Annotated in this window: 44 protein-coding genes (1 of these 44 running past the window's edge); 31 read left to right on the top strand and 13 right to left on the bottom strand. The window is 40.5% G+C overall.

What is annotated here, in order from left to right:
- Both B9Y87_RS09855 and B9Y87_RS09850 read left to right on the top strand, forming a co-directional pair.
- Positions 1 to 274, top strand: partial view of a TonB-dependent receptor gene (locus B9Y87_RS09855; protein ID WP_394334961.1) — the 3' end only. Its footprint begins 1,964 nt before the window's first position; 274 of the gene's 2,238 nt are visible here — the last part of the coding sequence; the start codon falls outside the window, past its left edge; the stop codon is at positions 272 to 274.
- A 40-nt stretch (positions 275 to 314) separates the two neighbouring features.
- Positions 315 to 671, top strand: coding sequence for a heavy-metal-associated domain-containing protein (locus tag B9Y87_RS09850; protein ID WP_085498595.1), 357 nt, complete (start codon positions 315 to 317; stop codon positions 669 to 671).
- Between the two features lie 89 nt (positions 672 to 760).
- Here B9Y87_RS09850 and groL read toward each other — a convergent pair whose 3' ends face one another.
- From groL to miaB, 7 genes are all read right to left on the bottom strand, one after another.
- A complete protein-coding gene (groL, locus tag B9Y87_RS09845) occupies positions 761 to 2,389 on the bottom strand; it encodes a chaperonin GroEL (protein WP_085498593.1) in 1,629 nt (542 codons plus the stop codon).
- Positions 2,390 to 2,492: 103 nt separating this feature from the next.
- A complete protein-coding gene (locus B9Y87_RS09840; RefSeq protein WP_072860635.1) occupies positions 2,493 to 2,771 on the bottom strand; it encodes a co-chaperone GroES in 279 nt (92 codons plus the stop codon).
- Between the two features lie 142 nt (positions 2,772 to 2,913).
- Positions 2,914 to 3,282, bottom strand: a complete 369-nt coding sequence (secG, locus tag B9Y87_RS09835; RefSeq protein WP_085498590.1) for a preprotein translocase subunit SecG — start codon at positions 3,280 to 3,282, stop codon at positions 2,914 to 2,916.
- A 3-nt stretch (positions 3,283 to 3,285) separates the two neighbouring features.
- Positions 3,286 to 4,203 (bottom strand): hypothetical protein, encoded by a 918-nt coding sequence (locus B9Y87_RS09830; protein WP_085498586.1) that lies wholly within the window; start codon positions 4,201 to 4,203, stop codon positions 3,286 to 3,288.
- A 3-nt stretch (positions 4,204 to 4,206) separates the two neighbouring features.
- Positions 4,207 to 4,725, bottom strand: a complete 519-nt coding sequence (locus tag B9Y87_RS09825; RefSeq protein ID WP_085498584.1) for an LptE family protein — start codon at positions 4,723 to 4,725, stop codon at positions 4,207 to 4,209.
- Positions 4,726 to 4,772: 47 nt separating this feature from the next.
- The gene (locus tag B9Y87_RS09820; RefSeq protein ID WP_085498581.1) at positions 4,773 to 6,044 is read right to left on the bottom strand and encodes a sigma-54 interaction domain-containing protein; all 1,272 of its coding nucleotides are present in this window, start codon (positions 6,042 to 6,044) and stop codon (positions 4,773 to 4,775) included.
- 3 nt (positions 6,045 to 6,047) lie between these two features.
- Entirely contained in the window at positions 6,048 to 7,493 is a 1,446-nt protein-coding gene (gene miaB, locus B9Y87_RS09815; RefSeq protein WP_085498578.1) for a tRNA (N6-isopentenyl adenosine(37)-C2)-methylthiotransferase MiaB, read from the bottom strand.
- Between the two features lie 156 nt (positions 7,494 to 7,649).
- Here miaB and B9Y87_RS09810 point away from each other — a divergent pair, with 156 nt between their 5' ends.
- From B9Y87_RS09810 to B9Y87_RS09775, 8 genes are all read left to right on the top strand, one after another.
- Entirely contained in the window at positions 7,650 to 8,897 is a 1,248-nt protein-coding gene (locus B9Y87_RS09810) for an LVIVD repeat-containing protein (protein WP_085498576.1), read from the top strand.
- 117 nt (positions 8,898 to 9,014) lie between these two features.
- Positions 9,015 to 11,504, top strand: coding sequence for a type I DNA topoisomerase (topA, locus tag B9Y87_RS09805; protein ID WP_085498573.1), 2,490 nt, complete (start codon positions 9,015 to 9,017; stop codon positions 11,502 to 11,504).
- A 1-nt stretch (position 11,505) separates the two neighbouring features.
- Complete coding sequence (locus B9Y87_RS09800) at positions 11,506 to 12,663, top strand: formimidoylglutamase (protein ID WP_085499230.1); 1,158 nt, start codon at positions 11,506 to 11,508, stop codon at positions 12,661 to 12,663.
- A 116-nt stretch (positions 12,664 to 12,779) separates the two neighbouring features.
- Positions 12,780 to 14,135 carry a T9SS ring complex lipoprotein PorK/GldK gene (porK, locus tag B9Y87_RS09795; protein ID WP_085498571.1) on the top strand — a complete coding sequence of 452 codons (1,356 nt, stop codon included), beginning with the start codon at positions 12,780 to 12,782 and terminating at the stop codon, positions 14,133 to 14,135.
- A gap of 85 nt (positions 14,136 to 14,220) precedes the next feature.
- Positions 14,221 to 14,871 carry a type IX secretion system motor protein PorL/GldL gene (porL, locus tag B9Y87_RS09790; RefSeq protein ID WP_085498569.1) on the top strand — a complete coding sequence of 217 codons (651 nt, stop codon included), beginning with the start codon at positions 14,221 to 14,223 and terminating at the stop codon, positions 14,869 to 14,871.
- Between the two features lie 58 nt (positions 14,872 to 14,929).
- Positions 14,930 to 16,498, top strand: a complete 1,569-nt coding sequence (porM, locus tag B9Y87_RS09785; protein WP_085498566.1) for a type IX secretion system motor protein PorM/GldM — start codon at positions 14,930 to 14,932, stop codon at positions 16,496 to 16,498.
- Between the two features lie 105 nt (positions 16,499 to 16,603).
- Entirely contained in the window at positions 16,604 to 17,506 is a 903-nt protein-coding gene (gene porN / locus B9Y87_RS09780; RefSeq protein ID WP_072860876.1) for a type IX secretion system ring subunit PorN/GldN, read from the top strand.
- A 186-nt stretch (positions 17,507 to 17,692) separates the two neighbouring features.
- Positions 17,693 to 18,748: an NAD(P)/FAD-dependent oxidoreductase gene (locus B9Y87_RS09775; protein WP_085498564.1), complete on the top strand. Its 1,056-nt coding sequence runs from the start codon at positions 17,693 to 17,695 to the stop codon at positions 18,746 to 18,748.
- Here the strand turns inward: B9Y87_RS09775 and B9Y87_RS09770 are convergent.
- Positions 18,738 to 19,130 carry a DUF983 domain-containing protein gene (locus tag B9Y87_RS09770; protein WP_085498562.1) on the bottom strand — a complete coding sequence of 131 codons (393 nt, stop codon included), beginning with the start codon at positions 19,128 to 19,130 and terminating at the stop codon, positions 18,738 to 18,740. The genes B9Y87_RS09775 and B9Y87_RS09770 overlap by 11 nt on opposite strands.
- A 65-nt stretch (positions 19,131 to 19,195) precedes the next feature.
- Between B9Y87_RS09770 and B9Y87_RS09765 the strand changes: the two genes are divergently transcribed.
- From B9Y87_RS09765 to B9Y87_RS09735, 7 genes are all read left to right on the top strand, one after another.
- The gene (locus B9Y87_RS09765; protein WP_085498561.1) at positions 19,196 to 21,112 is read left to right on the top strand and encodes an ABC-F family ATP-binding cassette domain-containing protein; all 1,917 of its coding nucleotides are present in this window, start codon (positions 19,196 to 19,198) and stop codon (positions 21,110 to 21,112) included.
- Positions 21,113 to 21,277: 165 nt separating this feature from the next.
- Positions 21,278 to 22,156: a leucine-rich repeat domain-containing protein gene (locus B9Y87_RS09760; RefSeq protein WP_085498559.1), complete on the top strand. Its 879-nt coding sequence runs from the start codon at positions 21,278 to 21,280 to the stop codon at positions 22,154 to 22,156.
- Positions 22,157 to 22,168: 12 nt separating this feature from the next.
- On the top strand, positions 22,169 to 23,074 hold the full coding sequence (locus B9Y87_RS09755; RefSeq protein ID WP_085498557.1) for a leucine-rich repeat domain-containing protein: 906 nt from the start codon (positions 22,169 to 22,171) through the stop codon (positions 23,072 to 23,074).
- Between the two features lie 156 nt (positions 23,075 to 23,230).
- A complete protein-coding gene (locus B9Y87_RS09750; protein ID WP_085498555.1) occupies positions 23,231 to 24,367 on the top strand; it encodes an efflux RND transporter periplasmic adaptor subunit in 1,137 nt (378 codons plus the stop codon).
- Positions 24,367 to 27,666: an efflux RND transporter permease subunit gene (locus B9Y87_RS09745; RefSeq protein WP_085498553.1), complete on the top strand. Its 3,300-nt coding sequence runs from the start codon at positions 24,367 to 24,369 to the stop codon at positions 27,664 to 27,666. Before B9Y87_RS09750 ends, B9Y87_RS09745 begins: the two co-directional genes overlap by 1 nt.
- Positions 27,667 to 29,031 carry a TolC family protein gene (locus B9Y87_RS09740; RefSeq protein WP_085498552.1) on the top strand — a complete coding sequence of 455 codons (1,365 nt, stop codon included), beginning with the start codon at positions 27,667 to 27,669 and terminating at the stop codon, positions 29,029 to 29,031.
- Between the two features lie 79 nt (positions 29,032 to 29,110).
- Positions 29,111 to 29,293, top strand: a complete 183-nt coding sequence (locus B9Y87_RS09735) for a CPXCG motif-containing cysteine-rich protein (protein ID WP_085498550.1) — start codon at positions 29,111 to 29,113, stop codon at positions 29,291 to 29,293.
- 94 nt (positions 29,294 to 29,387) lie between these two features.
- Here B9Y87_RS09735 and B9Y87_RS09730 read toward each other — a convergent pair whose 3' ends face one another.
- A complete protein-coding gene (locus B9Y87_RS09730) occupies positions 29,388 to 32,102 on the bottom strand; it encodes a M16 family metallopeptidase (RefSeq protein WP_085498548.1) in 2,715 nt (904 codons plus the stop codon).
- A gap of 159 nt (positions 32,103 to 32,261) precedes the next feature.
- Between B9Y87_RS09730 and B9Y87_RS09725 the strand changes: the two genes are divergently transcribed.
- Together B9Y87_RS09725 and B9Y87_RS09720 are read left to right on the top strand one after the other, a co-directional pair.
- Positions 32,262 to 33,293: a formylglycine-generating enzyme family protein gene (locus B9Y87_RS09725; protein ID WP_085498546.1), complete on the top strand. Its 1,032-nt coding sequence runs from the start codon at positions 32,262 to 32,264 to the stop codon at positions 33,291 to 33,293.
- A 45-nt stretch (positions 33,294 to 33,338) separates the two neighbouring features.
- Entirely contained in the window at positions 33,339 to 33,887 is a 549-nt protein-coding gene (locus tag B9Y87_RS09720) for a YceI family protein (protein ID WP_085498544.1), read from the top strand.
- A 115-nt stretch (positions 33,888 to 34,002) separates the two neighbouring features.
- On the opposite strand, the gene B9Y87_RS09715 is transcribed toward B9Y87_RS09720, so the two are convergent.
- A complete protein-coding gene (locus tag B9Y87_RS09715; protein WP_085498542.1) occupies positions 34,003 to 34,872 on the bottom strand; it encodes a helix-turn-helix domain-containing protein in 870 nt (289 codons plus the stop codon).
- Between the two features lie 215 nt (positions 34,873 to 35,087).
- Between B9Y87_RS09715 and B9Y87_RS09710 the strand changes: the two genes are divergently transcribed.
- From B9Y87_RS09710 to B9Y87_RS09665, 9 genes are all read left to right on the top strand, one after another.
- Positions 35,088 to 38,309 (top strand): DUF1553 domain-containing protein, encoded by a 3,222-nt coding sequence (locus B9Y87_RS09710; protein ID WP_085498540.1) that lies wholly within the window; start codon positions 35,088 to 35,090, stop codon positions 38,307 to 38,309.
- Between the two features lie 34 nt (positions 38,310 to 38,343).
- Positions 38,344 to 39,855, top strand: coding sequence for a DUF1501 domain-containing protein (locus B9Y87_RS09705; RefSeq protein WP_085499229.1), 1,512 nt, complete (start codon positions 38,344 to 38,346; stop codon positions 39,853 to 39,855).
- Positions 39,856 to 39,899: 44 nt separating this feature from the next.
- Positions 39,900 to 41,294 carry a c-type cytochrome domain-containing protein gene (locus tag B9Y87_RS09700; RefSeq protein WP_085498538.1) on the top strand — a complete coding sequence of 465 codons (1,395 nt, stop codon included), beginning with the start codon at positions 39,900 to 39,902 and terminating at the stop codon, positions 41,292 to 41,294.
- A 222-nt stretch (positions 41,295 to 41,516) separates the two neighbouring features.
- Entirely contained in the window at positions 41,517 to 43,859 is a 2,343-nt protein-coding gene (locus B9Y87_RS09695; RefSeq protein ID WP_085498536.1) for a PSD1 and planctomycete cytochrome C domain-containing protein, read from the top strand.
- Positions 43,860 to 43,864: 5 nt separating this feature from the next.
- A complete protein-coding gene (locus B9Y87_RS09690) occupies positions 43,865 to 45,325 on the top strand; it encodes a DUF1501 domain-containing protein (protein ID WP_085498534.1) in 1,461 nt (486 codons plus the stop codon).
- A gap of 3 nt (positions 45,326 to 45,328) precedes the next feature.
- A complete protein-coding gene (locus B9Y87_RS09685) occupies positions 45,329 to 46,765 on the top strand; it encodes a c-type cytochrome domain-containing protein (RefSeq protein WP_085498532.1) in 1,437 nt (478 codons plus the stop codon).
- A gap of 121 nt (positions 46,766 to 46,886) precedes the next feature.
- Entirely contained in the window at positions 46,887 to 47,801 is a 915-nt protein-coding gene (locus B9Y87_RS09680) for an FAD:protein FMN transferase (protein ID WP_176225618.1), read from the top strand.
- Positions 47,802 to 48,012: 211 nt separating this feature from the next.
- On the top strand, positions 48,013 to 48,387 hold the full coding sequence (locus B9Y87_RS09675; RefSeq protein ID WP_085498528.1) for an endonuclease domain-containing protein: 375 nt from the start codon (positions 48,013 to 48,015) through the stop codon (positions 48,385 to 48,387).
- Positions 48,388 to 48,595: 208 nt separating this feature from the next.
- Positions 48,596 to 49,780, top strand: coding sequence for a M20 metallopeptidase family protein (locus tag B9Y87_RS09665; protein WP_085498525.1), 1,185 nt, complete (start codon positions 48,596 to 48,598; stop codon positions 49,778 to 49,780).
- An 8-nt stretch (positions 49,781 to 49,788) separates the two neighbouring features.
- Here B9Y87_RS09665 and B9Y87_RS09660 read toward each other — a convergent pair whose 3' ends face one another.
- Genes B9Y87_RS09660 through B9Y87_RS09650 form a run of 3 tightly spaced genes read right to left on the bottom strand, consistent with a single transcriptional unit; the run spans position 49,789 to position 53,805 of the window.
- On the bottom strand, positions 49,789 to 51,033 hold the full coding sequence (locus tag B9Y87_RS09660; RefSeq protein ID WP_085498523.1) for a cation:proton antiporter: 1,245 nt from the start codon (positions 51,031 to 51,033) through the stop codon (positions 49,789 to 49,791).
- A gap of 59 nt (positions 51,034 to 51,092) precedes the next feature.
- Positions 51,093 to 52,442, bottom strand: a complete 1,350-nt coding sequence (locus B9Y87_RS09655; RefSeq protein WP_085498521.1) for a sensor histidine kinase — start codon at positions 52,440 to 52,442, stop codon at positions 51,093 to 51,095.
- The gene (locus tag B9Y87_RS09650) at positions 52,435 to 53,805 is read right to left on the bottom strand and encodes a sigma-54-dependent transcriptional regulator (RefSeq protein ID WP_085498519.1); all 1,371 of its coding nucleotides are present in this window, start codon (positions 53,803 to 53,805) and stop codon (positions 52,435 to 52,437) included. The genes B9Y87_RS09655 and B9Y87_RS09650 overlap by 8 nt, the downstream gene beginning before the upstream one ends.
- A gap of 319 nt (positions 53,806 to 54,124) precedes the next feature.
- Here B9Y87_RS09650 and B9Y87_RS09645 point away from each other — a divergent pair, with 319 nt between their 5' ends.
- From B9Y87_RS09645 to B9Y87_RS09635, 3 genes are all read left to right on the top strand, one after another.
- Positions 54,125 to 55,471, top strand: coding sequence for a TolC family protein (locus B9Y87_RS09645; protein ID WP_085498517.1), 1,347 nt, complete (start codon positions 54,125 to 54,127; stop codon positions 55,469 to 55,471).
- Position 55,472: 1 nt separating this feature from the next.
- Positions 55,473 to 56,723, top strand: a complete 1,251-nt coding sequence (locus B9Y87_RS09640; RefSeq protein WP_085498515.1) for an efflux RND transporter periplasmic adaptor subunit — start codon at positions 55,473 to 55,475, stop codon at positions 56,721 to 56,723.
- A 143-nt stretch (positions 56,724 to 56,866) separates the two neighbouring features.
- A complete protein-coding gene (locus B9Y87_RS09635; RefSeq protein WP_085498512.1) occupies positions 56,867 to 57,562 on the top strand; it encodes an ABC transporter ATP-binding protein in 696 nt (231 codons plus the stop codon).
- Positions 57,563 to 57,671: the final 109 nt, after the last annotated feature.

Here is a 57,671-nt window from a genome sequence, read left to right as displayed (position 1 = left end):
GGGAAAACAACGCTTGCCCAATACGAGTAGTAGTCCCGAGGAGTATCAGTTTGGGGATTATTCGACTCCATATAGTTTAATGAATGCACAGCTGACCAGAGTGTTTAATGATAATTTTGAAATTTATGTGGGAGGGGAAAATTTAACTAGTTTCACCCAAGAGAACGCTGTAGTGGCTGCAGACCATCCGTTTGGCACTAATTTTGACACCACAATGATATATGCTCCCGTTATGGGCAGAATGTTTTATGCAGGATTTAGGTATAAATTGTAATTTTAGAAAATAGTAGATATATAACATGAAAAGTAGAGCAATGAAAAATTTATTTATAGGAGCCGTATTTGGATTATTGACCATTGCCGGCTATGGCCAGGAGAAAAATAAAAAAATAAGTTTCGAGGTCAATGGAAAATGTGCCATGTGCAAAGAGCGAATAGAGGAAGCGGCCTTGGGGGTAAAAGGGGTGAAATACGCCTTATGGGATATTCCTACCCATCAATTATCGTTGATCATTGATGAGCGAAAAACCAATTCTATGGAAATAAAGACCGCCATAGTTGGTGTGGGTCATGACACCAAGGAATTAAAAGCTACGGAAGAAGCTTATGAAAGCGTGCACCCTTGTTGTAAGTATCGAGAGGATAATAGCGATGACGGACAGCATCATTAATCCAATGGTATTGCAAAAACGGATTGAAAACAAAAAACCGCATTTGGAATTCCAAATGCGGTTTTTTTTATGGTTGTAAATTTTGGAACTTACATCATTCCTGGCATTCCTCCACCCATTGGTGGGCCTGCAGGGGCATCTTCCTTAATATCGGTCAATGCACATTCTGTGGTTAAGATCATTCCAGCAACGGAAGCAGCATTTTCCAATGCAATTCTAGTTACTTTCTTAGGGTCAATAATACCCGCTTTGATCATTTCCACATATTTTTCCGATTTGGCATCATATCCAAAATCTCCTTTGCCTTCCAAAACTTTGGCAACGACTACAGAGCCTTCGCCTCCAGCGTTTTCTACAATGGTTCTCAAAGGTGCTTCTACTGCTCTGGCAACGATTTGTACACCTGTATCCTCGTCTGCATTTTCGGTCTTGATCTTGGCAAGAACAGATTTGGCCCTAACCAAAGCAACACCACCACCGGCAACTATTCCTTCTTCAACAGCAGCTCTGGTAGCGTGAAGGGCATCGTCTACCCTGTCTTTTTTCTCTTTCATTTCTACTTCAGAAGCAGCACCAACATAAAGAACAGCAACACCACCGGCCAATTTGGCCAAACGCTCCTGTAATTTTTCCTTGTCGTAATCAGAAGTGGTAGATTCTATTTGAGATTTGATCTGGTTAACCCTTGTCTTAATGGTTTTAGGAACACCTGAACCGTTTACAATGGTTGTATTGTCCTTGTCAATAGTTATTTTTTCACAAGTACCTAGCATGTCCAAGGTAGCATTTTCCATGGTAAAGCCTCTTTCTTCGGCTATTACGGTTCCACCTGTAAGGATAGCTATATCTTCCAACATGGCCTTTCTTCTATCTCCAAATCCTGGGGCCTTAACAGCGGCAATCTTTAAGGATCCCCTTAGTTTGTTCACTACCAAGGTAGCCAAAGCTTCCCCGTCAACATCTTCTGCAATGATCAAAAGAGGTTTTCCGGATTGTGCTACGGGCTCCAATACTGGTAAAAGATCCTTCATGGAAGAAATCTTCTTATCATATAATAATATGTAAGGATTCTCCAAATCGGCTGTCATTTTTTCAGAATCGGTAACAAAGTATGGAGAAAGGTATCCCCTGTCGAATTGCATACCTTCTACAACATCCACATAGGTATCTGTTCCTTTGGCCTCCTCAACGGTAATAACTCCTTCTTTTCCAACTTTTCCGAAAGCTTGGGCAATAAGGTCGCCAATAGTTTCGTCGTTGTTGGAGGAAATAGCAGCTACTTGCTTGATCTTTTCCGAAGAATCGCCTACTTTTTTGGTTTGCTTTGCCAAGTCTTCAACAATAGCTTCCACAGCTTTGTCTATACCTCTTTTTAGGTCCATTGGATTGGCACCCGCGGCAACGTTCTTTAAGCCTTCTTTTACGATAGCTTGTGCAAGAACCGTGGCAGTAGTGGTACCATCACCTGCCAAATCATTGGTTTTGGAAGCAACTTCCTTTACCATTTGGGCACCCATGTTCTCAAGTGGGTCCGCCAATTCAATTTCTTTGGCTACGGTAACACCATCTTTGGTAATGTTTGGTGCACCAAACGATTTGCTGATGATTACATTTCTACCCTTAGGTCCTAAAGTTACTTTTACTGCGTTAGCCAATGCATCGACACCTCTTTTAAGGCCGTCTCTTGCATCGATATCAAATTTTATATCTTTTGCCATAATTTAATTTCATTTATCATTCCCACATAAACGGAATGAAATTAGTTATACTCTTTAGTTTGTTGTTTGGAATTTTCCCAACGTTCTGGGAACAAGAGCAATATTATATAATTGCTAATATGTCGCTCTCGCGCATCATAAGATATTCGGTACCTTCAAGCTTAAGCTCAGTACCTGCATACTTACCGTATAGCACCGTATCTCCAACTTTAACGGTCACTTTTTCATCTTTAGTACCGGGTCCAACGGCAACTACCTTGCCTTTTTGTGGTTTTTCCTTTGCGGTATCTGGGATGTAAAGACCAGATGCAGTCTTTGTTTCGGCAGCCATAGGTTCTATAAGAACTCTATCTGCTAATGGTTTAATGCTAACTTTAGCCATATTATTTAGATTTTATGTTTTTAAGTTTGATTTTAATAGGCAGAAATTATGCCATTGCCTAAAAACTGACACTTTGTTAAACAAAAATGCCAGCTTGTCACGTAAGCTGGCATTTTTTATATGTTAAATATGTTTTATCTTCTTATTGGGTGCTGTCAGTGGTATTTGTACCATTAGTGGCAGGAGCAGGGGTTGGTGCTTCTGGCAATGCATCCGGAGCAGTTGTTTCTATGGGATCGCCATTTAGCAATTTTGAATCGGAATCACTAAAGCTTCCCTTTAAAGCTACATTGGAAAGCAAAATTAACACAACCAGTATGGTTGCCAATGTCCAGGTACTCTTATCCAAAAAGTCTCCTGTTTTCTTTACTCCTCCAACAACTTGGTTACCACTTCCGCCAAAAGATGAGGATAATCCGCCTCCTTTAGGATTTTGCACCATAATTACGAGCATCAATAGAATGCAAACTAGGATGATCAGGACCAAGAATATTGTAAATGTTGTATTCATTATTTAATTATTTTCTTGTTGTATCTTTTCTACCGCTTTAATTCGGTCTGCAAAGAAACTACTTTTTTCTGGATATTTCAAACTTAAAATTTTATAGGCCTGAATAGCCTTTTTGTACTTCTTTTGTTCCAAATATACCTTGGCCAAAGTGGCCGTCATCAATTCATTTTTGTCGAAGCTCAGGGAGTCCTTGATTGTTACTTTTACCGTGTTTTCCTTGGGTACAATTTTGGGATTGGTTTCAATGAACTTATCGATCAGATCAAATTTTTTCTTTTTTAGCTTGTCTTGCTTGGGGGTAGGTTTTGCCTCGGTATTGGTTGCTTCTTTTTGGTTGGTTTTGGGTTTTGCTGGTTTATGTGAGGTTAGTTGTAACCATTCCCCAAAGGAATATTTTTCTTTTTTGGTGAAATTTAAGGGTTTCCCGATTTCCAGTGTCTCTTCAGCTTTTTTTTTATTCTCCGATATAGATTGGTCTATTTTTGGGTCCTTGGAGGAAAAAAGTGAGGGGTCCAAAATATTATCTGCATCCTTGACAGTCCTTGGTAAGGGTTCGTCATCCGATTCTTCTATAAGTGCACTGTCCTTATTGAATTCAGATACTATTTCTTCGGAAATAGTTGGGGTATCATTTAAGGTGGTGGATTTTCCTAAAATTGAATCGGCGATGGTATTTTGTAAAAAGTCTACCGAAGTTATAAAATCGAAAAGAATATCCCTGTCCGCTGTATAGGCGGCGGTTAGTTTAAGGGCATTGTTGTATTTAAAACTGTTGAGGTTCTTAAGCCCTTTTAAATGCATGGCCCTTGCCGCCTGGAAGTAAGGGTACTCTGATAGAACATCTTCCAGTTGATTGGTCTGCACAGGGGAAACCACCTCATCAGGATTTTGTAATAGATATGTAAAGTCCTGTACGTTCATAGATTACCAATCTGCCAATGATTTATTAAAAATGTCCTGGGTAATACGTTCAAATATGACTTGATGGGCTTCATCCTTAACACTGGCCAATTGGGAATTGGCGGGATAGTCGTAGAAGAAGGAAAATCGTTGTTCAAAGTCCACATCCTCTTTGGTGTTGTTAAAGAACCTTACGTTTACACCAATACTCAGCCTGTTTTGCGCCGCTGTTTGTTGGGAGGTGGCCGTCATAGGTGAAATTCTGTACTCTACAATTTCACCTTCGTACAATAAATCCCCATTGGATTTAACTAGGTCCAAACTAGTCTGGTTCAATATCAGATCCTGTAGGGCCAGGGTAAAATCCCTGTCCATTCCCGGTTCAAAGGTAGATCCTGGATTCTGGGAAGCGTAATTTTGAAAATAATTTACCTGAAAGGTTTTTGCGGTTCCCACATCACCCCCTGTAAAGTTGTAAATCCCACAACTGGAAATGCCTACCACTAGTGCCAGCATTAAAACAATATGTCTACTCTTGATCATTAATTTCTTTTTGTATTTTTTTACTGACTACTGACTACTGACTACTTTTAAAGGTCGTACTGTTTTATTTTTCTGTACAGTGTTCGTTCAGAGATGCCCAACTCCGCAGAAGCAGCCTTTCTTTTTCCTTTGTTTCGTTCCAAGGATTTTTTAATGAGTTCTATTTCCTTGTCCTGTAAAGATAGCGTTTCTTCCTCTTGTATTTCCTCCGCAAAATGGTACTTGTCCTCTTGTTGGGCAGATTTAACAATGGGTTTTTCTATATAGGGTTCCGGAAGTTGCAAAATTTCACTGGGACTATCCTCTTGTTCCGTATATTCCTCCTCGTTATCCCCATAGATTTTTCTGATAAGATTTTCATTCTCTTCCTGTACTTTCTCGCTGTCGTTGTGTTTAAGCAGCTCCAATGTTAATTTCTTAAGATCGTTCAAGTCGCCCTTCATATCAAATAGCACCTTGTACAATATCTCCCTTTCCGTACTAAAGTCGCCTTCTTTTTTTTCCTTTCCAACAATGGCTGGCAAGTTGCTGCTACTTGAATTGGGCAGGTAACTGTTCAGGGTGGCCAAGCTAATAAGTCTACTTTCCTCCAATACTGAAATTTGTTCCGCGATATTTCTTAACTGCCTAATGTTTCCAGGCCATCTGTACTTTAAAAGCAGTTGCACGGCATCGTCATCCAAACGAATAGTGGGCATTTTATATTTCTGTCCAAAATCCGATGCAAATTTGCGGAACAATAAATGGATGTCCTCCTTGCGCTCCCGCAAGGGGGGGATGTTGATTTCTACTGTACTTAGGCGATAATACAGGTCTTCCCTAAATTTTTCCTTTTTTATGGCCTCGAACATATTGACATTGGTGGCGGCCACTATTCTAACATCTGTTTTTTGGACTTGGGAAGAGCCTACTTTTAAAAATTCCCCATTTTCCAAAACCCTTAAGAGACGGACTTGGGTGGTTAGCGGAAGTTCCCCAACCTCATCCAAAAAAATGGTACCCCCATCGGCTACCTCAAAATATCCACTTCGGGTAGCAGTAGCGCCGGTAAAAGCTCCTTTTTCGTGACCAAATAGTTCACTGTCTATGGTGCCTTCAGGGATTGCCCCACAGTTGACCGCAATGTATTTGGCATGTTTTCTATGCGAAAGGGAGTGTATTATTTTTGGAATGGCCTCCTTGCCAACACCGCTTTCACCCGTAACCAATACGGAGATGTCCGTAGGAGCCACCTGAATGGCCTTTTCAATGGCACGATTAAGTTTTACATCATTGCCAATGATTTCAAAGCGCTGTTTTATTGATTGAATAGATTCCATTGTTTAATTGTTATTGGATAGTCCCATCGGTCTACCTATTAAGGTGCCGGAGGTGCAATCGGTAATTTCGACATTCACAAAATCACCAATTTTATAGTTTTCCTTTGGAAATACCACTACAAAGCTTTGGGAGTTTCTTCCCATCCAATCCTTGTCCGATTTTTTGGAAGTTCCCTCTATCAAAACTTCTACAGTTTTTCCAAGTTGCTGCTTGCTCCTAATATAACTGTGTTCCCTTTGAAGGTCAATGATTTCGGTCAATCTCCTGTTTTTAACCTCTTGTGGTACGTTATCTTCCATATTCCGGGCTGCAGCCGTCCCTGGCCTTTCGGAATAGGCGTACATATAGCCATAGTCATATTGTATTTCCTTCATAAGGGCGAGGGTGTCCTGATGGTCCTCTTCGGTTTCGGAGGGGAAGCCGGTGATCATATCCTGGGAAATACTGCAATCTGGAATAATTTGCTTGATATTTTTAACCAGTTCAAGATACTCTTCCCTGGTATGCAATCTATTCATTTCCTTTAAGATTCTATTGCTTCCACTTTGTACTGGTAAATGGATGTAATTACAAATGTTGGGATATTTTGCTACTACTCTGATCACGTCCAAGGTCATGTCCTGCGGATTGGAGGTAGAGAATCGAATACGTATTCTTGGTTGGGCCAACGCCACCATTTCCAAAAGGTTGGCGAAATCAACAGCTGTGGCTTTTTGCATTTCCGATGCTTTTTCGAACCCTTTTTTTAATCCGCCACCATACCAGAGATAGCTGTCCACATTTTGCCCCAAGAGGGTAATCTCCTTATATCCTTTATCGGCAAGGTCGTTTACTTCCTGTAGTATGGATTGTGGATCCCTACTGCGTTCCCGCCCCCGTGTAAAGGGCACTACGCAAAAGGTACACATATTGTCGCATCCGCGGGTAATGGATACAAAGGCGGTTACACCATTGGTGTTAAGGCGTACCGGCGCAATATCCCCATAGGTTTCTTCTTTGGATAGGATTACGTTTACTGCATTTCTTCCATCGTCCACCTCTTGAATAAGATTGGGCAAATCCTTATAGGCGTCCGGGCCAACCACCATATCCACTATTTTTTCTTCTTCCAGCAATTTGGTTTTTAGCCTTTCGGCCATACATCCCAGTACCCCTACCTTCATGTGTGGTCTGTGCCGTTTTACGGCATTGAATTTTTCCAATCTCTTGCGAATGGTGAGCTCTGCCTTTTCCCGGATGGAACAGGTGTTGACCAAAACAAGATCTGCATCTTCCAATTTCTGTGTAGTACTAAAGCCTTCATTGGATAGTATGGAGGCAACAATTTCACTATCCGAAAAATTCATGGCACAGCCATAGCTTTCTATGTATAGTTTTCTTGTGCTGTTTTCTTTATCCGCAAGGGTTATGGTGGTTCCTTGTACGGATTCATCTATAATCTTCTCCATTTTATTATGTATTCAACCTCATCTTTAAGAGTGTGCAAAGATAGTATTATATAGCTAAATATGACATATTGACAGTTAAATATTTATCAAAAAAGAACGCAACTTTTTGGGCTAAGGGGCATCTGTCTATTGGTAAACCCGTAAATTTATATTGTTATGATAAGGATAATACTACTAATGTTTATGTTTACTTCCCTTGGCTTTGTCTCCTGTAATGAAGACGACGACGGTAAATATGCGGAGTACCTGGTGGCCAAACCTTTAAAGATGAGTAAGGCCGATTTTAAAGCGGCTATAGATGTCATAGCTCCTGTGCCCGTGGATGAATCCGGCAAAATTTATATTTATGGCGATTATATATTTGTAAATGATAAATATAAAGGGGTACATGTCATAGATAATTCCGACCCCAAAGCACCAAAAAAAATAGCGTTTATAAAAATTCCGGGCAACGTGGACGTTTCTGTTAAAGGCAATTACCTATATGCGGATAGTATCACGGATTTGATCGTACTCGATATATCGGATATCAATAATGTTAAAACAATAAATCGCTTGGAAAATGTTCTTAGGGACAACGTGATCTTTCCTTTTGAAGTAGATATTTATGAGTGGCAGGATATAGATTATGAAAATGATATTGTGATCGGATGGGAAACCGTTAAGGAGAGAAGGTTAATAGAAGAAGTTCAGGTAGATTTTTCACGTGAATTTGATGTAATGCTGGCCAATGCCGCCCAGAATTTCACTCCAACAGGTCAGGGAGGATCCTTGGCACGCTTTAAGATCGTAAATGATTATTTATATGCTGTGGACAGTCACAATATAAATGTATTTAATATTGAAGATCTGGAAAACCCCAAAGATCTGGATGACGTTTATGCCGGTTTTGACATTGAAACCATTTTTAACAGGGGAGATCAATTGTTTTTAGGTAGTATGAGAGGGATGTATATCTATGATATTTCCTCCCCGGCCACTCCTAGCTTGATTTCCGAATTTGAACACGGTACGGCCTGTGACCCTGTTGTGGTTGATGGGGATTATGCCTATGTTACCTTAAGGGGCGGCAATATGTGCGGTGCCACGGAGAGTGGACTTTTTATAGTTGACATTTCGGATATTACCAACCCAGAATTGGTAAAGACTTATCCTATGGACGGTCCTTATGGTCTGGGGGTAAAGGATGAAAAACTATTTGTGTGCGATGGGTCTTCAGGTCTTAAGGTCTATGATAAGTCCAACGTTCAGAATTTAGTGCAACTTAACCACTTTAAGGATATAGATACCTTTGATGTTATTCCCTTAGAGGATAATTTATTGATGATAGGGGAAGAAGTCCTATATCAATATGAATATCTGGAGAACAAAATAAAGCTGCTTAGTACATTTAAGCTTGATTAATTTCCATGAATTGGATTAAAACACCCCTTAAAATAGGGGTGTTTTTTTATGGTGACACAAATGAAAATCCATTAAATAAAAATTTTGATATACTTTTGTGTCACCAAAAACTAGTTAATGGCAAAGAATTTAGTAATCGTAGAGTCCCCGGCTAAAGCAAAAACAATTGAAAAATTTTTAGGAAAGGAATATAAGGTAGAGTCCAGTTTTGGCCATATTGCCGATTTGCCTTCCAAAGAATTGGGAGTGGATGTGGACAATAAATTTGCCCCTAAATATATTGTTGACAAGGATAAAAAGGCCCTTGTTAAAAAGCTTAAGGATTTGGCGGACAAAGCGGATACGATATGGCTTGCAAGTGATGAAGACCGTGAAGGGGAGGCAATTTCCTGGCACTTGGCAGAGGAATTGAAATTGGACAAGAACAAAACAAAACGGATAGTTTTTAACTCAATTACCAAATCTGCCATTCAAAAGGCCATTGAAAATCCCCGGGAAATTAATTATGATTTGGTGAACGCCCAACAGGCAAGGCGGATTTTGGATAGATTGGTGGGATACGAACTTTCCCCGGTCTTGTGGAAAAAAATTAAACCCGGTTTATCTGCGGGTAGGGTTCAATCCGTTGCGGTGAGATTAATAGTAGAAAGGGAACGGGAAATTGAAGCTTTTAATCCGGAAGCGGCTTTTAGGATATCGGCCGAGTTTAAAACCAATGAGGGTAGTATTTTTACGGCCAAGTTAAGCAAGACCTATGCCAGCCGGAAAGAGGCAGAAGCTTTCTTAAAGGAAAATATTGGAGCGAATTTTTCGGTAGCCAGCCTAGATAAAAAACCTGCCAAAAAATCGCCCGCAGCACCATTTACAACTTCAACATTGCAGCAGGAAGCTTCCAGGAAATTGTATTTTTCAGTTTCAAGGACCATGCAAGTGGCACAACGCTTATATGAGGCTGGGTTAATAACTTATATGAGAACGGATAGCGTAAACCTTTCACAGGATGCTATAGATGCAGCTAAGGATGCCATTATAAGTAATTACGGTAAGGAATACAGTAAGGTTAGAAATTTTACAGGGAAATCCAAGGGGGCGCAGGAGGCCCATGAGGCCATCCGCCCAACGGAGATGACCAATCAATCACCATCCTTGGAAAGGGATCAATCCAAATTGTACGAGTTAATTTGGAAACGTACCCTGGCTTCGCAAATGAGTGATGCCGAATTGGAGCGCACCAATGTTAAAATAAAGGCCAATACCCATAAGGAGGAATTTACTGCCAATGGGGAAGTGATTAAATTTGACGGATTCCTGAAGGTGTATCTGGAAGGTACTGATGAGGAGGATATAAGTGAAGAGCAGGAGGGAATGCTTCCATCTATGAAAGAGGGTGAAAAACTCCTTAATAATTATATCACGGCAACAGAACGTTTTTCCAGGGCACCCTATAGGTTTACAGAAGCTTCTTTGGTTAAAAAACTGGAAGAGCTTGGAATAGGAAGACCGTCTACCTATGCACCCACTATTTCCACTATTCAGAATAGAGGCTATGTGGAAAAGGGAACCATTGAGGGCACGGAAAGAAATTATGTACAGCTTCTGCTTAAATCGGATAAGCTGACAACTAAAGAATTAAAAGAAAATGTGGGCTCCGACAAAGGGAAATTGGTGCCAACGGATATTGGAATAATTGTGACCGACTTTTTGGTAGGGCATTTCGAAACAATTTTGGATTATCATTTCACTGCCAAAGTGGAAGAGGATTTTGATGAGATTGCTTCTGGCGACGAGGATTGGCAAAAAGTATTGAAGGATTTTTATGGGGATTTTCACCCGAAAGTCCTGGATGTGGAGGAAAATGCGGATAGGGCCAGTGGCGAGCGCATTTTGGGCACCGACCCAAAGACGGGAAGACAAGTTTCGGTTAGATTGGGCCGTTTTGGGCCCATGGTACAGGTTGGTACGGTAGATGACGAGGAAAAACCATTGTTTGCCAGTCTGCTACCAGACCAGTCTTTAAATACCATCAGCTACGAAGAAGCCATGGACCTGTTTAAATTGCCAAGAAAACTTGGGGTTTATGAAGGGGAAGATGTAGAAGCCAATGTAGGTCGTTTTGGTCCTTATATAAGGTTTGGTAAAAAGTTTGTCTCCTTGGGCAAGGATGAAAATGCCATGGAAATAGATATGGACAGGGCCGTAGAACTTATTAAGGAAAAACAACAGGCCGATGCCCCTATTGCCATGTATGAGAATAAGGAGGTTACTAAAGGGGTCGGAAGATTTGGTCCATTTATTAAATGGGATGGAATGTTTATTAATGTGAGCAAAAAATATGACTTTGATAGCCTTTCCAAACAGGATATAGAAGAGATTATAGAGGCCAAAAAACAAAAGGAGATCGATAAATTGGTCCAAGAATGGCCAGAAGAAGGTATTCGTATAGAGAAAGCAAGATGGGGAAGGCATACCATAATTAAGGGCAAGGTTAAGGTAGAGGTCTCCAAGGATGTGGATGCCACCAAGATTTCCCTTAAGGAGGCCCAGGAATTAATTGAGAAAAAGACACCAAAGAAAAAAACAAAAGCAAAACCTAAGGCTAAAAAATAATATGGCATTCGATTTTTTAGTACCCGTTAGTGATAGGGTATTGGCCCACTGCGAATTACTTCCGGCCCAAGCATTGGGGAAACACATATATATGCACACTGCACGGCATGGTCTTCCGGTGCTGGCAAATGTAAGTGTGGCAATACTGGGGGTTAATGAATCTAGAAATGCTTTTGAAAAAAAACCGGAGCGCCTGGATATTTCCGAAATTAGACTTCAGTTGTATAATTTAATGATGGGGAACTGGAATTCCTCCATCATAGATCTGGGCGATATTGAGGAAGGCGAGACCGTAGAGGACACTTATTTTGTGGTCAAGGAAATAGTTGCCGGCCTGTTGGAAGAAAATATTATTCCTATTGTTATTGGGGCAACCCAAGACATTACCTATCCTACTTATAGGGCTTTTGACGGTCTTAAAAATATGGTTAACCTAGTGTCTATAGATAGTAGGTTCGACTTTGGGATGGACGAAGACCTTATTTCTTCCCATTCCTATATGAGTAAAATAATTACCGAGAAACCCAACAATCTTTTTAATTTCTCCAATATAGGCTATCAAAGCTATTTTAATTCCCAAGAAGAAATGGACCTGATGGAGCGCCTTTTCTTTGATTCCTATAGGTTGGGCGAGCTAATTTCCAATATAACCTTAGCAGAACCGGTACTTAGAAATGCACATGTGGTAAGTTTGGATGCACGTGCCATACGTGCGGCAGATATGGGGTACTCCAGAAACTTTTCTCCGAACGGATTTAATGGACGGGAAATTTGTGCCATTTCAAGATATGCCGGAATTAGTGATAATGTATCCGTTTTTGGGATATACGAATGCGAAAACAGTAATCAGGCCTTTCAACTTGTAGCCCAAATAATATGGTATTTTATAGAGGGCCTAAACTTTAGGATTCAAGAGTCTCCCAATAGTAATAGTAACGACTTCACCAAGTATACCGTACCTACAGAGGATGAATCCCTCGTCTTTTACAAAAGCCATCTAAGCGAAAGATGGTGGGTAGAGGTACCTTCAATTTTAACTTCACATACTAAAACAAATTCACCCGCGTTATTACCATGCACTGAATTGGATTATCTGGATGCATGTAATCAAAATATTCCTGAGCGGTGGTTTAAAGCCTATAAAAAAGGGTTTAATTGAAATAATAAATTTAGGGTATAAAAACAAATTTTATACAATAAATTATTTAAAAATAAGTTTTAGAGAATAATACTTGTGTTTGCATTTATAATCATAATCGAAATTTAACCTAACGTATGAAGAAGCTATTGTTGTCATCTATAGCATTTGTTTTTTTACTCTCAAGTTGTGGGTCCAAAACAAAAGGAGAGCTGGTCGGAGCTCAAGGAAAAAAGTGGTATCCCGAAAAACCCTATGGTATGGAATTGATTCCTAGAGGAGCGTTCATTATGGGTAAGAGTGAGGAAGATCAGGCTAAGGTACTAAACGCCCCGACAAAGACTGTAACTGTTCGATCTTTCTATATGGATGATACCGAAATTACGAATAGTGAATATCGTCAATTTGTAGAATGGGTCAAAGATTCCATTGCAAGAACAAAATTGGCTATTCTAGCAGATGAATTGGGATTGGGACCTGAAGATGGAGGTATAGGCGATTATGCTTTTAAGGATGCCGATACTACAAGATTGTCTGCCTATGATAAGTACATGCTGAACAATTATGCCGGTATGGGAGAAACAGGCTACGAAGGAAGGGCATTGGACAGAAAACAGAATTTAGTCTGGGATACCTCCAAATATCCGGACGAGTATTATGCCGAGGTAATGGATTCCTTGTACATTCCTGAGGAAGAATCCTATAATGGACAACGTCATATAGATGTTACCAAATTAAAATACAAATACACCTGGATGGATATTGAGGCTGCGGCACGTGCCAAAAAGGGAAGTAGAAAGGATTTTATAAAACAGGAAGAACTTGAAATATATCCGGATACTACGGTATGGATCAAGGATTTCGCATACTCCTACAATGAGCCTATGCACAATGATTACTTCTGGCACGACGCCTATAGTGATTATCCTGTGGTAGGTGTTACTTGGCAACAGGCTCAGGCCTTTTGTAATTGGAGGACTAAATTTAAGAACGACGACCAAAAAAGTAGGGGCAAGCAATTTGTCAACCGCTTTAGACTACCTACCGAAGCGGAATGGGAATATGCTGCCAGAGGTGGTATAGAAGGAGGAACATACCCATGGGGTGGACCTTATGTAATTAGTGATACCGGATGTTTTATGGCCAACTTTAAACCACAGCGTGGAGATTATGCGGCAGATCAGGCCTTGTATACGGTAGAGGCAAAGTCCTATGAGCCCAACGATTATAACCTGTACAACATGGCCGGTAACGTTTCCGAATGGACCAATAGTAGCTATGACCCAAATTCATATGAATATGTGTCCACTATGAACCCTAATGCGGAATCTACCCAAAACGCTAGAAAAGTTATACGAGGTGGATCATGGAAAGATGTTGCTTATTTCCTACAGGTAAGCACCAGGGATTATGAATACCAGGATTCGGCACGTAGTTATATCGGTTTTAGAACCGTACAGGATTACATGGGAGAGGAAGACTCAACCAATTAGAATATAAATAAAGAAGACCTTTATATTGAATCAAACGTTAAACCAAATACTTATTATTAACATTACTTAAATTAAATTTAAAATTATGGCACAGTCAAAATCAACTAAGAAATTATTTAACATGGCCTACGGCCTTGGTGCATCTGTAGTAATTATAGGAGCATTGTTTAAGATCCTTCACTGGCAATTTGGCCCACTTACAGGAGGATTGTTGTTGGCAATCGGACTTATTACCGAAGCACTAATTTTTGCCATCAGTGCATTTGAACCAGTAGATGACGAATACGATTGGTCATTGGTATATCCTGAATTAAACGGAGGTACTTCAACTGGAAAATCAAATTCCAAAGCGGAAATTAAAGAGGCTGAAGCTTCCTTGTCCAAAAAATTGGATGAATTGTTAAAAGAGGCTGGTGTAGATGCCAATCTTATGGAAAGTCTTGGATCTAGCATTAGAAACTTTGAAGGTGCTGCCAAAGGTATTGCCCCTACAGTAGATGCTATGGAATCTACCAAAAAGTATTCTGAGGAGATGGTACAGGCTGCAGCACAAATGGAATCTTTGAACAGTCTTTATAAGGTTCAATTGGAAAGCGCTAGTAGACAAGCATCTATCAATGAGGAAGTGGTGCAGAATTCAAGTGCCCTAAAAGAGCAAATGGAATCTTTGGCTACCAACCTTTCTTCTTTGAACGGAGTTTACGGTGGTATGTTATCTGCAATGAATAGAAACTAATTAGTTAGAATTCAATAACCAAACCCAAATCAATTAATAATTAAAACTAATTAGAAAAATGGCAGGAGGAAAAGCAACACCACGTCAGAAGATGATCAACCTAATGTATTTGATCTTCATCGCGATGTTGGCCCTAAATATGGGAAAAGAAGTTCTATCGGCTTTCGGTCTTATGAACGAAAAGTTAGAAGCTTCTAACATAAAAACCACGGAAAACAATACCGCTTTCCTAAGTGGTCTTGAAACTAAAGCATCTGAAAATGCTGAAAAATTTGGCCCTCTTTTGGAGGACGCCAAGAAAATAAAGGAATTGTCTGCAGAGTATTACCAATATTTGGAAAACTTGAAAAAGGAGATGATGGCCGATGTTGAGGATCCAAAAGATTATCAAGTAATGGACAAGACCGATTATTTGGATCAGCGTTTTTTTCAGGGAGATCAACTTGGAGCAGATGGTAAAGAGTTCTTGGACCGTTTGGTAAACTATCGTACGCAGATTGCTGCGGTTATGCCTAAGGAATTGGAGTCTGTAAAATCTTCCGTACAATCTAGGTTTGAAACCGGTGATGAGAATGGTAAGGTTACAAAGAGGGATGGTTCCAAGCAAGATTGGTTGAACTATAACTTTGAAGGCTATCCTTTGGTTGCATCATTGACCAAGATTACTTCTCTTCAGGCCGATATTAAAGCCACAGAGGAAGATGCCCTTAAAGCAATGCTTCAGGGACAGTTGAGCAGTGAGGTTTCCATGACCAATTATACCACTTTGTTGGAGCAAGAAAAATCTGCCTTTTATGCAGGTGAAAAATTTGCGGGAAATATTGTATTGGGTCGTAAAGATGCCACTACTAAGCCTAATGAAGTTAACTTGACCCTAGATGGTAGAAAGTTGAGCGAAGGTACCGATTATGTTATCGAGGACGGTAAGGTAAGGTTAACCGTAAGTGCTGGAAGTGCTGGTGATCATAAGATTGAAGGTAACTTGGTGTTTATGCAGGATGGAGAGCGTACAGAAGTGCCAGTATCCTCTACATTTGCCACTATTACCAAGCCAAATGCAGCCGTAATTTCTGCCGATAAAATGAATGTGGTTTATCGTGGTGTTTCCAACCCTATAACCATATCCATTCCAGGTATTCCTGATAACAATGTAACTGCATCCGCTCCAGGACTTACTAAGCAGAGTGGAAGTAAATACGCTATGAACCCAGGAACAGGAAGAACCGTATCCATAACTGCTTCAGGTAAATTACCTGATGGACAAATGATCAAAACTTCTTCAGAATTTAGGATTAAGGATATTCCAAGACCTTCAGGATCTGTAAGGGGAGAATCAGGAAGCGCTAAAATGGGTAAAAATAACCTAGAGATCTCTACTATTGGAGCTCTATTGGAAGACTTTGATTTTGATCTTAACCTTGCGGTTAGTGGATTTAAATTTAAGGTTCCAGGACAACCAACTGTAGATGTAAATGGTAACAAATTGGATGCTAGAGCCAAGTCGGCCCTTAAAAGAGCAAGCCGTGGAGATGCAGTTCAGATATTTGATATCGAAGCATATATTACAAATAACAAAAGCTATAAGCTTAAAAAGGTATCTCCTGTAGTTGTGGAGATAACAAACTAGTAAAAATGTTGTGAGAAGGCCATGGTGAATAGGAATGTTTGCCGTGGCCAATTCACCAGTCCAACCTCAGTGGGACTGAAGATTAAAAACAATAAATTTAAACAGATGAATTGGAAAAATGTTTTATTAATTGGAGTAGTGGTCCTGTTGCCCTTATCTATTTCCGCCCAGGCAAATATTCTAAATGCCAAATTACCGGAAGAGATAGGGAAAAAAACAGAAGCGCAAATTGCGAAAGATAATGACGCTCCTTTACCTTACGCTTATGTGGACGATAGGGATATTCTCTGGTCCAAAACCGTATGGGAGGTTATTGACTTGGACGAGCGTGTAAACTTTCCGCTGTATTATCCTTTGGACACTATTGATATAGGTCCGGACAGAAGGTCATTGTATGATGTGTTGATCAAAAACATTAAGAATGGTAAATTGACAGATGTTTATGTAGACTCTTATTTTACCGAAAAAAGAAAGTTCAGCGATTTGGCTGCAACTCTGCAGAAAGTAGATACTACCGACTACGGATACGAGCAATATAATGCAGGAGAGCCTATTTCTCCAGAATATATTAATCGTAGGAACCTTACAGCTGCCGATTTGGAGGAATATCTTATTAAAGGAATTTGGTATTTCGATAAAAGATTGGGTGAGTTAAAATACCGATTATTGGGTATTGCACCTGTAGCTCCGGATGTTAACTTTATAGATGATGAGTCTATGGATTTGGCAGAAGCAAAAGTTCCATTGTTCTGGGTATGGTATCCTAGTGCACGACAAATATTACATGAGGCAAAAGTGTTTAACCAACGCAATTCCGCACAACCTATTTCTTTTGATATGTTGTTGAACGCAAGAAGGTTCAATGCAACGATCTATAAAGAGGATAACGTGCATGGAGACCGTGAGGTTAAGGACTATATAGCTGATAATGCCTTGTTTCAATTATTGGAATCCAAGCGAATTAAGGAGGTTATCCGAGATAGGGAACAAGATATGTGGGCCTACTAGCCTTAATAATATTCCAATTCATATATAAGCTAAGCGCCACATCTTTAGATGTGGCGCTACTTTTTTTGGACTAATTGTACTTGCCTTTGTAAGTTAGAATAGTGAATTAAGGTGCTTTTCCTATAAGCAACCTGATTAATATTTTAATTTGATGAAGATTTGCATTTCCTTCTCTACTTTTGCTACATGGTAGATTATCTAATTGTAGGTCTGGGCTTGGCCGGTATTTCTTTTTGTGAAGTTTTGGAGAGAAATGAGAAGTCGTTTAAAGTAATCAGTGATGATTCCCAAACCTCTTCCGTAGTAGCGGGCGGACTTTATAATCCGGTTACCCTTAAACGTTTTACATTGGCCTGGAATGCCAATGAACAGTTAGACCTGGCCATTCCATTTTATTCCGAATTGGAAAGGAAATTGGATATCCAATTGGATTATAAGATTCCTATCCTAAGGCGTTTTGCCAGTATAAATGAACAGAATCTGTGGTTTGAGGCTTCCGACAAACCCAATCTGGGCCATTTTGTGGCACCAAAAATACTCTCCAATCATAATCCTAACATTGAAGCACCTTATGGCTATGGGGAAGTATTGCATACCGGAAGGATAGATACGGCTGTTTTATTAGTGCACTACGGCAAGTATTTGGGCGATAAAGATGTATTGCTTCGGAAAACTTTTGATTTTAAAGCCCTAAAGCTGCGGGATGGATTTGTGGAATACGGTGGCATAAAGGCCAAATACATAGTTTTTGCAACTGGATTTGGGATTAAAAACAACCCATATTTTAAATATTTGCCGCTCAACGGTACCAAAGGGGAATTGTTGACCATAATGGCACCAGCTCTAAAAGAGGAGAGGGTAATAAAATCGTCAGTTTTTATAATTCCCTTGGGCGCGGATATGTATAGGGTGGGAGCTACCTATAAATGGAATGACAAAAGCAATTCTCCAACGGAAGAGTGCAAACAGGAGCTTTTGCAAAAGTTGAACACTTTTTTAAAATGTCCCTATGAAGTTGTAGAACATGTGGCTGGAATTAGACCAACAGTAAGTGATAGGAAGCCACTTGTGGGCAGACATCCTAAGCATAAAAACATGTATTTGCTCAATGGTTTGGGTTCGAGAGGGGTCATGATAGCGCCTTCGGCGTCCATGCAACTTTATGCATTAATAGAAAATAGAGAAGCATTGGCGCCCGAAATGGACCTGTCCCGGTTTACCCAGAAGCACTTTAGGTACTGATCTTGGTGGTAGCCTTTGGGTCGTATTTTATAAAGAAATTGATCCATATGTTACGTGATACCCTAATAATAAACGGCATAAAAAAGATCAATGTAACTATGATGGCAATAAAGGTATTTATCAAGGTGGCTTTGAAAAATAAAAAGGCAATCACAAATGCTGCCACAGCAAATGCCACGCCTACACCATAACTAACATACATAGCCCCGTAGAAAAAAGAGGGTTCTATTTTATATTTGGTTCCACAATGCGAGCAGCGCTCGTTCATTTTGAAGATATTGCCAAGATGATATGGGTTTTGGTCCCGATACATACTCTCTTCGTGACATTTAGGACAAGTTCCTGTTAAAATGCTGTAGAGTTTGTTTCCTTTTTTTAACATTTGCAAAAAGTTTCTACAAAATTACATTTTTGTAGCATTAATTAGTGTAACATTAGTCACCAAATATGCTTAATATCCACAATCTCTCCGTTTCTTTTGGAGGAGAATATCTATTTGAAGAAATATCTTTTCGTTTGAATTCTGGAGATCGGGTTGGTCTTATAGGAAAGAACGGAGCGGGTAAATCCACGCTTTTGAAAATTTTATCCAAGGATATGCCCATAGATTCGGGAACTATAGCCTCTGATAAAGATATTAAAATGGGCTTCTTGCGGCAGGATATCGATTTTGATTTGGGAAGGACGGTTCAGGAAGAAGCCCATCAGGCCTTCGAGGAAATAAAGGCTTTGGAACTTAGGTTGGACGAAATTAACCACCAGCTAGCGGAGCGTACCGATTATGAAAGTGAGTCTTATAACCAGTTGATTATAGACTTGAACGATGTAACCCATCATTACGAAATATTGGGAGGTTACAATTATCAGGGCGAAACTGAAAAGGTATTGTTGGGTCTAGGTTTTAAACGTGAGGATTTTGATCGTAAAACAGAAACCTTTTCCGGTGGGTGGCGTATGCGTATAGAATTGGCAAAGCTTTTGTTACAAAGCAATGACGTTCTTTTATTGGATGAGCCAACAAACCACTTGGATATCGAATCAATAATATGGTTGGAGAATTTCCTGAAGAATTATGCAGGGGGTGTCATGATAGTCTCACACGATAAAATGTTCTTGGATAATGTTACCAATAGGACCATTGAAATTTCGTTGGGAAGGATATATGATTACAACAAGCCCTATTCCAAATACTTGGTACTCAGAAACGAAATTAAGCAACAGCAGTTAAATGCACAGAAAAATCAAGAGAAGGAAATACAGCAGGCTGAAAGGTTGATTGAAAAGTTCAGGGCCAAATCCACCAAGGCCTCCATGGCGCAGTCCCTGATCAAGAAGCTCGACAAAATGGAGCGGATAGAGGTTGATGAGGATGATAATAGCGTGATGAACCTAAGGTTTCAAATTTCCGTAACCCCTGGTAAAGTTGTAACGGAAATAGAAGGTTTATCCAAAAGTTATGGGGATAACCATGTACTAAAGAACATAGACCTTTTAATAGAACGGGACTCCAAGACCGCTTTTGTAGGGCAAAATGGACAAGGGAAATCCACGCTGGCAAAAATTTTGGTAGGGGAATTGGATCATAAGGGGCATTTAAAATTGGGGCATAATGTTCAGATTGGTTATTTCGCGCAGAATCAGGCAGAATATTTGGACGGTGAAAAGACTATATTGGATACCATGATAGATGCAGCCAATGAAAAGAACAGAAGTAAGGTCAGGGATATTTTAGGGTCTTTTTTATTTAGGGGCGATGAGGTGGAGAAATATGTAAAAGTACTATCTGGAGGTGAGCGTAACAGATTGGCCCTTGCCAAGATGTTGTTACAGCCTTTTAATGTGTTGGTTATGGATGAGCCTACCAACCACTTGGACATTAAATCCAAGAATGTGCTAAAACAGGCCCTTCAAAATTTTGATGGAACCTTGATATTGGTAAGTCACGATAGGGATTTTTTACAGGGTCTTACCAATAAAGTATATGAATTCAAGGATGGTAGCATTAAAGAATATCTGGGTGATATCGATTTTTATTTGGAACAGCGGAAAGTGGAGGATTTCCGTGCAATAGAAAAGAAGCAAACGGTAGTCCAAAAAAAGGAAAAACCCCAAGAAAAACACATTGATTTTGAAGATCAAAAAAAGATAAAATCCTTAAAAAATAGGCTCAGTTCAACGGAAAGTGATATTGCCCGTCTAGAAAAGGAGATAGCTGCTATTGATCATGATCTACTTATGAATTATGACGCTACAATTGCAAAGGACAATTTTTTCGACGCTTATCAAAAGAAAAAAAAGAATCTTGAGAACCTAATGAAAACTTGGGAAAGTATCACTTTGGAACTTGAAGAGTTTTCTTTGTAGGAGAAAAACCCAAGGGGTTGAAATTCTTTCACCACATCTTTTTACACTTTCGCAACAAATATGGGGCTTTAAGGCTTATTTCGTCGAATATATTTGCTGTTTATCGTACAATAATTTTATTTTGTAGGGTAATTCTTATTCCTTAAAAGGGTAAAAGTAAAATATATGAGAAAAAGCATATTTATGCTATTCATGGTTTTATCGGGACAATTTTTGTCCGGACAGGTTTCTGATCTGGAAAAAAATGTGCTTATAGACATTTATAACAGTGCTCAGGGCGATCACTGGATAAAAAAATGGGATTTAAACGCCCCGGTTTCCACTTGGGAAGGTGTTACACTTGAGAACAATAAGGTGGTCTCCATTAGTTTAATGAACAATAACCTTAGGGGGAGCATACCAAATTCTATAGGCGAATTAAAGAATTTAAAAGTTTTGAACCTTGCCCTAAATAGTATAGGCGGGAATATTCCGGAAAGTATAACCGAATTAAAAAAAATGGTTGTTCTAAGGTTGGGTAAAAATAAGTTGGCAGGGACGATCCCGCAGAATATTGGGGACCTGGAAAAACTTCTTGTATTGGATCTTTTCCATAATGATCTTTCAGGGGAATTGCCCCAAAGCTTGGGCGAGATTAAAAACTTAAGGGTCATATTGCTTTCCCATAACGGATTAAGTGGTTCCATTCCTTTGACTTTCGGTAACTTAAAATATTTGGAGCGTTTGGAGTTGGGCGATAATAATTTTGGAGGAGTAGTTCCGGAAAGTCTGGAAAACCTGACTAACCTTAAAATGCTGGTTTTGGCGGAAAACCAATTTAGGGGAGAATTTCCTGAAGATATCTTGAGCCTACCTAACTTAAAATTGGTACAACTTCAAAATAATAGATTTGGTAAAAGTGATTTTAGCAACGATGAAGGTATGGCGAATTTTGCCCTTTTTGATTATGATGGAAGTAATCATAGAAACTTTGATCTCGAAAAAATAAATAGTAATAAAGACGTTAGAACGGCCGATACCAGGTTTGAGGATAGTTTTAATTAAAAGAATATGAATATGATACAACAAAAATTACAAAGAGTTTGCGTATTCGGGGTAATCGTATTTTGTTTGGTTTTTACCACAGCGGTGAATGCAATGGTTCCTAAAAGTGAAAAAAACGCACTATTGGAACTTTATAAAAGTACCAAAGGCCAAAATTGGAATACCGTATGGGATGTTAACGCCCCTGTAGAGAGCTGGTTTGGAGTAACGGTCCAAAATGGGCATGTGGTGGAAATCAACCTATTTAGGAATAACTTGGAAGGTAGACTTCCCGAAAGCATAGGGAATCTTAAACATTTGGTAAATCTAAATCTTGCCTTTAATATTATTAGCGGGGAAATTCCAAAAAGTATAGCCCAATTAAGTAAATTGGAGGTGTTGAAATTGGAGATGAATAGGTTGGAAGGTGAAATACCTTCCGAAATTGGAAATATGGAATCTTTGGTTAGACTTTCCGCCTTTAATAATTTCCTGTCCGGAAAAATACCGGAAAGTCTTGGAAATATTCAAACCTTAAGGGAGCTTAATCTATCCAGTAATAACCTTACTGGGCGCATACCAAATTCATTGGGTGAGCTTTCAAAATTAGAGAGTCTGGGACTTTTTGAAAATAAATTATACGGTTCCATTCCCGGAGAATTGGGGAAATTGGGTAATTTAAAGGAATTGGTTCTGGCGAACAATGAACTTGGCGGTGAAATTCCTAAAGAGTTTGGACAATTGGCAAGCCTTAAAGTGCTCCAAATTCAGAATAACAATATTTTCTCTTTTGAGAATATGGAAGGCATGAATTCAGGTCAATTCCTAGTTTTTGATTATGATAAGAAGGAAGTAGGGAAAGAAGATAAATATAAGGATTTCGATGTCATCAAAACAAGAATGGCAGATACGAAGTTTGAGGACGAAATGGACGAGTAGTAATTACTTAAAAATAAGTTGGTTTGGTTAAAAGGAATACAATATGTATTCCTTTTTTTTTGATTATCACCTTATTTCGGAACTTTAAGATACATTTAACAAGAATCCCTTGAACTAATAGATAGTTTTGCAGTCAAACCAACTTATAAACCCTGTATGAACTCGAGAAAAATTGCATTATCTATTATTGGGGGCCTTCTAATAATAGGCTCCTTTTTTGGTGCAAAATATATTATAAATAGTAAGACCACTCCAAAACCACGACCAGAAAAAGTGGTAAAAACGGTGGTTGTAGAGAAAGTCAAGAATGGTAATATTCCTATAATTGTTCCGGCAAATGGGAACCTTGTTGCCAAAAGAAGGGTAGAGCTTTTTTCGGAAGTTCAAGGCGTATTTAAGGCTGGAAACAAATTATTTAAACCCGGTCAGGAATACAGGGCAGGAGAAATTCTTATAAGAATAGATGCTGCCGAATATTATGCCAATGTTCAATCTTCCAAAAGCAATTTGTACAATTTAATAACTTCCATTATGCCGGATCTGCGATTGGACTATCCGGAGGTATTCAATAAATGGCAAACCTTTTTGGCTAATTTTGATATCAATAAAAGTATTCCTCCCCTGCCCGAAATGTCTTCGGACAAAGAAAAATATTTTATTTCCGGGCGAGGAATTTTGACCAGTTACTATACCATCAAAAATTTGGAGCAGCGATTGGCCAAATATACCATTGCGGCACCTTTTAATGGGGTATTGACCGAAGCATTGGTCACAGAAGGCACCTTGGTCAGGTCCGGTCAAAAATTGGGCGAATTTATCAATACCAACGATTTTGAATTGGAAGTTGCCATTAGCAAGACCTACAGCGATCTGCTAAATGTGGGAGAGGTGGTGGAGTTAAAAAGTATAGATAGGAACAAAACTTACCAAGGAAGAGTAACTAGGATAAATGGACGTGTGGATTTAGCTTCCCAGACCATTACGGCTTTCATAGAGGTAAAGGATCCGGACCTAAGGGAGGGGATGTATCTAGAGGCCCATCTTAAAGCGAAGGAAGAGCCGAATGCTATAGAAATAAACAGAAGTTTATTGCTGGAAACCGAACAAATATTTGTCGTCAGGGATTCCGTTTTGGATTTGATTCCGGTGAAACCTGTATATTTTTCGGATAACAGCGTGGTATTAAAAGATGTGCCAGACGGCATTACCATATTATCCAAACCGGTAATGGGAGCCTATGCCGGCATGTTGGTAAAAGTATTTAATGACCAAGGAACCAACACCAAGGAATAATGAGGAATATTATAGCCTATTTTATAAAGTACCATGTGGCCGTAAATGTCATCATTGTGGCATTCCTGGTTTTTGGTATTGTTGGGGCATTATCATTGAAATCCTCATATTTTCCACTTACAGACTCCAAAAACATTAGTATAAAGGTAACCTACCCAGGTGCTTCCCCGCAAGAAGTGGAGGAAGGTATCGTACTTAAGATAGAGGATAACTTAAAAGGTTTGGAGGGTGTGGATAGGGTTACTTCCACTTCAAGGGAAAACAGCGGCACTATAAATGTTGAGATAGAGAAGGGTAGGGATATCGATTTTATGTTGTTGGAAGTTAAAAATGCCGTGGACAGGGTGCCTTCATTTCCAACAGGTATGGAGCCTTTGGTAGTCTCTAAACTGGAAACAGTGAGGGAAACCATAAGTTTTGCCATTAGTGGCGAAAATATAAGCTTGTCAGCTTTAAAGCAGATTGGTAGGCAAGTGGAAAACGACATCAGGGCTATGGAGGGCATATCCCAAATAACCATTACCGGATACCCTGAAGAGGAAATAGAGATTGCTGTAAACGAAAATAGCCTTTTGGCATATAATGTGTCATTTGAAGAGGTGGCCCAAGCAGTCTCCAACGCCAATATTTTGGTTACCGGGGGTAATATTAAAACCAGCGCAGAGGAATTTCTAATCAGGGCCAACAATAGGTCCTATTACGGAAATGAATTATCCAATATAATCGTGAGGGCCAATGCTTCGGGGCAAACAGTTCGCCTAAAGGACGTGGCAGTGATTAGGGATCGGTTTTCGGAAACGCCCAATGCTACCTATTTTAATGGAAATCTTGCGGTAAATATTGCTATTACAAGTACCAATACGGAAGATTTAATAACATCATCGGACAAGGTAAAGGAATATATACAAGAGTATAATCAGAAACACAATAATGTAAAGCTGAGTGTCATAAGTGATCAGTCCGTAACACTTACACAGCGTACGCAATTGTTGACCGAAAATGCCATAATGGGTATGATTTTGGTGCTCATTTTCCTTTCGCTGTTCCTCAATACCCGATTGGCGTTTTGGGTGGCCTTTGGCCTGCCTGTTGCGTTTTTGGGAATGTTTGTGTTTGCAGGCTTCTTTGATGTAACCATTAATGTTTTGTCCCTTTTTGGAATGATAATCGTTATTGGTATTTTGGTGGATGATGGTATTGTAATAGCCGAAAATATATATCAGAACTACGAAAAGGGGAAACCGCCAATACAGGCGGCGGTAGATGGTGTTATGGAGGTACTTCCTCCAATTATCTCCGCTATCATTACCACGATATTGGCATTTTCCATATTCCTATTTTTGGATAGTAGGATCGGTGAGTTTTTTGGGGAGGTTTCGGTAATTGTAATTCTAACCTTAGTGGTGTCCTTAGTGGAAGCCTTAATTATTTTGCCTGCGCATTTGGCCCATTCCAAAGCATTGCAGCCATTGGATAACAAGCCCAAAAAAGGATTGGCCAAGGTGTTTGCCAAATTAAGGGTCATCAATGAATGGGGCGATAGTTTTATGGTATGGATGCGGGATAAATTATATGGTCCTATTCTGCGTTTTTCCCTCCGCTATAAAATATTGATGTTTTCCATATTTGTAATGTTACTGTTTTTGAGTTTCGGTTCTATTGGGGGCGGAATTATCAGAACTTCGTTTTTTCCACGGGTGGCAAGTGATCGTGTATCCGTTGATTTGTTGATGCCGAATGGGACACATGAAAGGGTAACCGATTCCATTATTGGTTTAATTGAGGAAAAGGCCAAAATTGTGGATCAGGAGCTAACGGAAAAGTACTTAAAGGGTACTGGTAAAAAGCTTTTTGAAAACATGATAAGGAAAGTGGGGCCCGGTTCCTCAACGGCCTCGCTGGATATCAATCTCTTGCCAGGGGAAGAAAGGCCAGACGCCATACGATCGGATTTGATTACCAATAGATTGCAGGAACTGGTGGGTCCGGTTATTGGGGTTGAAAGCCTTATTTATGGTTCAGGGGGTAATTTTGGGGGAAGCCCCATTTCGGTTTCCCTTTTGGGAAATAATATAGTAGAGTTAAAAGAGGCCAAAAAAGAGCTTAAGGCCATTTTGGAGAATAACGCCCTTTTGAAGGATGTGGCGGACAATGATCCGGCGGGAATAAAGGAAATAAGGCTGGAACTGAAGGAAAATGCCTATTTAATGGGGTTGGACCTTAGAAGTGTGATGAATCAAGTTAGGTCCGGATTTTTTGGGGCCCAAGCACAACGCTTTCAACGGGGGCAGGATGAAATTAGGGTTTGGGTGCGTTACGACCGTTCTGACCGATCTTCCATCAATGATCTGGACGATATGAGGATAAGCACTCCAAGTGGCAGTAAGGTGCCCTTAAAGGAGATTGCAAGTTACGTTATTGTTCGGGGAGATGTTGCCATTAATCATTTGGAAGGCCAACGTGAAATTCAGGTTTCGGCAGATATTAAGGATGATAAGACTACTAGTGCTACTGATATTATGAACGAAATAAGGACGGTTATTATGCCGGATATCCATTCTAGATATCCTACCGTAACTGCGTCTTATGAAGGCCAGAACAGGGAGACTGCTAAGCTTTTCGGATCTTTAAAATTTGTGGGTCTTTCCGTTTTGCTGTTGATCTATATTACCATAGCCTTTACCTTTAGGAGTTTTAGTCAGCCGCTAATGTTGATTATTTTAGTGCCTTTTAGTATCACCGCTGTAGCCTGGGGACACTGGATCCATGATTTTCCTATCAATGTACTGTCCATGTTGGGAATTATTGCCTTGATAGGTATTATGGTAAATGACGGTTTGGTGCTTATTGGCAAATTCAATGGTAATCTTAGGGAAGGTATGAAGTTTGACGATGCCATTTATGAAGCTGGAAAATCCAGGTTTAGGGCTATATTTCTGACTTCTATTACGACCATTGCCGGATTGGCGCCATTGCTTTTGGAAAAAAGTCGGCAAGCACAATTTTTAAAACCCATGGCCATATCCATTGCTTATGGAATTGGATATGCAACTGTATTGACCTTATTGATGCTGCCTTTATTTCTTGCTTTTAGCAATAAAATTAAAGTTGGTTCCAAATGGTTGATCACTGGAAAAAAAGTGACCAAAGAAGAGGTGGAGCGGGCAATAAAGGAACAAATGGAAGAAAGTCATATGCAAAATTTTGAAAAACATGAGCAGAATGGTCATTCTCCGGTAATATCAACTACGTTAGAGGATGAAGCCATAATATCTAACGATTTGGAAGACAGTAAGTAAATGGGATATAAATATATAATTGCAGGCCTGCTAATTGGTTTTTGCGGAGTTGTAAGTGCTCAGGAGAGGTTATTGTCCAAAGATGCTGCTGTATCATTGGCCTTGGAAAACAATTTTGGAATTAAGGTGGCCAAAAATCAGGTGGCCATTGCGGATAATAATGCGGGTATCCTCAATTCTGGTTACTTGCCTTCCTTTACAGGTACAGCTGGTGCCACGTATAACGAGTTGAACAGTAATACGGAGTACCCGGGCCAATTTGAATCCAATGGGAGCCCCAGGCCAGATTTGGAGATCAATGATGCTGAATCACAATCCTACAATGCCGCTCTTCGATTAGACTATACGCTGTTTGATGGTATGGGCAGACGCTATAATTTTAAGCGATTAAAAGAGCAGTATCAATTATCAGAATTACAAGCTAGGGAAACCATTGAAAATACTATTCTCCAATTATTTAGTGTGTATTATGAAATTGCCAGGCTTACCGAAAACGAAAATGTTCTAAGGCAAGCCTTGGAAATTTCCAAGCAGCGGATAAAAAGAGCGGAATATTCCTTTGAATATGGACAGAATACCAAATTGGACATCCTTAATGCCCAAGTAGATGTTACCAATGATAGTATAAGTTTAATGAATGTTCAGCAGAACTTGGCCAATGCTAAAAGGGATTTGAATGTGGTGCTCAACCAAAATCTCAATGAGACATTTGTGGTGGATACCTTGGTGAGTTTTATTCCTAGATTACAGTTGGAGGATTATATTGCCCAATCGAAAGAAAACAATGTGGCCATACTTCAAACAGAGCGCAATATGGCCATAAACGAGTATGATATTAAGGTGAACAGATCGGGATACCTACCTACCGTGGGGCTAAGCGGTAGTTACGGGTGGAATTTGAACCAAAGCGCAGCAACCTCATTTCTTCCGGGACAAATTATACCTGGAAGCAATAGGAACAGTTTAAATTTGGCTTTAGGAGCCAACCTTACTTGGAATTTGTTCGATGGAGGCGGTACAACCGTAAGGGTAAAAAACGCCAAAATAGCCTATGAAAATCAGGAAATATTCAAGGAACAAGTAATAATGGAAGTGGACAGGGATATTTTAAATGCCTTGGGAATCTATGAAAACAGGTTGCAGATATTTCAAATTCAAGAACAGAACGTAGTGACCAATCAGAATAATTTTGAGCGGTCCAAGGAACAATTTCAATTGGGACGTATCACCTCCATCGAATTTAGGCAGGCCCAAATAAACTTGCTCAATGCTCAGACCAATAAGAATTTGGCAAAATACGACGCCAAGTTGGCCGAATTGCAACTGTTGCAATTAACAGGTCAGTTGTTGTCCGTAGAATTTTGATGGATTTGCGAACAATCCCCAAAAGGAAAGGGCAGATCTCTGGTTATTGCAAAAAGTTTAAGTAATTAAACTATTATCCATGTACGAACACTTCTTTCAATGTCCCTATTGCTGGGAAGAAATATCCATGCTGTTGGATCCATCTATTTCCAAGCAGACCTATGTGGAAGATTGTGAAGTTTGCTGTAATCCAATATCGGTAACCCAGGTTTTTAATGAGGGGGAACTAATTGCATTTGAGGCTTCGGATATTGGCCAATAATATTATTGGCCAACCGATATTCCTTTAAAAAAAGACAGTTTAAAAATGATTGTTTTTAAACTGTCCAATTTAAAGTAGGTATGATAAATTATGCTTATTTCTTGTAGTCCCCGGCATTGATTACCGTCCAATCCTTATAGGGTTTAATGTATTTAACAATAACATTGTTGATGTCACTTACCGTTAGATTCTTTACCTTTTCTTCCAAGTTTTTTTGGAATTCCATGGTGCGATTGTAATAGATGTTGTTGTTTATTACATTGGCCAGTTCGGCATCTTTGGCCCTGGACACATTTTCCTCCTGCACCCAACCGTTTATAGCATTCTTTAATTCTTCCTCGGTAATGCCATCTTTAATAAAACGGTCCAATTCTTCTTTAAATCCTAATTGTACCTTGTCATAGTTTTCCGGAGCGTATATGGCATAGAGGTACATGGATGAATTTTGGTCGTCCGCATTGGAATCGGCTTGGAATCCGGCTCCTGCACCATAACTAACACCGTCCTTCTGGCGCAACCTATCCGCAATCCTCGAATTTAGAAATCCGCCACCAAGAATGGTGGCTGCCATATTTAGTGCAGCATAATCTTCATCGTCCTGGCTAATTTTAATGTTGAGATTTCCAAGTGTCATGGCGTTCTTCTTGTCAGGCGTAAGAATGACTTCATTTACTGAGGGGGAATCGGTAAAGGGATCCTTGAGCCTCGCATAAGTATTTTTGCTCTTGAAGTTGGCAAACTCTTTTTCCATATAGGTCTTTACAAGTTCTGGTTGCATATCGCCTATACCTACTAGAATGGATTTGCCCAAACCGTAATACGCTTTGTGGAAGTTCTTTATGTCTTCTATGGTAATTGTTTTTATGGCAGCTTCCTCTTCTTCAATGGTCATATTGTACAAGGGATGGCCTTTGGGAAAGGTATTGTTTAATACGGATAATCTTTTTGAGGCCAAAAATTGAGGTTCGGTTTTATTACTTTCCAAATAAGCCAAGTATTCGGTTTTTAATTTTTCCAATTCCGAGGCCTCAAACGAAGGCGTTTTCAGCATCTCCGACATTAGGGCCAATGTGGCCATTAGGTTTTCTTCGGTGGAGACGACATTGGCATAGACATTTCCATTACTGGCTCTAAAGGATACCGAGGATTTTAGTTTGCTCAATTCGTCCTCGATCTGTTGCCTGGACTTGGAGCGGGTGCCTTTGTTTAGCATGCTTGCTGTAAAAGATGGGACAACCCCTTTGTTTTTAAGGGATTCCACGTTTCCATTTCTAATGCTGAAACTAAGCCTGACGGTTTTTCCACGGTTATTCTTTTTAATGATACCGTATGCAATACCATTGGAAAGTTGGCCTTGGTCCAATCTGGATTGAATGGCATCATAGGCAACATCAAAGGCCTCACCTGTACCCATGTCTTCCTTGCCTTTGTAATTTGATACAAGGGCCTCAAGATTTTGGGTATGTTCAATGGCTATTCTTTCGGGTTTTTTAGTAGGATTAAACCTGCCTATGGTCCTATTGGTGGTAATAAGGTATTTTTTGGCAACGTCATTGACATCTTCAAGGCTGGCATTCTCAATTCTATCCCGTTGAATAAATGCCAATCGCCAATCGCCAGCACCGATAAATTCGCTCATATAGGTTCCTAAGTAAGATGAGTTTCTAAAGATTTGATCGGTTTGTTTCAAAAGATTGGATTTGGCACGGTCCAATTCCTCCTGGGTGATAGGGGAAGTTTTTACGGCATCCAAAGTTTCCTTTAATATTTTTTCCACTTCGTCCGCATTCTTATCCGAAGGTACATCTACATTGATATATAAAAATCCGGGTTCTTTGGTAAAAGGTGAGAAAGACCATATGGAGGAGGCCTTCTTTGCCTCGATTAACGCTTTGTAGAGCCTTCCGGAAGGTTCGTCGGAAAGAATGTTTTCAAGGATGGAAATTGCAGCATAATCTTCGTGGGAACCTGCTGGGGTGTGGTACATGGTAGAAACTATCTGCAGATCGCCAACACGGTTGAGTTCAACCGTTTTTTCACCATCTTGAGCTGGCTCTTCGGTGTAAGAGTCGAGTATTGGGGTTGCAGGATTTTCTATTTTACCAAACTTTTTTTCGATCAATTCCAATGTTTTGGCTTCCTCAAATTTACCAGTAACCATTAAAACCGCATTGTCCGGACGGTAGAATTTTTTATAGAATGCCTGAAGGTTCTCAATGGGAACTCGCTCTATGTCCGATCTATTTCCAATAGTACTATTGCCATAGTTATGCCACATATAACCGGCGTTGATGACGTTCTGCATAAGAACCCGTGAAGGGTCGTTTTCGCCACTTTCAAATTCATTGCGTACTACACTAAATTCGGATTCCAAATCCTTTTTGGCTATATAGGAATTTATCATACGATCTGCCTCCAGGTCCAAGGCCCAATCCAAGTTTTCATCAGTGGCGTTAAAGGTTTCAAAGTAATTGGTCCTGTCGAACCAAGTAGTACCATTGGGTCGTGCACCATGCGCGCTCAACTCTTTAGGGATATCCGGATGGTTGGGAGTGCCTTTAAAAACCATGTGTTCCAAAAGGTGGGCCATACCCTTTTCCCCGTAACCTTCATGTCTGGACCCTACTAGATAGGTAATGTTAACGGTAATGGTCTGTGAGGAGTTATCGGGAAATAGAAGTACTTTAAGGCCATTGTCCATTTGGTACTCCGTTATTCCTTCCACAGAGGCTACCTTTTGAAATTGCCCATGGGAAAGACTGTTGCAAATAAGGAAGAGTAGTGTAGAGGCTAAGACTTTTATTCTCATTTTAGTGTAGTTTTTCGTTATTCAATAATACAAAAATTAAAGGGTGTTTTAGGTGTTGTAGCCTTAGAAATTTTGAGTTTTATAGGGATATAATCACATAGTGATGGCTCTTTAAAAAAATTGTAATATTTTAGCCCATCAACCAATTTAAATTTTCAAATGCTAAGAATTACCTCTAGATTTTTTAAACTACCTCTTTTCAATCTTCTTTTACTTAGTTTCTTATTAATTTTCTTGCAGTCCTGTAAATCAGGGCAGGCCGTTGCGGTTGCACCGGATAAGAAAATGGCAGAAGCGGAAACCTTCACGGAAAAAATTCCGGCTACTGATATTTCTTTTGATATGGTATTGATACCTGAAGGAAAGTTTATGATGGGGAGTCCGGAGGACCAGGAAGACAGAAAGGCTGATGAAGGTCCAATGAAGACTGTAGAATTGGATGCCTTTTATATGGGTAAATACGAACTGGGTTGGGAGGTTTTTGAGTTGTTCTTTAAGCAGAACAAGAATTTGTTCGAGAGCTTGGAAGCGGAGAAGTTAAGTGGTATAGATGCCATTACCAGGCCTAGCCCCCCTTATGAAGATCCATCCTATGGTATGGGAAAGGTTGGATATCCTGCAATAAGTATGTCGGCCTATTCCGCCTTGGTTTTCTGTAAGTGGCTAAGTACGGTTACGGGCAGGTTTTATAGATTGCCCACAGAAGCAGAATGGGAATATGCCGCTAAGGCTGGGACCAATACGGCCTATTCCTTTGGTGATGATATTTCCAAAATTGATGAATATGCCGTGTATTACAAAAACTCCAATAATCAGTATGCCAAGATGGGGAGCAAACTGCCCAATCCTTGGGGATTGTACGATATGCACGGAAATGTCTCCGAATGGACCTTGGATGAGTACAAGGAAAATGCCTTGGCCATTACCGAGTCCAAGAACCCTTGGGTAAAACCTACCGTAATCCATCCCAGGGTAATCAAAGGAGGGTCTTGGGACGATGATGCCAAGACGCTTAGGTCGTCCGCGAGAATCGCATCCAGCCTGAAATTGCAAAAGAGGGATCCACAGATTCCAAAAAGTTTTTGGTGGAATACAGATTCCAACTTTATTGGATTCAGATTGGTGAGTCCGAAGGTTCAGCCCTCAAAAGAGGAGCAAAAGCAGTTTTGGCAAATTGTGTTGGACGAGTAGGATTGATATAAGGCAAAATTGTAGACTAATCATTAAATTTCTCAGATGAAAAATATACTGTTCATACTATTATCTTTCCTGGTTTGTGTTGGTAATGCCCAAGAATCATATACGCTTTCCAAAGAAAGTGTCTTAAAAATAAATGGCAGTTCCACCATACATGACTGGACTGTGGCTGCCAATTCTATGAAGGGGTCCATGAAAATGGAGGCTGGAGATGTAAAGAATTTGTTGCTACAAGTGGATGTGGCCCAAATTAAAAGTGAACGCGGGGCGGCCATGGACAAAAAGATGCATGCGGCCCTGAAGGTAGACGAGCATCCTGAAGTATCCTTTAAATTTCAGGAAATTAAGAAATCTGCCGATTCGGAAAACACTTTTCAACTTAAGGGATTGTTGAATATCGCAGGTGTTGAAAAATCGGTGAACATAGCATTGGAATTCCAAGAAATTGAAGGGAAATATAAGTTTAAGGGAAGTAAGGAACTAAAGTTACAGGATTATAATATGGAGCCTCCAACGGCGATGTTCGGCCAAATAATTGTGGGGGATAATGTTACTGTCGAATTCGATTTGGTCTACGCCAAAGGATAGGGGCTACTGTTTAAGAGTTTTGCGGTAGCTGATTATGATTGGTTATTTATTTCCGTATTTCTTGGATTTGTAACTACCCTAGTTTGAATAATAAAATGGGTTGACATATGCATTGTTATTTTTGCAAATGCTCTTCCCTAAAAATTCCTGGAGTTGTTCCCGTATGGCTCTTAAAAATCCTGTTGAAATAGGATAGGTTTTCCAATCCCACTTTTTCCGCAATTTGCTTTAGGGAGTTGTTTGTGGAAAGCAATAGTAATTGTGCTCTTTCAATACGTTTGGATTGAATGTATTTATTGGGGCGCATGCCAAAATTTTCATTGAAGACCCTGGAAAAATAATCCGTGTTTAAATGGCAGAAGTCGGCCAACTGCTTTACCGTTAAATTTTCGTGCAGATTTTCATGGATATAGTTTAGCACCATACCAAATTCTTTTTTTACATTGTTCTTTGCTGATGTGGAGTTGGTATTCTTTATGAACCTTGAAAGCAATATCTCTAAAATGGCATGGGTTTCCATAAATTCAGATGGACTTAATTCTTCGTTTTTCTTTTCAAAATCCATTAGGGTGGGTCTGTTGTCATATACCTTTGGATTGTTGTTTTCCAAATTTCGATTTGGATTTAATTCCAATATACGCTTAAAGTAATACAGGTCCATAGGGTTGGCTTTTGATTCGTAAATAAAGTTGCTAAAATTGAATATGGAATAGCCATTTTTTATCTCCTCCAAACAACTGATATAATATTGCTCGTGGTAGTCGTCGCATTTATACCGTCCAAAAGTATAGCTGGGAATTAGATATATATGGCCAGGCTTTAATTCAATGGCTCTATTACTATGGTATACCATGGCACTGCCCGTGGTGATGTAATATAGGCGAATGAATGGGCTAATAACATCGTCATAGTCCCAAAGTGGGTCCAGTTTTGCATACCCTACGTTTAATAATGCCAATTTTAAAGTTTGAAGTATTTTGGACATGGCTTAATTTTTTGTCGGATTTAGTACAGTGTGAATCAATAGATTTTCGTCTTATTGCTATATCAATTTATAGCTAATTTAGTAAACATTTGACTTGGGAAGGAAAAAAGGCAAGGTGTTAATGTCGGAAATGTACAATACTTAAACTGATTTGGATGTACATTATGAATCCTTAAATTTTATCTTTGAAAAGGTAGCAAATAGATAAGTAGAAAATGGTGATTATTAAGAATCTTACAGTTTGCGTTTGTTTTTTATTATTTTCCTGTGGAGGTCCGGAAATACCTGAATTGGTATCCCTGGAATATGATAAATTGCCCAAGAAAGTGGATTTCAATCTACATGTAAAGCCCATCCTTTCGGATAAATGCTTTATATGCCATGGACCGGATAAGGCAAAAATAAAGGCCGACCTTCAATTGCATACCCCGGAAGCCGCCTATAGGGAATTAAAGGAATCTCCGGGAAAGTTCGCGTTAAAGCCTGGGAATTTAAAGAAAAGTGAGGTTTTCCACAGAATTATATCAGAAGATCCCAATTATGTAATGCCGGAACCCGACTCCCACCTTTCCCTGTCCGACCATGAGAAAGCGGTCTTGATAAAATGGATAGAGCAAGGTGCCGAGTATAAAGATCATTGGGCATTTATAAAGCCCAAAGAATACGCTGTGCCAAAAGTTGTGGATGAGGCCGGACTTGTAAAGAACCCTATCGATAATTTTGTATTGGCACGTTTGGAGCAGGAGAATTTGCAATTTTCCCCAAAAGCGGACAAGGAATTATTGTTGAGAAGGTTGTATCTGGATTTAACCGGATTGCCACCAACCTTGGAGGACATGGATTCCTTCATGAAGGATCCGTCGCCAGAAGCCTACGAAAAAGAAGTGGACAAGTTGTTGTCCTCCCCGCACTATGGGGAGCAAATGGCCTTGGACTGGATGGACTTGGCCCGTTTTGCAGATACCCACGGATATAGTGTTGATAGATATCGGGATATGTCCCCATGGCGTGATTGGGTAATAGATGCCTTTAACAAGAATATGTCCTATGAGCAGTTTATTACCTGGCAAATGGCGGGCGACCTTATCGAAAACCCTACTCGGGAAACTATTTTGGCAACGGCCTTTAATCGTGTTCATCCTCAAAATATGGAAGGGGGCATTGTAAGTGAGGAGTTTTTGGTGGAATATGCGGTAGATCGGGCAAGTACGGCCGGGCAAGCCTTTATGGGGTTAACCGTAGCCTGTGCCAGATGTCACGATCATAAATATGATCCCATATCACACAGGGATTTCTATGAACTTACCAGTTTTTTCAATAATGTAAACGAATCGGGACAAATTTCTTGGAATGATGCTACCCCGGTACCTACCTTAATGTTGACCACGGAAGAGGAAGAAAAGGTGCTTTCTTATATGGAAGGTTTAATTGAAGAAACAGAAGGGGAAATAAAAAAAATGCAACATCAGGAATTGGCTGATAATTTTGATAAATGGCTGTCGGAAGAGCAATACAAATCTCTTGGGATGAAAGTTCCTTTATACGGATTAACGGCCTATTTCGATTTAAACGATCAAAGTTTGCAAAATGTCATCGATCCAAAACATAGGGGAACTATGAAGCGGGAAGGTACCGAAGGGCAAAAAATAAATCTATCCGAGGGAAAACAGGGCAAAGGGGTTCGGTTCGATGGAGATACTTGGCTGGATTTGAGAAAGACAGGGGTTTTTGGAAGAAATGATGCCTTTAGTATAGGTTTATGGGCAAATATACCTGCGAATATCGAGAATGGTAATATTTTCCACAAGGGCGATGGCGCTATTTTGTACAATTGGCGTGGGTATCATCTGAAGATAGTGGACAATAAATTGGAACTTATGATGGCACATACAGCACCCAACAATGCCATTGTAGAACTGTCAAAGGAAGGATTTCCTAGGGATGAATGGGTGCATTTTGCCATTACCTATGATGGCTCCAGTAAGGCTGAAGGATATCGGTTATTTGTTAATGGTAAGGAGATGGAGACCATCGTAAAAACTGATAACCTGTACAAGGACATTCTTTTTAGAAACAATAATGAACCAGGCTTGCAATTGGGGGCAAGATTAAGGGGTAAAGGAATAAAAGGAGCTGTGGTAGATGAGGTAAGGGTATATGAAAGGGATTTGTCGGCCGTGGAGGTAATGCAACTTGCAAGCGATCCTCGATTAAGTGAATTACTAAAAAAAGAGGTCCTTAGTCTTGGGTCCGGGGATAAAAAAATATTGCAGGAACACTATTTGAAGTCGGTTTCCCAGGCCGCCAAACTAGAGTACCGTAAATTGGCGGAATTGCGTAAGAGCTATGTGGATAGTGTGGAAAAGGTAAAAGAAGTAATGGTCATGGAGGAGACCCCGGAACCGGTCCAGTCCTATATATTGGATCGGGGAGTGTATAATGCCAGGGGGGAAGAAGTGTTTCCCAATACGCCTAAAGCTATATTGCCCATGCCCGAAGAATATCCAAAAAACCGATTGGGATTTGCCAAATGGTTGTTCCATGAAGATCATCCCCTTACGGCCAGAGTGGCGGTGAACAGGTTCTGGCAACACTATTTTGGGTTTGGCCTGGTAAAGACTTCGGAGGACTTTGGAAATCAGGGAGAAATGCCAAGTCACCCTGAATTATTGGATTGGTTGGCCTTGGAATTTAGGGACTCGGGATGGGATGTTAAGGCATTTCAGAAATTGATAGTGATGTCTCATACTTATCAGCAATCTTCCATGGTAAGTAAGGAATTAATGGAAATGGATAGTGACAATAGACTATTGGCAAGAGGACCTTCCAAGAGGCTATCCGGGGAGATGTTGCGAGATAATGCCTTGGCCAGTTCTGGATTGCTCAATAGAACTATTGGCGGGGAAAGTGTTAGTCCTTACCAACCTGAAGGGCTATGGCGGGTAAACAATGCTACCTATAGGCAGGATACCGGGGATAAACTGTACCGAAGGAGTATGTATACCATCTGGAAGCGTTCCGTACCGCATCCTACCTTGGCTACTTTTGATGCCCCGGCTCGGGATGTTTGTACTATTCAACGACAGGAAACCAATACCCCGCTGCAGGCTTTGGTATTGCTCAATGATCCTACTTATATTGAAGCATCAAGAGTTTTGGGCAAGCATATGAGCGATTCTGGGGATTTAAAAGTGGCGATTTCCAATGTGTTCCGGCAACTTACCGGGCGAAAAATTAAGGAGGATGAACTGCAATTGCTGGTAGACCTTCAAGAGAATGAATACAAAAAATTCGCGTCCAACTTGGAAAGAACAAAAGGATGGCTGAATACAGGTGAATTTAAATTGGATAACGGGGACGACAAGGCTTTGGTAGCCGCCAATGCGGTGGTGGCCAACACCATTATGAATGCGGATGCCTGTATTACCAAAAGATAATAAGATAAAGAATAGCAGAATTAAAGAGGAGATTATGTGCGATCATCATGATAAATTAAGATCTAACAATCGGGATCTTCAGGGTATTGAAAAACAATGGGATAGAAGGGAGTTCTTTAAAAAGACCTCTTTAGGTTTAGGAGCAATGGCCCTTGGTTCTTTATTGCAGTCGGAAAAGCTTTGGAGCGCTGTTAATCCTGTAGCCGATCCCAATAATTCTTTTAATTCCTTCACTAAAAACAAATTGGGATTGCCTCATCATTTGCCCAGGGCAAAGCGTATTGTGTATCTTTTCCAAAGTGGTGGTCCCTCACAATTGGATCTGTTCGATTATAAGCCCAAACTTAAGGATATGTTTGGTCAGGATTTACCGGATTCCATACGCGCTGGGCAACGCCTCACGGGGATGAGCGCGGATCAAACTGCTTTTCCCATTGCTGCATCCACCTTAAATTTTAAACAGTATGGGGAATCCAGGGCTTGGGTCAGTGATGCCATGCCCTATTTGTCCGAGGTTGTGGATGATCTTTGTTTTATTAAGGGCATGCATACCGATGCCATTAACCATGATCCGGCCATCACCTTTTTTCAAACCGGGAGTCAACAACCGGGAAGGCCATCCATAGGTTCTTGGATAAGTTACGGATTGGGGTCGGACAATGATAATTTACCCACTTTTATATCCTTGGTCTCCAAAAATGGTTCAGGGCAACCCTTGTATTCCCGTTTATGGGGCAATGGTTTTTTGCCTACAGAACATCAGGGGGTACAGTTCCGATCAGGAAAGGATCCTGTACTTTATTTGGGAGACCCTGAGAATTATGACGGCAATGACCGCAGGCAAATGCTGGATTATTTGAAAAAATTGAATGGAATGGCATATGATGCCTTTGGCGATCCGGAAATTAACGCTAGGATAGCGCAATATGAAATGGCCTACAGAATGCAGACTTCTGTCCCGGAGGTGACGGATACTTCGGACGAGCCCGACTATATTTTTGATATGTATGGTCCCGATAGTAGAAATCCAGGAACATATGCGGCAAATTGTTTGATGGCCCGTAAATTATTGGAAAAGGATGTGAAATTTGTTCAATTGTACCATCAAGGTTGGGACCAGCATGGCAATTGTCCTGGGGGAGTAAAATATCAAAGTAAAAATACAGATCAGGGAACCGCCGCATTGATAAAGGATTTGAAACAACGTGGCATGCTGGAAGATACTTTAGTGGTATGGGGTGGAGAGTTCGGACGAACAGTTTACTCCCAAGGTCAGCTTACCGAAACAAACTACGGTCGTGACCACCATCCCAAGGCCTTTACCATGTTTATGGCAGGGGCAGGGGTGAAACCTGGATTTACCTATGGTGAAACCGATGACTTTGGTTATAACATTATCAAAGATCCGGTACATACCCATGATTTTCAGGCCACTTTATTGCACCTGTTTGGAATTGATCATGAAAGACTGACTTTTAAACATCAAGGTCGAAGATATAGACTTACCGATGTGCATGGGGATGTTGTAAAGGATATTCTTGTCTAATCCATAAAGAAGAAATATGCTACCAGCAGTTTTAAAAATTAGGAATGGAAAGTAGTGTGCCAGATTTTATATTGTTTTTAGGAAGATTTCACCCATTGGTGGTGCATTTGCCAATTGGGTTCTTAATTTTTGCTTTCATGTTTGAACTTTATGGGCGTTGGAAAAAAGATTCCTCGGTCTCCATAGGGATTGAATTTGCCTTATTGGCGGGTGCTTTAAGCGCAGCGGTTGCCTGTGTCCTAGGCTATATGCTTTCCTTGGGCGGGGAATATGAGAAGGCAATGTTGGATACGCACTTTTGGTTTGGAATAGCAACTACTTTAGTTACATTTTCGGCTTGGTCCATTCGTTCGGGCAAACTTAAAATACCAAAATTGAGAGGTTTAAAATCCAATATGGCCGGCCTGACCTTAGTCGTGGTTTTGGTAAGTATTACAGGGCATTACGGAGGTAATTTAACTCACGGAAGCGATTATTTGGTAAAATATGCGCCATTTGGTAGAAAGGAAAAAGTAGTGTTGCCGCCAATTGACAAATTGGAGGATGCCGCTGTCTACGATTATTTGGTAAACCCTATCCTGGATGCCAAGTGTACTAGTTGCCATAATTCCAGTAAGAAAAAGGGCGGACTCTCTTTACAGGACAGTATGGCCATTAAAAAAGGAGGTAAAAATGGTGAGGCTTTTATTGCAGGAAATGTCGCCAAGTCCGAGATGATGAGACGTGTTATGCTGGATCCCCATCATGAGGACTACATGCCTCCCGAAGGTAAAACTCCGCTTACCGATGAGGAGAAATCAATTTTATCGTTTTGGATCGAGAAAGCCAATGCCGATTTTAAAGCGAAGCTGGCCGATGTGGAAACTCCTGAGGAAATAGCAAGTATTGCCTCCAACATGTTGGGTTTGGAAGATGTAACCGGTAAAAGTGGAATACCATTGCCTAAAGTAGGTTTAGTAAATGGGGAAATACTTGAGGATATTGTAGGTGCAGGATTTAAAGTACGGGAATTAATATTCGAATCCGGTTTGTATGAGGTCGTTTTGCCGCCGCATTATATTGATTCCAAGAACGGCGATGATTTGGATGGGAAGCTGGAGAAGTTACTTCCTATGAAGGATAATATTATTTGGCTTTCCCTCAAGGACAATGATGTGCAGGACAGGCATTTAAAAACCATCGGTCAATTTGTAAACCTTCAAAAAGTAGAGCTGGAGAAAAATCCGATTACGGACTTGGGTATAGCTGAAATTACAGGGATTCAAAGCATAACAGGACTTAATTTATATCAAACAAAAATTACGGCATCAAGTTTTGATAACTTTATAAAAATGAAGGGATTGGAACGTGTGTACGCTTGGGGAACGGCTATAACTGAGGATGAGGTGGCAAGATTTGCCGCAAAACAAAATCGTCCTACCATAATAATGGGAATGTAAAAATTGATAATGGTTTAGTTGTATATTGTTTAATATGCTTAGAATCTGAACTTGAGCAAAGTTAATTATGAAAATTTTACAGGCTTAATTGAAAATATGTTATTATTTTAGTATAAATAATGTAATATATGTAAAAAGTAAAGTTGTAACTTCTCTGCCAAGGATATCGGGCTTTACGGCCCTTTCCAAGAGAAATCAAAAGAGATAAAATATAGTTCCCTAATGAAACAAAAAATAAGCATAGGAATAATTCTATTGGGTCTGGTTGCCCTGCTGTTCGCATTTAAGTCGGGCCTTTTTAAATCCTCCGGTGACGAATATGCAGATCAGAAGTTGCCCAAGGTGGTGGATTATAATTTTCATATAAAGCCCATACTTTCGGACAACTGCTATACCTGCCACGGTCCCGATGCCAACAAGCGGAAAGCGGGCCTGCGCCTAGACCTTGAGAAGGAGGCGTTTGCGGAACTGCCGGAGAATCCCGGGAAATATGCCATTGTAGCGGGCAAGCCCGCCAACAGTCTGTTGTACCAACATGTGGTCTCGGATGATCCTAAGCAGCTGATGCCCCCACCGGATTCGCAATTGGCCCTGAACTCCTATGAAAAGAAATTATTGAAAAAATGGATAGAACAAGGTGCCAAATTCGATAAGCACTGGGCCTTTATCCCGCCCAAAAAGGCGGAGCTGCCAATAACGGAACGGACGGATTGGGCACAAAATGAAATCGATGCCTTCGTTATGGAAAAACTGGAGGAGAACGATCTGGCCCCTTCCGAAAAAGCGGGGAAGCATACGCTTATAAGAAGAATGGCCTTGGACCTGACGGGCCTGCCGCCCAATGCGGATCAGGTTAAACGATATCTCTCCAATTCCTCGGCCGACATTTTGGAACAGGCCATAGATGAATTTTTGGCTTCCCCTACATATGGGGAGCGGATGACCCAGGTATGGCTCGATGTGGCCAGATATGCGGATTCACACGGCTACCAGGACGATAGTTATAGGAGCATGTGGCCCTGGCGCGATTGGGTGATCCATGCCTTTAACAACAACATGCCCTATGATGAGTTCTTAAGGGTACAATTGGCGGGCGACCTAATGCCCAATGCCTCCAAGGAGCAAATTCTGGCCACCGGGTTCAACAGGAACCACCCTATCACCCAAGAAGGTGGTGTCATCCAAGAGGAGTACCAATCCTATTATGTGGTGGACCGTACCAACACTTTGGGCAAGGGCATATTGGGCCTTACCCTGGAATGTGCCAAATGCCACGACCACAAATACGACCAACTGTCCCAAAGGGACTATTATGAGATCTATTCCTTTTTCAACAATGTGGATGAAAAGGGGCTGCGTATGGATGCCGTACAGGCTGCCAATCAGAAATATTTTGCCGATGCGCCATTTATGACCATTACGGACCAAGAGACCCAAGGGGTACTGTCCTTTATCAATAAGGATGAAGGAAAGGACGTTAAGGTGATGGTCATGAACGATTCCATGCCCAGAACGACCTATATTTTCAACCGAGGGGAATATGATAGTCCCGGAGAGGAAGTAACTCCCAATGCCCCTGAAATAATCCTGCCATTTTCCGAAAATCTTCCAAAGAACAGATTGGGACTGGCCCAATGGGTGACCGATGAAAACAATCCGTTGACCGCAAGGGTCTTTGTGAACAGGATCTGGGGGATGTTGTTCGGGAACGGGCTTGTGGAAACATCCGAAGATTTTGGGGTACAGGGGAGCCTGCCCAGTCACCCTCAACTATTGGACTGGCTGGCCAAGGATTTTATGGAACACGATTGGGACATCAAATACCTGTTGAAAAAAATAATGCTTTCCGCTACCTATCAGCAAAGTAGTATAGCTACAGAGGAGTCCAAAAAGGCGGACCCCGACAACAAGTGGCTTTCCAGGGCTCCCAGGTTCAGGATGAGCGGGGAGATCATACGGGACTATGTTCTGGCTACCAGCGGTCTATTAAATAAAGAGATCGGTGGCCCCAGTGTAAAACCCTATCAGCCACCGGGACTATGGGAGGAGACCAATGCTGGAGGCAATAGGGGTGTACTTACAACCTATGTAGCCGATGAAGGTGATAAACTGTATAGACGTTCCCTATACACCCTTTGGAAAAGGACCCTGCCACCACCAAGTATGTCCATTTTTGATGCGCCCAACAGGGATATCTGCGAGGTAAGGCGCCAAAAGACCAATACCCCATTACAGGCTTTGGCACTGCAGAACGATGTCCAGATGTTGGAGGCCGCCCGGGTACTGGCCGAAAATACCATTACGGATACCAAAGATGCGGAACAGTGGGTTACCACGGTCTTTCAACGCATATTGGTAAGGCATCCCAAGGAAGAAGAAAAAAAGGTTTTGGAGGAATATTATACCGATGCCCTGGACAAGTTCTTGAACAACAAGGAGAATGCCGAAAAATTGATTGCCCAGGGAGAATATAAAAGATTGGACACCGATCCGGCAAAAACGGCCGCGCTGATGTTAACGGTCCAGGTTATCTACAATCTAGACGAAACAATTACCAAAGAATAACGATTATGGAAGAAGACAAAACAAATTCTGAAAATCCCCTCAAGGTAAACCGAAGACACTTCTTTTCGCAATTAAGTGTAGGTATCGGTTCTTTGGCTTTGGGCTCTTTGTTAATCCCGGACCTTTTTAAGGGTGGCCCCAAACCATTGGCGAGTCAGCCATTGGGAATTCCCCATTTTGCCCCAAAGGCGAAACGGGTAATCTATTTATTTCAATCCGGAGCCCCATCACAGTTGGAATCCTTTGATTATAAACCTACCCTTACCAAGCGTATGGGAGAAGATTTGCCAGAGTCTATAAGGAACGGGCAACGGCTTACCGGTATGACCGCTGGTCAGGATAAATTTCCTTTAATGCCTTCCGCGGCCAAGTTTGCCCAACATGGTAAAAGTGGGGCCTGGGTAAGCGAATTTTTCCCTCATATTGCAAAAATTTCGGACGAGATCTGTATTGTTAGGAGTATGCATACCGAGGCCATTAACCATGACCCGGCCATTACCTTCTTTCAAACGGGTAGTCAACAATCGGGTAGGCCAAGTATGGGCTCCTGGATGAGCTATGGGTTGGGAAGTGAAAATCAAAATTTACCCTCCTTTGTGGTCCTTACCTCTAGGGGGAAAGGTAATAGTCAAGGTTTATATTCCAAGCTTTGGTCCAGTGGATTCTTGGATTCCAAGCATCAAGGGGTTCTTTTGAGGTCGGGGAAAGATCCAGTGTTATATTTGAACGATCCCGACGGAATTTCACGTTCCGATAAGCGCCATTTGTTGGACCATGTGTCTTCCCTTAATAAAATTCACCATGTGGAAACGGGCGACGATGAGATAGAATCAAGGATTGCCCAATATGAAATGGCCTATAGGATGCAAATGTCGGTGCCCGATGTTATGGATATTAAAAAAGAACCGGAATCCATCATAAAATTATATGGGGAGGATTCCCAAGTACCCGGGACTTATGCCGCCAATTGCCTTCAGGCCCGTAGGCTGGCTGAGAACGGGGTGCGCTTTATACAGTTGTATCACCAGGGATGGGACCAACACGGCAACCTGCCCAATGAAATGGCAGGTCAGGCCAAGGATGTGGATCAGGCATCTGCAGCACTTATTCTGGATCTAAAACAACGTGGCATGTTGGAAGATACATTGGTTATTTGGGGAGGGGAGTTTGGAAGGACCAATTATTGTCAAGGTAATTTTGATCCTAAAAATTACGGTAGGGACCATCACCCAAGAGCCTTTAGCATATGGATGGCCGGAGGCGGAATTAAACCGGGTATTACCTATGGGGAAACCGATGAATTTGGATACAATATTGTGAAGAATCCGGTTCATATCAACGATTTCCACGCCACTATTATGAATAATTTGGGGCTGGACCACGAACAATTAATTTATAAATATCAGGGACGCCGTTTTAGGCTTACGGATGTTGCCGGTAACGTTGTAAAAGATATCTTAACATAGTATATGGCTCAAAAAAATAGTACTCCTTGGGTCGATTATGTTATTTTCGGTCTTACTGTATTTCTTGTTTTCTGTTTAATTTTCGAATCTTTTATAGATCTTCCCAGTCTTGTGGCCTGGTTGGGGCGTTGGCATCCCTTGATACTGCATTTTCCCATTGTATTATTGCTAATGGCCGCTGTTATAGGCCTTTTAAATCAAATAGTTCCCAAGCTTTTGCTAACCATTGCAACACTTTCAGCCTTGGTAACAGCCATTACGGGATTCTTTTTGGGAACGGAATCCGTACCAAAGGGCGACCTTATTTTTTGGCATCAATGGATGGGGGCAGGAGTGGCTTTTTTAGCTGTTGTATGGTACTGGCTGAGCACCAATCATTTACAACAGACCTATCTGGTGAAGGGGATACAAGTGGTATTGATTCTACTGGTTGGACTCACGGGCCATTACGGGGGAATGATTACACATGGGGAGGATTTTTTGGCTTTGCCGCGAAGCAAAAAATTGGAGAAGATTCCCGAAGATCCTTTAATTTATGAGCATATAGTTTATCCGGTATTGGATAATAATTGCATAGGTTGCCATAATCCCAACAAGAAAAAAGGGGAGCTGTTGATGACCAATATAAACGAGCTTCTCCAGGGAGGTGAAAGCGGACCGGCTTTGGTCCTGAGGGATCCCGGGAACAGCGAGCTAATCCGTCGTCTTCATTTGCCTATGGAGGACGAGGAACATATGCCTCCGGATGGCAAGAAACCTTTAACTGAAGATGAAATACAAATTTTGGAACGCTGGATAGCCTTGGGGGCGTCGGATACCTTAAAGTTGAGTCATTTGGACAACAGTGAACCTTTGGCAGGGATGGTCAAAAAAATGATGGATTCAGGTACAAAGAATTCATGGGCAAAACTTCCCAAAGTAGCGGACAGCACCTTGCAAAATTTGGCATCGGATTACGTCACAATAAAAAGGATTGCCAGTAATTCGCAGGCTTTGAGTATATCTGTATTCTTACCACCTGAATATGATCCTAAGAATATTACGGATTTAAAGCGGATTGCCAATAATATTGTTGAATTGGATTTGAGTGGGATCCCTCTTGGGGAAAAGGAAATGGAACTGGTGGCATTGTGTAAAAATTTGGAATGGTTGGAAGTGGACCGTACCCCCATCGCAGATATGGAGTTTGCAAAAATAGCCGGGCTTAAAAATTTAAGCGTATTAAAGGCATATGAAACAGGCATTGGCGATGAAAGTGTTGCTGTTCTAAAGGATTTCAAGGGCCTTAAAAGTCTTTATGTATGGGAGACACAAATTTCCGATCAAGGGCTTTCCGAGCTAAGGGAAGCTTTGCCCAGTTTACTTTTGGATTACGGAATTGATCCTGAACTCAAAACAGAATTCATAGAGAAGGACACCATTGTGGATAGTATACAGTAAATTCGTAAGTAAATAAATACTTAGAATGTATATTACCTGCCGTATTCCAATAGTCATTTTATTTGTTGTCTTTCATTCATTATCAATGGCCCAAACCAGGTATGAGTATACCCACCAACAAATGGGTACGCAAATTGGTTTGGTTTTTTATGATAACAATAGGGATATGGCCAGAGCCGATTCCATTGCCCAATTGGTTTTTAATAGAATAGATGCACTTAATAACACTTTAAGTAACTATCTACCACAAAGTGAAATAAATAAACTTAGCAGCAGTTCAAATATTAAGGTTTCGGTTAGCGATGACCTTTTCCGATTATTGCAAATATCCGGGGATTTTTCCTCAGATACCTATGGTGCTTTCGATATTACCCTAGGTCCGCTTATAGAACTATGGAAAGAAGCTAGGAAAAACAGGCAAGTACCTGCAACAACTGAAATAAGGACCGCACAACAAAGAACCGGTTACGCCAATCTGGAATTCCCGATGGTAAATGTGGTAAGGTTAACCCAAGAAGGAATGCAATTGGATGTTGGTGGAATAGGAAAGGGGTTTGCTGCGGATGAGGCTATTAGCCTACTTAAGAGGCATGGTATAAACGCGGCTTTGGTAGATATGGGTGGAGACGTTACAGTGAGTGGGGCCCCGCCCAATAAGGAGTTTTGGACTTTGGGATTTAGCTATTATGACAAAAACGGAAAAGAAGTTTTCCAGAAAATAAAGTTGAAAAATCAGGCTGTGGCCACCTCTGGGGATTTATTTCAGTATGCCGTGATCGATGGGAAGCGGTATTCGCATATCATCAACCCTAAAAATGGCATGGCGTTGAGCAACAATATTCAAGTTTCGGTTGTAGCTCCCAATGGTGCTATGGCAGACGCTTACGCCTCCGCCTTAAGTGTTTTAGGAATAGGGGAAGGCAGGAAAATTGTTGAGGAAACAGCGGATTTGGAGGTGTTTATGGTGGAGGATGTACCTGGATCATACCAGCAGTGGAATAGTTCTGGATTTTTAAAATATATAGTTGTGGATTGAAATAAGTTATAAATAATTATGGGTTCCTTCCCCAAGAAGGGGAAGGTGGACCAATCCACGACCGAGTGGATTGGGACCGAAGGGGTGAATTTGGAGGGTTAATTTGTGCTAGGAGCTGGATACTTTCCGGCTTTTGCCCCTGAAAAAGGTTCAAAAGCCATCTTCCCTTGCCAAGGGAAGGTGAAAAATGAGATTTATATTTGGGAGGGATATGAAGCCTAAAAAAATACATAACAGACCTGAAACCAAAACAAATAGAATACAACTTCGAAAAAGCTTGACTTCTGCCGAAGCCTTCCTTTGGAATGAATTAAAGGGTAAAAAACTGGATGGCAGAAAATTTAGAAGACAGCACGGTATCGGAAATTATATTACGGATTTTTATTGTGCACAAGAGAATTTAATAATAGAATTGGACGGAGAGGTACACAACAATACAATTTCAAATGAAAAAGATGATAGGAGAACAGCATATTTGAATGGCGAGGGATACTCGGTTGTCCGTTTCGAAAATAAAATGGTTTTTGAAAATATGCCCAGTGTTTTGCAGGAAATAAGGGATAATTTTAATAATAGTAAGGATTAAAGAGCTCCTTCCCCTATTAGGGGAAGGTGGACCATTCCACGACCGAGTGGATTGGGACGGAAGGGGTGAATTTGGAGGGTCAATTTGTGCTAGGAGCTGGATCCTTTCCGACTTTTGCCCCTGAAAAAGGTCCAAAAGCCATCTTCCCTTGTCAAGGGAAGGAGCAAATGTTATATTTTGGTTTAATACAGGTTATACAGGAAATTAAATGAAAACAATAGACAAAATAAAACAACTGGCAAAAACGTATTCCGAAGAGTTTATTGGTATCAGGAGATATCTGCACCAGCACCCGGAACTTTCTTTTAAGGAGTATGAGACCTGTACTTATGTTAGGCAACAACTTATTGAAATTGGGATTGTGGATATTAAATCTGTTGCAGATACGGGTTTATTGGCGACCATTAATGGTCTTTGCGAAGGTAAAACTATTCTTTTAAGAGCGGATATGGATGCCCTCCCCATACGGGAAGAAAATACGGTGGAATATGTTTCCCAAAATATTGGGGTTATGCATGCCTGTGGGCATGACGTGCATATGACTTCCCTGTTACTTACCGCTAAAATTCTTTTTCAACTTAGGCATGAATTTTCTGGAACCGTAAAATTATTATTTCAACCAGGTGAGGAACTAATGCCCGGTGGGGCTACCCTGGTAATGAAGGAGGCTGACTATAAGTCCATGGGTTCCGTACCCCATTTGGGACAACATGTCATACCAAAATTGCCTGTTGGAAAAGTAGGATTTAGGTCGGGGTTATTTATGGCCAGTATGGACGAAATTTATATAACCATTATAGGAAAGGGTGGCCATGCAGCAGTACCGGAAGAATGTATAGACCCAATTCTCATTGCCTCGCATGTTATTGTTGCAGCTCAGCAAGTGGTTAGCAGAATGGCTTCGCCCAAAACGCCCAGTGTCTTGTCTTTTGGCCGTATTATTGGGGATGGGGCCAATAACGTAATACCGGATAAGGTAATTATTGAAGGTACTTTTAGGACCTACGATGAGGAATGGAGAACAGAGGCCATTGACAAGCTGACTAAGATGGTAAAATCCATAGCCGAGGGGATGGGAGCAGAATGTATTGTGGATATTCCAAGGGGGTATCCACATTTAAAAAATGACCCGGAATTGACGAATGCGATGAAAAAAGGGGCATTGGACTACCTTGGATCGGACAATGTGGTTGACCTGGATTTATGGATGGCTGCCGAAGATTTTGCTTACTACACTCTAAAAAATCCGGCCTGCTTTTATTTGTTGGGTGTAGGGAATACGGAAAAGGGAATTACTTCCGGCCTACATACCCCAACCTTCAACATAGATGAATCGTCTTTGGAAACAGGAGGGGGCTTAATGGCTTGGCTGGCTTTGGAATCCCTGGTTTAGAAGCTATATTAGTTAGCGTGGGATAACCTTTTCACCAGTTTTTCTACAGTTAAACCTTGAACAAGGATGGAAAAGACGACGACCACATAGGTTATGACCAAGAAAAGATCCCGATGCATTTCGGCGGTAAGTCCCAATGCCAAGGCAATGGAAATACCGCCTCTTAACCCGCCCCAGGTCATGATAATGTTGGTATTGGGGACAAAATCCAGCTTTTTCCTAAAGAAGTTGATGGGCAATAATAGAGAGAGGTATCTGCAAGCCAATACCACTGGAATGGCAATTAGACCAGCAATAAAATAATTGAGTTGAATGGTAAGGACCAAAATTTCCATGCCAATAAGAACAAACAATATGGTATTTAAAAGAATGTCCAGTAATTCCCAAAATTTATCCACATAAGTCTCTGTGGTCTCTGACATTGCTGCGTTTCTGACCTTGTCGTTGCCTACAATGAGTCCAGCCGTTACCATGGCCAAGGGAGCTGATAAATGTAGTTGATGTGCAATGACAGTACCCGTCATTACTGCCGCCAAGGTGATAATAACCTCAATATCATAGTCATCTATGGATTTCATGAGTCTAAAGGTGATCCATCCTAAGAGCAGGCCCAAAACAAGCCCCCCAATAACTTCTTGCCCAAACAATTTAAAAATGTCGCTAGCGCCCATTTCACTACTTCCAAAGGAAGCGATCTGAAAAATGGTTAAGAAAACCACTACACCAACTCCATCGTTGAACAGGGATTCCCCAACAATCTTGGTCTCCAATTTTTTTGGAACCCCGGCCTTCTTTAAGATGCCAAGCACAGCTATGGGGTCGGTCGGGGATATAAGGGCCCCAAAAAGTAGGCAATGCACAAAGTCTATAGGTAAACCAACGACATTTAAAGTATAGTACATGGCCGTTCCTACCAAGAATGTGGAGACCAAAACCCCAAGGGTGGCAAAGGCAAAAACGGGCCATCGCTGTACTTTTAACTGTTCAAAATTGGTGTGTAGGGCCCCGGCATATAAGAGAAAGCTCAACATTACATCCATCAATACGGTTCTAAAATCAATATGCGTAATGATATATTTTTCAGCATTTAATAGAGTGTCATCAAACCCACTTATGGCAAAAATGACTAAGGTAAATACAATGGTAATCAGCATTAGACCTATGGAATTAGGTAACTTTAAAAACCGAACATTGATATATCCAAAAATGGCCGAAAGAAAAATCAATACCGTGGCAATGGTAAAATAATCCATAGAAAGTCGGGTTTTTTACAAAAATAAGGGTTGGAAGTAATTTAATAATAGGGTTGGTCCTAAAAAAGTAAGGTAAAAGTAGTATTCTTGTTAGGCACTGAATTCACCTTTAAATTACCACCATGCATCTTTAATATTTGTTTTGAAAGGCTTAATCCAACCCCCGTTCCCGTATTCTTGGTGGTAAAAAAAGGCACAAAGATCTCATTGATCAATTCATGTGGTATTCCTGGGCCATTATCCTCTACTTCAATGTATTTTTCTCCCGCTGAATTAATGCCTGCGTTTAATTTTATGGCACTACTTTCTTGATTGGAAAGGGACTGTAATGCATTTTTACATAAATTTATCAATACTTGGGTAATTTGTTTTTCATCTATAAAAAGTTCCAAGGATGGAGTTTGTATTTGCAATTCAATGGAGGTGTTGGAAAATTCGGGATTTTGGCTTACCAGTAGTTTTACTTTTTCCAATAGGCTTTGGGCCGATACAATTTTTTTATCCGGTACAGGGACGTTTAAAAAGCTTCGGTAAGATTGTACAAAACTCATTAGATTTTCACCTTGATCCTTAATGACTTCCAATCCCTTGATAGTATTGTTAAAACGTTGGTGATTTTCGGAGCTATCATCAGGGGTACTATTTTCATTATGGTAATATTTTAAAATGGAATCTGAAATGGAGGTTATTGGTGTAATGGAGTTCATAATTTCATGGGTCAAGACCCTAATTAATTTGGTCCAGGATTCGGTTTCTTTTTCGTCCAGTTCCTGATGGATATCTTGGATGACGACCAATAATAATTCTTTACCATCTAAGTGGAAGGAGGAGGATTTTATGGCCAAATCAATTTTTTCACGTTCATTGGTCAATTGAAACATGCGGCGCTCAAAAGGCTTCAGTTCACTAAAGACACGATAGAGGTTTTCATCAATTTGGGATAATTGTTTAATATGGTTAAGTGGCGTATAAGTAAACATATGCTCCAATCTTGGATTGGCAAAAAGGATATGACCTTTTTCGTTGATCGTTAAAATGCCAATGTCCGCCTGTTTTAATATCTCTTGGTAAAATCGTTCTTGTGTCTGATTTTTCAAATGAATTTTTTGAATCATTTCATTTAACATATTCAGGCTGTGATTAAGCTCTTTGAGCGATTTAAGAGTCAATTTTTCGGGAAATCTAAGGGTAAAATCCTCATTTTTTATGGCATCAAAAAAATAGGCAATTTTTCTGTTGGTCTCATTTACATACCTTATTAAATAGTAGGCTTGAAATATCAGTACTATTAAGGTTAGAGCACTATAAACATAGTTTTCCCGGATCAATAGAAAAGCGAGTATTAAGGATGTAGCGGTAATAAAGACTACTCGGGCTATGGTTTGGAAATAGAAGTTTTTACTAACCATTATTATCCTGTTTTTTAATTTTGTTGTAGAGGGTTTGCCGCGATATTCCCAATTGTGCTGCCGCAGCACTATAGTTGCCGTCATGGCTGTGTAGGGCGTTTACAATCATAATTTGTTCCATTTCCTCCAAGGTTTGGGGCCCTGTTGGCATAGGTTGGGATGGTTTCGCATTCAATATAAAATCTGTAGGTTTTAGTATGTTTCCTTCACATAGGATTACTGCCCTTTCCAGGGTGTGTTGCAGTTCCCTTACATTACCCGGCCACGCGTATTGCATCAATTTTTCTTCGGCAATATCGTTTATTCGCAGTCCATGTTTTGCGTATTTGGCGCTATATTTTTTTAGATAAAAATCAGCTAGGATCAAAATGTCATCCCCTCTATCCCGTAGAGCTGGAACCTGAATAGGTATGGTATTTATCCGATATAAAAGATCTTCTCTAAAGAGACCGTCTTTAACCATTTGCTCCAAATTGCCATTGGTGGCACAGACCAATCTAATATCTACCGGAATAGGCTTGTTGGAGCCCACCCGTACTATTACCTTATTCTGAATGGCGGATAGTAGTTTAGCCTGCATTTGTAGGGATAAGTTGCCTATCTCGTCCAAGAACAAGGTACCTCCATTGGCAGCTTCAAATTTTCCGGCCCTGTCGTCCTTGGCATCCGTAAAAGATCCTTTTAAGTGGCCAAACAGTTCGCTTTCAAACAAATTTTCCGATATGGAGCCCATATCAACGGAGACGAAAATCTCATTTTGTCTTGGGGATATTTTATGCAATTGTCTTGCTATTAGTTCTTTGCCAGTACCGTTTTCACCGGTAATCAAAACGTTCACATCGGTCTTGGCCACTTTATTGGTAAGGTTTAAAACGGTGGTCAGGGCCTTCGAATTGCCAATGATATAATTTTTGTCCTGGTTAATAACTTGCTTTAAATTACTTTCCTTTTGTTTTAATTTGCTAATTTCTTTTTGGGATTTTCGAAGCATATACGCTGCTCTTACGGTGGCCAAAAACTTATCATTGTTCCAAGGTTTTAGAATAAAATCGGATGCTCCCTCTTTTAGGGCTTGTACGGCCAATTCAACGGCGCCATATGCGGTCATCATGATAACGGCGGTAAGCGGGGCTTTTTTCTTTATTTCCTTTAACCAATATAAGCCTTCGTTTCCCGTATTTACCCCTGCTGAAAAATTCATATCCAACAAAACAACATCAATTTGGGATAAGTCGGGAAAGGAAGATATCTGATTGGGATTGGAAATAGTGGCGATGCTGCTATATTCAAATTGCAACAGTATTTCCAAGGCGCTCAGGACACTTTTGTTGTCGTCCACTACCAAAATTTTTCCTTCCATCATAAGATTTCCATTAAGGTGATTTTACTTTTTGTACCATGATACATTTTCTGCCATTGAAATAGTTAAAGGTCTTTTTTTATTAGGTATTTCTTCAGCCTTCATCAAAACTACATCATGTATTTTGGATATCATAAATAGTGTAAAAATATTGGACAGTAATTGTACAATTATTTTACAATGGATTTGTCTATATTCAAATATAAATATATAAATAGCTGTAATTCAATAATATAAATATGTGGCATGAACTTGGAATAGGATCCTAAGGCGGTAGCTGATGTGATGATCATTAAGTTGGCGTGTTAATCATTTTTGTTGTATGAATATTAAGAAGGTCAATTTATTTTTAATCCTGTTGTTTATAGGTATGGTTGTCACTGGTCAGGAGAACTGGAACTTGGACAATTGCATTTCTTATGCCTTAAAGCATAATCTGACGCTATTGGACTATCAATATCTGGAAGATTCTGGAAAGGAAAGCTATAATCAGTCTATAAGGGATTTGCTTCCAAGGGTAAACGGTTTTGGCGATTATAATATTAGATATGGTAGATCTACAGATCCAAATACCAATGATATAATCGATACGGAATTTTTTTCCAATGGCTATTCTATGAACGCTTCCATTGATCTTTTTCGAGGTTTCCAAAAGGTCCACAGTATTAAAGCAAGTAAGCTTTTATTTAAGGCTGCACAGGAAACGTCGCAACAACAGCGATTTTTATTGGCCCTTAGAATTATGACGGCCTATCATGACATTCAGTTTTATGAGGGTCTTCTGGCAATTTCCAAGGAGCAATTGGCAATCTCTGAGGACAATTTTAAACTGGCCAATAAACAAATTGAAATAGGGTTGAAGGCCAAGGCCGATTTATTTGAAGCAGAATCCGTATTGTATTCGGATCAATTGAACCTTACCCAGAATGAAAATCTGTTACAGGCGGCAAAGCTTACTCTGATACAGGAAATGAATTTGGAAAATGCCCATACCCTGCAAATAAACCCTATAGTACCCAATACAATGGCCGATAACAAGCTGTCAACAGATAGTATTTACGGCCTGGCAAAAGATTTCGTACCCCTTCTCAAGGCCCAAAGGTATAGAACTGAGGCAGTCAAAAAGCAACTGAGTGCTGCCAGGGGAGAGCTTTACCCATCACTTTCCTTTGCTACCGGCTATGGCACCGGATACTATGAAACCACTAGGGACACCTTGGGCGTTACCATCCCTTTTAAAAATCAAATTCAGGACAATGCATCCAGATATGTGGGATTTTCGCTTAATGTTCCCATTTTTAATGCCTGGTCTACGCGTTCTGCCATCAAGCAACGGAAAATTGCTTTGAAAAGGGAAGAAAATAATCTGGAAATACAGGAGCAGGAAATTTTTAAGGCCATACAACAACTTGTCCAAGAGAATAAGGCTTTAAATGTTGAGCTCATTCAGAGTGAGAAGCAAATTATGGCCCAGGAACAAGCTTTTGGGGTAGCTCAAAAAAAATATGAAAAGGGATTATTTACGATTATGGAACTGAATCTGGCAAAAACGATGTATGCCACTTCGCAGAATAAAAATTTACAGGTAAAACTGCGTCTACAGATTAACCAAAATACACTGGCCTTTTACCAAGGCCAACCTATTCTTAACATTAATAGCACCAAATAAAATGGATATACAATTAGAGAAGAAGAAGGGATTGAGACCAAAACATTACGGCTACATTGCTCTTGGAGTGTTATTGTTCTTTGTGGGATGGAAGATGATAACTGCTAATACGGGCCATACTTTTAGAGCTGAAAAGGACAAGCTCTCCATTGCCGATGTGGTCCAAGGAAAATTTGACGATTATATCACCATTAACGGCACAGTGGCGCCCATTACTACCATTTATATGGATGCCTATGAAGGTGGACGTGTTACCGAAAAACTAATTGAGGAAGGGGCCATGGTACAAAAGGGAGATATCATTCTTAAGTTGGATAACATTGGGCTTTATGAGCAAATACTAAATAGTGAAAGCAATTTGGCCTTAAAGCAGAACGACCTTAGGTCTACCAAATTAACTTTTGATTCCAGACAGGTAGAGGGTAGAAAGTCCTTGGCAACTGCTAGGACCGAATTACAGCGTATGGAAAGAAATTATGAACAGAACCAAGCCTTGTATGATGATGGGTTAATTTCTAAAGAAGTGTATTTAACCTCAAAAGAAAACTATGAACTTTCCAAAAAGCAATATGAAATTGTAAAAGTACAAACAGATAATGATGATGAACTGAGGAGGACTTCCTTGCCCGTCTTGGAGGCCGATTTAAGCCGTATGCAAAAAACCTTGGGTATGGTCTATCAACGTTTGGATCATTTGAACGTGCGGGCACCCGCAGATGGGCAATTGGGGTTTTTGGATGCCGAAATAGGACAGAATATAAGCCAAGGCCAACGTATTGGACAAGTAAATGTACTCACAGATTATAAGATCGAGGCCGATATTGATGAACATTATATAGATCGTGTGAAACGCGATTTAAATGCAACTTTTGAGCGTAATGGAACAGAGCATACCCTGCGGTTGAGAAAGGTATATCCTGAAGTGCGCAATGGCAAGTTCAAGATAGATTTGGTCTTTATAGGTGAAAAACCACAAAACATCCGTGCTGGGCAAAGTTATAATATAAAATTACAGTTGGGCCAATCCAGTGATGCACTCTTGCTGCCCAAAGGAAGTTTTTTCCAAAGTACCGGGGGACAATGGATATTTGTGGTAAACCCGGATGGTAATGAGGCATTGAAGCGGAATATAAGAATAGGAAAACAAAACTCCAGATATTATGAAGTACTGGAAGGATTGGAGCATGGTGAAAAAGTAATCACCTCCAACTATGATAGTTTTGGAGATGCCGATAATATAGTGTTGAAATAGCTACGGCTACACTCAGCTACCCAATTTGGAAAAAAACCAGAGTGTAGCCGAAGGGTAGTTTAGCAGAAAGAATAACACTAAAAACTGTAACTAAAACGATATACGGAAGTCTTTAATTATAACACTTAAAATCCAATCGAAGAATGATACAAATACAAAATCTGAAGAAAAGCTTTAGGACCGAAGAAGTGGAGACATTGGCCTTGAATAATGTAAACCTCAAGGTTCAGGAGGGCGAGTTTGTAGCTATAATGGGACCTTCGGGTTGTGGAAAGTCTACTTTATTGAACATTATTGGTATGCTGGATAATCCCACTTCTGGAAGTTATCAATTCGCTGGCCATGAAGTGGGGCACCTAAAGGAAAATCAACGTACACAATTGCGAAAAGGAAACCTGGGATTTGTCTTCCAGAGTTTTAATTTGATAGATGAACTTACCGTCTTTGAAAATGTGGAATTGCCGTTGATCTATCTTAAAATGAATAAGAGTGAGCGTAAGCAAAAGGTAATGGCTGTATTGGAACGAATGAAGATAGCGCATCGTGAAAAGCATTTTCCACAACAACTTTCCGGGGGTCAACAACAGCGTGTGGCCATTTCAAGGGCAGTGGTCACCAATCCCAAGTTGATTTTGGCAGATGAGCCTACGGGAAATCTGGATTCCAAAAACGGGATCGAAGTGATGAACCTGTTGACAGAACTAAATCAGGAAGGAACCACCATAGTGATGGTAACCCACTCGGATCGGGATTCGCATTATGCACATCGTATCGTGAACCTGTTTGATGGTCAGATTGCCACAGAAAGCCATAATAGGGCTGTGGGCGCAATGCTTTAGGGAGACTTGCAAGGTGTAGTCCGCCTTTTTGCGGACCTCCTTGTAGGTCTAGGCCAGGATTTGGAAGTGAAACCAATGAGGTTCGGGGATCCATATGGTAATGAAAACC

Origin of the sequence: Arenibacter troitsensis (assembly GCF_900177645.1) — a bacterium.
Lineage (GTDB): Bacteria > Bacteroidota > Bacteroidia > Flavobacteriales > Flavobacteriaceae > Arenibacter > Arenibacter troitsensis.
Note: the sequence above shows the minus strand (reverse complement) of the source record. Positions and strands in the feature narration are given on the sequence as shown.

Bases quoted from the DNA above. Each gene is read 5' to 3' on its own strand.
- B9Y87_RS09850 (WP_085498595.1), top strand. From the start codon at position 315: ATGAAAAATTTATTTATAGGAGCCGTATTTGGATTATTGACCATTGCC.
- groL (WP_085498593.1), bottom strand. From the start codon at position 2,389: ATGGCAAAAGATATAAAATTTGATATCGATGCAAGAGACGGCCTTAAA.
- B9Y87_RS09840 (WP_072860635.1), bottom strand. From the start codon at position 2,771: ATGGCTAAAGTTAGCATTAAACCATTAGCAGATAGAGTTCTTATAGAA.
- secG (WP_085498590.1), bottom strand. From the start codon at position 3,282: ATGAATACAACATTTACAATATTCTTGGTCCTGATCATCCTAGTTTGC.
- B9Y87_RS09830 (WP_085498586.1), bottom strand. From the start codon at position 4,203: ATGAACGTACAGGACTTTACATATCTATTACAAAATCCTGATGAGGTG.
- B9Y87_RS09825 (WP_085498584.1), bottom strand. From the start codon at position 4,725: ATGATCAAGAGTAGACATATTGTTTTAATGCTGGCACTAGTGGTAGGC.
- B9Y87_RS09820 (WP_085498581.1), bottom strand. From the start codon at position 6,044: ATGGAATCTATTCAATCAATAAAACAGCGCTTTGAAATCATTGGCAAT.
- miaB (WP_085498578.1), bottom strand. From the start codon at position 7,493: ATGGAGAAGATTATAGATGAATCCGTACAAGGAACCACCATAACCCTT.
- B9Y87_RS09810 (WP_085498576.1), top strand. From the start codon at position 7,650: ATGATAAGGATAATACTACTAATGTTTATGTTTACTTCCCTTGGCTTT.
- topA (WP_085498573.1), top strand. From the start codon at position 9,015: ATGGCAAAGAATTTAGTAATCGTAGAGTCCCCGGCTAAAGCAAAAACA.
- B9Y87_RS09800 (WP_085499230.1), top strand. From the start codon at position 11,506: ATGGCATTCGATTTTTTAGTACCCGTTAGTGATAGGGTATTGGCCCAC.
- porK (WP_085498571.1), top strand. From the start codon at position 12,780: ATGAAGAAGCTATTGTTGTCATCTATAGCATTTGTTTTTTTACTCTCA.
- porL (WP_085498569.1), top strand. From the start codon at position 14,221: ATGGCACAGTCAAAATCAACTAAGAAATTATTTAACATGGCCTACGGC.
- porM (WP_085498566.1), top strand. From the start codon at position 14,930: ATGGCAGGAGGAAAAGCAACACCACGTCAGAAGATGATCAACCTAATG.
- porN (WP_072860876.1), top strand. From the start codon at position 16,604: ATGAATTGGAAAAATGTTTTATTAATTGGAGTAGTGGTCCTGTTGCCC.
- B9Y87_RS09775 (WP_085498564.1), top strand. From the start codon at position 17,693: ATGGTAGATTATCTAATTGTAGGTCTGGGCTTGGCCGGTATTTCTTTT.
- B9Y87_RS09770 (WP_085498562.1), bottom strand. From the start codon at position 19,130: ATGTTAAAAAAAGGAAACAAACTCTACAGCATTTTAACAGGAACTTGT.
- B9Y87_RS09765 (WP_085498561.1), top strand. From the start codon at position 19,196: ATGCTTAATATCCACAATCTCTCCGTTTCTTTTGGAGGAGAATATCTA.
- B9Y87_RS09760 (WP_085498559.1), top strand. From the start codon at position 21,278: ATGAGAAAAAGCATATTTATGCTATTCATGGTTTTATCGGGACAATTT.
- B9Y87_RS09755 (WP_085498557.1), top strand. From the start codon at position 22,169: ATGATACAACAAAAATTACAAAGAGTTTGCGTATTCGGGGTAATCGTA.
- B9Y87_RS09750 (WP_085498555.1), top strand. From the start codon at position 23,231: ATGAACTCGAGAAAAATTGCATTATCTATTATTGGGGGCCTTCTAATA.
- B9Y87_RS09745 (WP_085498553.1), top strand. From the start codon at position 24,367: ATGAGGAATATTATAGCCTATTTTATAAAGTACCATGTGGCCGTAAAT.
- B9Y87_RS09740 (WP_085498552.1), top strand. From the start codon at position 27,667: ATGGGATATAAATATATAATTGCAGGCCTGCTAATTGGTTTTTGCGGA.
- B9Y87_RS09735 (WP_085498550.1), top strand. From the start codon at position 29,111: ATGTACGAACACTTCTTTCAATGTCCCTATTGCTGGGAAGAAATATCC.
- B9Y87_RS09730 (WP_085498548.1), bottom strand. From the start codon at position 32,102: ATGAGAATAAAAGTCTTAGCCTCTACACTACTCTTCCTTATTTGCAAC.
- B9Y87_RS09725 (WP_085498546.1), top strand. From the start codon at position 32,262: ATGCTAAGAATTACCTCTAGATTTTTTAAACTACCTCTTTTCAATCTT.
- B9Y87_RS09720 (WP_085498544.1), top strand. From the start codon at position 33,339: ATGAAAAATATACTGTTCATACTATTATCTTTCCTGGTTTGTGTTGGT.
- B9Y87_RS09715 (WP_085498542.1), bottom strand. From the start codon at position 34,872: ATGTCCAAAATACTTCAAACTTTAAAATTGGCATTATTAAACGTAGGG.
- B9Y87_RS09710 (WP_085498540.1), top strand. From the start codon at position 35,088: ATGGTGATTATTAAGAATCTTACAGTTTGCGTTTGTTTTTTATTATTT.
- B9Y87_RS09705 (WP_085499229.1), top strand. From the start codon at position 38,344: ATGTGCGATCATCATGATAAATTAAGATCTAACAATCGGGATCTTCAG.
- B9Y87_RS09700 (WP_085498538.1), top strand. From the start codon at position 39,900: ATGGAAAGTAGTGTGCCAGATTTTATATTGTTTTTAGGAAGATTTCAC.
- B9Y87_RS09695 (WP_085498536.1), top strand. From the start codon at position 41,517: ATGAAACAAAAAATAAGCATAGGAATAATTCTATTGGGTCTGGTTGCC.
- B9Y87_RS09690 (WP_085498534.1), top strand. From the start codon at position 43,865: ATGGAAGAAGACAAAACAAATTCTGAAAATCCCCTCAAGGTAAACCGA.
- B9Y87_RS09685 (WP_085498532.1), top strand. From the start codon at position 45,329: ATGGCTCAAAAAAATAGTACTCCTTGGGTCGATTATGTTATTTTCGGT.
- B9Y87_RS09680 (WP_176225618.1), top strand. From the start codon at position 46,887: ATGGGTACGCAAATTGGTTTGGTTTTTTATGATAACAATAGGGATATG.
- B9Y87_RS09675 (WP_085498528.1), top strand. From the start codon at position 48,013: ATGAAGCCTAAAAAAATACATAACAGACCTGAAACCAAAACAAATAGA.
- B9Y87_RS09665 (WP_085498525.1), top strand. From the start codon at position 48,596: ATGAAAACAATAGACAAAATAAAACAACTGGCAAAAACGTATTCCGAA.
- B9Y87_RS09660 (WP_085498523.1), bottom strand. From the start codon at position 51,033: ATGGATTATTTTACCATTGCCACGGTATTGATTTTTCTTTCGGCCATT.
- B9Y87_RS09655 (WP_085498521.1), bottom strand. From the start codon at position 52,442: ATGGTTAGTAAAAACTTCTATTTCCAAACCATAGCCCGAGTAGTCTTT.
- B9Y87_RS09650 (WP_085498519.1), bottom strand. From the start codon at position 53,805: ATGATGGAAGGAAAAATTTTGGTAGTGGACGACAACAAAAGTGTCCTG.
- B9Y87_RS09645 (WP_085498517.1), top strand. From the start codon at position 54,125: ATGAATATTAAGAAGGTCAATTTATTTTTAATCCTGTTGTTTATAGGT.
- B9Y87_RS09640 (WP_085498515.1), top strand. From the start codon at position 55,473: ATGGATATACAATTAGAGAAGAAGAAGGGATTGAGACCAAAACATTAC.
- B9Y87_RS09635 (WP_085498512.1), top strand. From the start codon at position 56,867: ATGATACAAATACAAAATCTGAAGAAAAGCTTTAGGACCGAAGAAGTG.